Annotated in this window: 56 protein-coding genes (2 of these 56 running past the window's edge); 29 read left to right on the forward strand and 27 right to left on the reverse strand. The window is 67.7% G+C overall.

Annotated elements, in window-relative coordinates; all coding sequences use genetic code 11:
* The 3 genes from dxs to BX604_RS21625 all read right to left on the reverse strand — a co-directional run.
* Positions 1-117: the start of a 1-deoxy-D-xylulose-5-phosphate synthase gene (gene dxs / locus BX604_RS21615; RefSeq protein ID WP_098552572.1), read on the reverse strand. 1,788 nt of this gene lie to the left of the window's left edge; only the first 117 of its 1,905 coding nucleotides appear in the window; it begins with the start codon at positions 115-117; its stop codon lies off the left edge, out of view.
* Positions 118-198: 81 nt separating this feature from the next.
* Positions 199-1,083, reverse strand: coding sequence for a polyprenyl synthetase family protein (locus BX604_RS21620; RefSeq protein WP_098552573.1), 885 nt, complete (start codon positions 1,081-1,083; stop codon positions 199-201).
* Positions 1,080-1,373 (reverse strand): exodeoxyribonuclease VII small subunit, encoded by a 294-nt coding sequence (locus BX604_RS21625; protein WP_098552574.1) that lies wholly within the window; start codon positions 1,371-1,373, stop codon positions 1,080-1,082. The genes BX604_RS21620 and BX604_RS21625 overlap by 4 nt, the downstream gene beginning before the upstream one ends.
* Positions 1,374-1,644: 271 nt before the next feature.
* Here BX604_RS21625 and BX604_RS21630 point away from each other — a divergent pair, with 271 nt between their 5' ends.
* Entirely contained in the window at positions 1,645-2,751 is a 1,107-nt protein-coding gene (locus tag BX604_RS21630; RefSeq protein ID WP_098552575.1) for an aromatic ring-hydroxylating oxygenase subunit alpha, read from the forward strand.
* A 117-nt stretch (positions 2,752-2,868) separates the two neighbouring features.
* Entirely contained in the window at positions 2,869-3,738 is an 870-nt protein-coding gene (locus BX604_RS21635; RefSeq protein ID WP_098552576.1) for a sulfurtransferase, read from the forward strand.
* 51 nt (positions 3,739-3,789) lie between these two features.
* Here the strand turns inward: BX604_RS21635 and BX604_RS21640 are convergent, their stop codons facing one another.
* The 3 genes from BX604_RS21640 to polA all read right to left on the reverse strand — a co-directional run bounded on the left by BX604_RS21640 (position 3,790) and on the right by polA (position 9,454).
* The gene (locus BX604_RS21640; RefSeq protein ID WP_098552577.1) at positions 3,790-4,665 is read right to left on the reverse strand and encodes a dienelactone hydrolase family protein; all 876 of its coding nucleotides are present in this window, start codon (positions 4,663-4,665) and stop codon (positions 3,790-3,792) included.
* Positions 4,666-5,084: 419 nt separating this feature from the next.
* Positions 5,085-6,419, reverse strand: a complete 1,335-nt coding sequence (locus tag BX604_RS21645; RefSeq protein ID WP_098552578.1) for an NAD(P)/FAD-dependent oxidoreductase — start codon at positions 6,417-6,419, stop codon at positions 5,085-5,087.
* A gap of 281 nt (positions 6,420-6,700) precedes the next feature.
* Positions 6,701-9,454, reverse strand: coding sequence for a DNA polymerase I (gene polA / locus BX604_RS21650; RefSeq protein ID WP_098552579.1), 2,754 nt, complete (start codon positions 9,452-9,454; stop codon positions 6,701-6,703).
* 1 nt (position 9,455) lies between these two features.
* Here polA and BX604_RS21655 point away from each other — a divergent pair, with 1 nt between their 5' ends.
* Positions 9,456-10,217, forward strand: coding sequence for a TIGR00730 family Rossman fold protein (locus BX604_RS21655; RefSeq protein ID WP_098552580.1), 762 nt, complete (start codon positions 9,456-9,458; stop codon positions 10,215-10,217).
* A 400-nt stretch (positions 10,218-10,617) separates the two neighbouring features.
* The gene (locus tag BX604_RS21660) at positions 10,618-10,914 is read left to right on the forward strand and encodes a hypothetical protein (protein WP_098553013.1); all 297 of its coding nucleotides are present in this window, start codon (positions 10,618-10,620) and stop codon (positions 10,912-10,914) included.
* Positions 10,915-11,040: 126 nt separating this feature from the next.
* On the opposite strand, the gene BX604_RS21665 is transcribed toward BX604_RS21660, so the two are convergent.
* Positions 11,041-11,973 (reverse strand): LysR family transcriptional regulator, encoded by a 933-nt coding sequence (locus tag BX604_RS21665; protein ID WP_098552581.1) that lies wholly within the window; start codon positions 11,971-11,973, stop codon positions 11,041-11,043.
* 165 nt (positions 11,974-12,138) lie between these two features.
* Here BX604_RS21665 and BX604_RS21670 point away from each other — a divergent pair, with 165 nt between their 5' ends.
* From BX604_RS21670 to BX604_RS21680, 3 genes are read left to right on the forward strand one after another with little or no spacing between them, the layout of a single operon-like run.
* On the forward strand, positions 12,139-12,600 hold the full coding sequence (locus BX604_RS21670; protein ID WP_098552582.1) for a cupin domain-containing protein: 462 nt from the start codon (positions 12,139-12,141) through the stop codon (positions 12,598-12,600).
* 44 nt (positions 12,601-12,644) lie between these two features.
* The gene (locus tag BX604_RS21675) at positions 12,645-13,451 is read left to right on the forward strand and encodes an SDR family NAD(P)-dependent oxidoreductase (protein WP_098552583.1); all 807 of its coding nucleotides are present in this window, start codon (positions 12,645-12,647) and stop codon (positions 13,449-13,451) included.
* Between the two features lie 37 nt (positions 13,452-13,488).
* The gene (locus BX604_RS21680; RefSeq protein ID WP_098552584.1) at positions 13,489-14,460 is read left to right on the forward strand and encodes an aldo/keto reductase; all 972 of its coding nucleotides are present in this window, start codon (positions 13,489-13,491) and stop codon (positions 14,458-14,460) included.
* A 162-nt stretch (positions 14,461-14,622) separates the two neighbouring features.
* Here the strand turns inward: BX604_RS21680 and BX604_RS21685 are convergent, their stop codons facing one another.
* The gene (locus BX604_RS21685) at positions 14,623-16,149 is read right to left on the reverse strand and encodes an AMP nucleosidase (protein WP_098553014.1); all 1,527 of its coding nucleotides are present in this window, start codon (positions 16,147-16,149) and stop codon (positions 14,623-14,625) included.
* A gap of 140 nt (positions 16,150-16,289) precedes the next feature.
* Here BX604_RS21685 and BX604_RS21690 point away from each other — a divergent pair, with 140 nt between their 5' ends.
* The 5 genes from BX604_RS21690 (at position 16,290) to BX604_RS21710 (ending at position 19,805) form a co-directional block, all read left to right on the forward strand.
* Positions 16,290-16,697, forward strand: coding sequence for a hypothetical protein (locus BX604_RS21690; protein ID WP_098552585.1), 408 nt, complete (start codon positions 16,290-16,292; stop codon positions 16,695-16,697).
* Positions 16,698-16,804: 107 nt separating this feature from the next.
* Entirely contained in the window at positions 16,805-17,803 is a 999-nt protein-coding gene (locus tag BX604_RS21695) for a homoserine kinase (protein WP_098552586.1), read from the forward strand.
* Positions 17,794-18,603 carry a BPSS1780 family membrane protein gene (locus BX604_RS21700; RefSeq protein ID WP_098552587.1) on the forward strand — a complete coding sequence of 270 codons (810 nt, stop codon included), beginning with the start codon at positions 17,794-17,796 and terminating at the stop codon, positions 18,601-18,603. Before BX604_RS21695 ends, BX604_RS21700 begins: the two co-directional genes overlap by 10 nt.
* Before the next feature lie 175 nt (positions 18,604-18,778).
* The gene (locus BX604_RS21705) at positions 18,779-19,231 is read left to right on the forward strand and encodes a MarR family winged helix-turn-helix transcriptional regulator (RefSeq protein ID WP_098552588.1); all 453 of its coding nucleotides are present in this window, start codon (positions 18,779-18,781) and stop codon (positions 19,229-19,231) included.
* Between the two features lie 154 nt (positions 19,232-19,385).
* A complete protein-coding gene (locus BX604_RS21710; RefSeq protein WP_048988685.1) occupies positions 19,386-19,805 on the forward strand; it encodes an organic hydroperoxide resistance protein in 420 nt (139 codons plus the stop codon).
* 107 nt (positions 19,806-19,912) lie between these two features.
* Here the strand turns inward: BX604_RS21710 and BX604_RS21715 are convergent, their stop codons facing one another.
* Positions 19,913-20,089 (reverse strand): DUF3563 family protein, encoded by a 177-nt coding sequence (locus tag BX604_RS21715; protein ID WP_014900034.1) that lies wholly within the window; start codon positions 20,087-20,089, stop codon positions 19,913-19,915.
* Between the two features lie 81 nt (positions 20,090-20,170).
* On the reverse strand, positions 20,171-21,280 hold the full coding sequence (locus tag BX604_RS21720) for an extracellular catalytic domain type 1 short-chain-length polyhydroxyalkanoate depolymerase (RefSeq protein WP_098552589.1): 1,110 nt from the start codon (positions 21,278-21,280) through the stop codon (positions 20,171-20,173).
* 247 nt (positions 21,281-21,527) lie between these two features.
* Between BX604_RS21720 and BX604_RS21725 the strand changes: the two genes are divergently transcribed.
* The 4 genes from BX604_RS21725 (at position 21,528) to BX604_RS21740 (ending at position 24,629) form a co-directional block, all read left to right on the forward strand.
* Positions 21,528-22,217 carry a phosphatase PAP2 family protein gene (locus BX604_RS21725; protein ID WP_098552590.1) on the forward strand — a complete coding sequence of 230 codons (690 nt, stop codon included), beginning with the start codon at positions 21,528-21,530 and terminating at the stop codon, positions 22,215-22,217.
* 136 nt (positions 22,218-22,353) lie between these two features.
* Positions 22,354-23,151, forward strand: coding sequence for a molybdate ABC transporter substrate-binding protein (gene modA / locus BX604_RS21730; RefSeq protein WP_098552591.1), 798 nt, complete (start codon positions 22,354-22,356; stop codon positions 23,149-23,151).
* A gap of 10 nt (positions 23,152-23,161) precedes the next feature.
* The gene (gene modB / locus BX604_RS21735) at positions 23,162-23,839 is read left to right on the forward strand and encodes a molybdate ABC transporter permease subunit (protein WP_098552592.1); all 678 of its coding nucleotides are present in this window, start codon (positions 23,162-23,164) and stop codon (positions 23,837-23,839) included.
* Between the two features lie 88 nt (positions 23,840-23,927).
* A complete protein-coding gene (locus BX604_RS21740; protein WP_098553015.1) occupies positions 23,928-24,629 on the forward strand; it encodes a sulfate/molybdate ABC transporter ATP-binding protein in 702 nt (233 codons plus the stop codon).
* 158 nt (positions 24,630-24,787) lie between these two features.
* Here the strand turns inward: BX604_RS21740 and BX604_RS21745 are convergent, their stop codons facing one another.
* From BX604_RS21745 to BX604_RS21755, 3 genes are all read right to left on the reverse strand, one after another.
* Entirely contained in the window at positions 24,788-25,639 is an 852-nt protein-coding gene (locus tag BX604_RS21745; protein WP_098552593.1) for a TOBE domain-containing protein, read from the reverse strand.
* Positions 25,640-25,687: 48 nt separating this feature from the next.
* Positions 25,688-27,316, reverse strand: coding sequence for a CHAD domain-containing protein (locus BX604_RS21750; RefSeq protein WP_098552594.1), 1,629 nt, complete (start codon positions 27,314-27,316; stop codon positions 25,688-25,690).
* Between the two features lie 127 nt (positions 27,317-27,443).
* Positions 27,444-27,827, reverse strand: a complete 384-nt coding sequence (locus tag BX604_RS21755; RefSeq protein ID WP_098552595.1) for a tautomerase family protein — start codon at positions 27,825-27,827, stop codon at positions 27,444-27,446.
* A gap of 109 nt (positions 27,828-27,936) precedes the next feature.
* Here BX604_RS21755 and BX604_RS21760 point away from each other — a divergent pair, with 109 nt between their 5' ends.
* The 5 genes from BX604_RS21760 (at position 27,937) to BX604_RS21780 (ending at position 32,636) form a co-directional block, all read left to right on the forward strand.
* Positions 27,937-28,794: a LysR family transcriptional regulator gene (locus BX604_RS21760; protein WP_098552596.1), complete on the forward strand. Its 858-nt coding sequence runs from the start codon at positions 27,937-27,939 to the stop codon at positions 28,792-28,794.
* A gap of 41 nt (positions 28,795-28,835) precedes the next feature.
* Complete coding sequence (locus BX604_RS21765) at positions 28,836-29,759, forward strand: DMT family transporter (protein WP_098552597.1); 924 nt, start codon at positions 28,836-28,838, stop codon at positions 29,757-29,759.
* A gap of 70 nt (positions 29,760-29,829) precedes the next feature.
* Complete coding sequence (locus BX604_RS21770) at positions 29,830-30,609, forward strand: sensor histidine kinase (protein WP_098552598.1); 780 nt, start codon at positions 29,830-29,832, stop codon at positions 30,607-30,609.
* 76 nt (positions 30,610-30,685) lie between these two features.
* Entirely contained in the window at positions 30,686-32,029 is a 1,344-nt protein-coding gene (locus BX604_RS21775) for a hemolysin family protein (protein ID WP_098552599.1), read from the forward strand.
* 22 nt (positions 32,030-32,051) lie between these two features.
* Positions 32,052-32,636: a thiamine phosphate synthase gene (locus tag BX604_RS21780; protein ID WP_098552600.1), complete on the forward strand. Its 585-nt coding sequence runs from the start codon at positions 32,052-32,054 to the stop codon at positions 32,634-32,636.
* Positions 32,637-32,673: 37 nt separating this feature from the next.
* On the opposite strand, the gene BX604_RS21785 is transcribed toward BX604_RS21780, so the two are convergent.
* On the reverse strand, positions 32,674-34,335 hold the full coding sequence (locus tag BX604_RS21785; RefSeq protein WP_098553016.1) for a DUF3459 domain-containing protein: 1,662 nt from the start codon (positions 34,333-34,335) through the stop codon (positions 32,674-32,676).
* Positions 34,336-34,637: 302 nt separating this feature from the next.
* Between BX604_RS21785 and BX604_RS21790 the strand changes: the two genes are divergently transcribed.
* Positions 34,638-35,348 (forward strand): class I SAM-dependent methyltransferase, encoded by a 711-nt coding sequence (locus BX604_RS21790; protein WP_098552601.1) that lies wholly within the window; start codon positions 34,638-34,640, stop codon positions 35,346-35,348.
* A 118-nt stretch (positions 35,349-35,466) separates the two neighbouring features.
* Positions 35,467-36,135, forward strand: a complete 669-nt coding sequence (locus BX604_RS21795) for a glutathione S-transferase (protein ID WP_098552602.1) — start codon at positions 35,467-35,469, stop codon at positions 36,133-36,135.
* A gap of 11 nt (positions 36,136-36,146) precedes the next feature.
* Here the strand turns inward: BX604_RS21795 and BX604_RS21800 are convergent, their stop codons facing one another.
* The gene (locus BX604_RS21800; RefSeq protein WP_098552603.1) at positions 36,147-36,800 is read right to left on the reverse strand and encodes a DUF1345 domain-containing protein; all 654 of its coding nucleotides are present in this window, start codon (positions 36,798-36,800) and stop codon (positions 36,147-36,149) included.
* 136 nt (positions 36,801-36,936) lie between these two features.
* Here BX604_RS21800 and BX604_RS21805 point away from each other — a divergent pair, with 136 nt between their 5' ends.
* Positions 36,937-37,662, forward strand: a complete 726-nt coding sequence (locus BX604_RS21805; RefSeq protein ID WP_175800524.1) for a metallophosphoesterase — start codon at positions 36,937-36,939, stop codon at positions 37,660-37,662.
* Between the two features lie 30 nt (positions 37,663-37,692).
* On the opposite strand, the gene BX604_RS21810 is transcribed toward BX604_RS21805, so the two are convergent.
* Both BX604_RS21810 and BX604_RS21815 read right to left on the reverse strand, forming a co-directional pair.
* Positions 37,693-38,388 (reverse strand): RES family NAD+ phosphorylase, encoded by a 696-nt coding sequence (locus tag BX604_RS21810; protein WP_098552605.1) that lies wholly within the window; start codon positions 38,386-38,388, stop codon positions 37,693-37,695.
* A 2-nt stretch (positions 38,389-38,390) separates the two neighbouring features.
* Positions 38,391-38,810, reverse strand: a complete 420-nt coding sequence (locus tag BX604_RS21815; RefSeq protein ID WP_096505495.1) for an MbcA/ParS/Xre antitoxin family protein — start codon at positions 38,808-38,810, stop codon at positions 38,391-38,393.
* A 232-nt stretch (positions 38,811-39,042) separates the two neighbouring features.
* Between BX604_RS21815 and BX604_RS21820 the strand changes: the two genes are divergently transcribed.
* Positions 39,043-39,825 (forward strand): ABC transporter substrate-binding protein, encoded by a 783-nt coding sequence (locus BX604_RS21820; RefSeq protein WP_098552606.1) that lies wholly within the window; start codon positions 39,043-39,045, stop codon positions 39,823-39,825.
* Positions 39,826-40,751: 926 nt separating this feature from the next.
* Here BX604_RS21820 and BX604_RS21830 read toward each other — a convergent pair.
* A complete protein-coding gene (locus BX604_RS21830) occupies positions 40,752-42,224 on the reverse strand; it encodes a sigma-54 dependent transcriptional regulator (protein ID WP_098552607.1) in 1,473 nt (490 codons plus the stop codon).
* Between the two features lie 443 nt (positions 42,225-42,667).
* Positions 42,668-43,591 (reverse strand): metal-dependent hydrolase, encoded by a 924-nt coding sequence (locus tag BX604_RS21835; RefSeq protein WP_098552608.1) that lies wholly within the window; start codon positions 43,589-43,591, stop codon positions 42,668-42,670.
* A gap of 572 nt (positions 43,592-44,163) precedes the next feature.
* On the opposite strand from BX604_RS21835, the gene BX604_RS21840 reads away from it, so the two are divergent.
* Positions 44,164-44,505: an FKBP-type peptidyl-prolyl cis-trans isomerase gene (locus tag BX604_RS21840; protein ID WP_098552609.1), complete on the forward strand. Its 342-nt coding sequence runs from the start codon at positions 44,164-44,166 to the stop codon at positions 44,503-44,505.
* A 26-nt stretch (positions 44,506-44,531) separates the two neighbouring features.
* Positions 44,532-45,299: a helix-turn-helix transcriptional regulator gene (locus BX604_RS21845; RefSeq protein ID WP_098552610.1), complete on the forward strand. Its 768-nt coding sequence runs from the start codon at positions 44,532-44,534 to the stop codon at positions 45,297-45,299.
* Between the two features lie 58 nt (positions 45,300-45,357).
* On the opposite strand, the gene BX604_RS21850 is transcribed toward BX604_RS21845, so the two are convergent.
* Positions 45,358-45,819, reverse strand: a complete 462-nt coding sequence (locus BX604_RS21850) for a GNAT family N-acetyltransferase (protein ID WP_257146373.1) — start codon at positions 45,817-45,819, stop codon at positions 45,358-45,360.
* 164 nt (positions 45,820-45,983) lie between these two features.
* Between BX604_RS21850 and BX604_RS21855 the strand changes: the two genes are divergently transcribed.
* Positions 45,984-47,441: an MFS transporter gene (locus tag BX604_RS21855; protein WP_098553017.1), complete on the forward strand. Its 1,458-nt coding sequence runs from the start codon at positions 45,984-45,986 to the stop codon at positions 47,439-47,441.
* Positions 47,442-47,552: 111 nt separating this feature from the next.
* Here BX604_RS21855 and BX604_RS21860 read toward each other — a convergent pair whose 3' ends face one another.
* Positions 47,553-48,002 carry a winged helix-turn-helix transcriptional regulator gene (locus BX604_RS21860; protein WP_098552612.1) on the reverse strand — a complete coding sequence of 150 codons (450 nt, stop codon included), beginning with the start codon at positions 48,000-48,002 and terminating at the stop codon, positions 47,553-47,555.
* Between the two features lie 153 nt (positions 48,003-48,155).
* Here BX604_RS21860 and BX604_RS21865 point away from each other — a divergent pair, with 153 nt between their 5' ends.
* On the forward strand, positions 48,156-49,418 hold the full coding sequence (locus BX604_RS21865; protein ID WP_098552613.1) for an MFS transporter: 1,263 nt from the start codon (positions 48,156-48,158) through the stop codon (positions 49,416-49,418).
* 144 nt (positions 49,419-49,562) lie between these two features.
* Here BX604_RS21865 and BX604_RS21870 read toward each other — a convergent pair whose 3' ends face one another.
* The 6 genes from BX604_RS21870 to BX604_RS21895 all read right to left on the reverse strand — a co-directional run.
* Positions 49,563-50,729 (reverse strand): glycosyltransferase family 4 protein, encoded by a 1,167-nt coding sequence (locus BX604_RS21870; RefSeq protein ID WP_098552614.1) that lies wholly within the window; start codon positions 50,727-50,729, stop codon positions 49,563-49,565.
* Positions 50,729-51,913 (reverse strand): glycosyltransferase family 4 protein, encoded by a 1,185-nt coding sequence (locus BX604_RS21875; RefSeq protein ID WP_098552615.1) that lies wholly within the window; start codon positions 51,911-51,913, stop codon positions 50,729-50,731. The genes BX604_RS21870 and BX604_RS21875 overlap by 1 nt, the downstream gene beginning before the upstream one ends.
* Positions 51,910-53,376, reverse strand: coding sequence for an O-antigen ligase family protein (locus BX604_RS21880; RefSeq protein ID WP_098552616.1), 1,467 nt, complete (start codon positions 53,374-53,376; stop codon positions 51,910-51,912). Before BX604_RS21880 ends, BX604_RS21875 begins: the two co-directional genes overlap by 4 nt.
* A gap of 10 nt (positions 53,377-53,386) precedes the next feature.
* Entirely contained in the window at positions 53,387-54,523 is a 1,137-nt protein-coding gene (locus BX604_RS21885) for a glycosyltransferase family 4 protein (protein ID WP_098552617.1), read from the reverse strand.
* A 43-nt stretch (positions 54,524-54,566) separates the two neighbouring features.
* Positions 54,567-55,526, reverse strand: a complete 960-nt coding sequence (locus tag BX604_RS21890; RefSeq protein WP_098552618.1) for a glycosyltransferase family 2 protein — start codon at positions 55,524-55,526, stop codon at positions 54,567-54,569.
* Positions 55,527-55,587: 61 nt separating this feature from the next.
* Positions 55,588-55,742, reverse strand: the end of a protein-coding gene (locus BX604_RS21895) for a polysaccharide biosynthesis tyrosine autokinase (protein WP_098552619.1). 2,071 nt of this gene lie beyond the right edge of the window; only the last 155 of its 2,226 coding nucleotides appear in the window; the start codon falls outside the window, past its right edge — the gene reads right to left on this strand; the stop codon is at positions 55,588-55,590.

Raw genomic sequence — 55,742 nt, forward strand, 5'->3', positions numbered from 1 at the left:
CTTCGACACGCTGTCGAGCACGAACGCACGCAGTTCATCCGCGAGCGGTTGGAGTTGGCGACGATCGAGGCGGCGCAAATCCGCCGGGTCGTCGATGGTTTTCAGCAAGTCGTACATCGTCGTTCCATTGTAGGAAATCAAACGCGCCCGCATTCTATTGCATGCACTGTAGCGTGTGCGCAGCGGCGGGCTTTCGCGTCAGCTGACCCGGTTCACCACCAGGTCGGCAAGTTCGGCGAGACGCTGTGCGCGTGCGCCGAACGGTTTCAGCGCGTCATGCGCTTCGGCGCGCAGCTGGGCTGCGAGCTCGCGCGACGCGTCGAGGCCGAGGATCGATACGTAGGTCGGCTTGTCGTTCGCCGCATCCTTGCCCGCCGTCTTGCCGAGCGTCGCCGAATCGGTCGTGACGTCGAGAATATCGTCGACGACCTGGAAGGCCAGACCCACGGCGCCCGCGTAGACATCGAGCGCGGCCATCGCTTCCGCCGACGGCGCCTCGCCAGCCAGCGCGCCCATTCGCACGCCCGCACGCAACAGCGCGCCCGTCTTCATCCGGTGCATCGTCTCGAGCTGTTCGCGCGTCAGCTTGAGGCCGACGCTCGCCAGGTCGATCGCCTGACCGCCGGCCATGCCGATCGAGCCGCTCGCGAGCGCAAGCTCGCGCACGAGCGCGGCCTGCTGCACCGGCGACAGCGCATCGGCATCGGTCAGCGCGACGAACGCCTGCGACTGCAGTGCATCGCCGACCAGCAGCGCCGTCGGCTCGTCGTACTGCACGTGCACGGTCGGCTTGCCGCGTCGCAGCGCGTCGTCGTCCATGCACGGCATGTCGTCGTGCACGAGCGAGTAGACGTGGATCATCTCCAGCGCCGCTGCCGCCGCGTTGCGCGCCGCCTCCGTCGCGCCGGTCAGTTCGCCTGCTGCATGGCACAGCAGCGGGCGAACGCGCTTGCCGCCGCCGAGGACCGCATAGCGCATCGCTGCGTGGAGTTGCGTGGGCACCACGTTTTCAGCCGGCAAATAGTGGCCGAGTGCGTCCTCGACGCGGTCCAGCACGGACCGCATCCATTGTTCGAATGTCATAGATCGTCGTCTTCGCCGTCCGTGGCGGCCGTTCCGGACGAAAGCGGCTTCAGCGTCGCGCCGTCGAGCACGCGGACCTGCTGCTCCACCTTCTCGAGTTGCTGTTGGCAAAATGCAACGAGGGTCGCACCGCGGCGATATGCCGTCAGCGAATCCTCGAGGCTCAGTGCGCCGCCTTCCATCCGGGCAACCAGCGTCTCGAGTTCCGCGAGCGCCGCTTCGTAATTGTCCGGCAACGGTTCGGTGCCATTACCGGGCGGGGTAGCGCCTTGGGATGCGGTTTTCGCCATGGACGAGGGTGTCAAATTTCAAAACAAGTCGGACATTCTACGGCAAAAGAGAATTTTCCGACCTGCCGACGTGGACACCCCGGCCCGGCTTCGGGCCCCTTCTGTCGCACACATTGTGCACCCGACATTCGTCACCCGACAAAAAATTGACACAAATCAGGCACTTAATCCTAGCCTTGCGAGGCGAACCGGGTATAATTCCGCGTTTCCCTAAATCGATTTTTCGATGGTTGGGTTGTTCACTGCTTTCACGCTAACACCGGGAGTGGGAATGTCCAATCTGAGCGATGCGCTTCAGTTGAAGTCGGCTCACAGCCAGCTTCCAGTCACTGCATATTTCGATGAGGCGCTACTCGAGCGCGAGATCGAAACCCTCTTCAAGAAAGGACCTCGTTACGTCGGGCACGAGTTGATGGTGCCCGAGGCGGGGGATTATTTTGCGCTGCCGTCCGAGAAGGAAGGCCGCGTGCTGGTTCGCAACCCGGTGAACCAGATCGAACTGCTGTCGAACGTCTGCCGTCACCGGCAGGCGATCATGCTCAACGGGCGCGGACACACGCAGAACATCGTGTGCCCGCTGCACCGCTGGACGTACGATCTGGAAGGCCAGCTGCTCGGCGCGCCGCACTTCCCCGACAAGCCGTGCCTGAACCTCGGCAAGAGCCCGCTGCAGAACTGGCAGGGGCTGCTGTTCGAGGCCGAAGGCCGCAACGTCGCGCGCGATCTGGCGAACCTCGGCACGAAGCATCACTTCGACTTCTCGGAGTACCTGTTCGATCACGTCGAAGTGCACGAGTGCGATTACAACTGGAAGACGTTCATCGAGGTCTACCTCGAGGATTACCACGTCGTTCCGTTCCACCCGGGCCTCGGCAGCTTCGTGTCGTGCGACGATCTCAACTGGGAGTTCGGCGACTGGTACAGCGTGCAGACGGTCGGCGTGCACAACGCGCTCGCCAAGCCGGGCAGCGCGACCTACCAGAAGTGGCACGAGCAGGTGCTCAAGTTCCGCAACGGCGTGCCGCCGGAGTTCGGCGCGATCTGGATGGTCTATTACCCGGGCCTGATGATCGAGTGGTATCCGCACGTGCTCGTCGTGTCGTGGCTGATCCCGCGCGGCCCGCAGAAGACGACCAACATCGTCGAGTTCTACTATCCCGAGGAAATCGCGCTGTTCGAGCGCGAGTTCGTCGAGGCCGAGCGCGCCGCCTATATGGAGACGGCCGTCGAGGACGACGAAATCGCGATGCGGATGGACGCAGGCCGCCGGGCGCTGATGGCGCGCGGCGAGTCGCAGGTGGGCCCGTACCAGAGCCCGATGGAAGACGGCATGCAGCACTTCCACGAGTTCCTGCGCCGCCATCTCGGCGATATCTGACAGCCCGCTCGACGCTGCGGCGCCGCACGGCATTCGGCATATGAAAAGACGGGTTTCGGCCCGTCTTTTTTTGTTTAGACTTGGAGTATCAGGCCGTTTGCACTCCAGGGAGCCGTCATGCCACACACCCACTACACCACGCTCATCTCCGCAGCCAACCTCGCCGAGCGCCTGGCCGCCGCGCCCGGCAGCGTCGCCGTGTTCGACTGCCGCTTCGATCTCGTCGACCCGAACGCCGGTGAAGCCGCCTATGCGGCCGGCCATATCGCGGACGCCCAGTACCTGCATCTCGATCGCGACCTGTCCGGACGCAAGACGGGCACCAACGGCCGTCATCCGCTGCCAAGCCGGGACGCGCTCGCCACCCTGCTCGCGAACCGCGGCGTCAAACAGGGCCAGCAGGTCGTGGCCTATGACGCGCACGGCGGTGCCTATGCGGCGCGTCTGTGGTGGCTGCTGCGCTGGCTCGGACACGATTCGGTCGCCGTGCTCGACGGCGGCCTGCAGGCGTGGGAAACGGCCGGCGAGCCGCTGACGACCGACGTGCCGCACCCCGCCGCCGGCGATTTCCGCACGGGCGCGCCGCTCGAATCGACGGTCGATGCGGCAGCCGTGCTCGCGAACGTGACCTCGCCCACGCGCGTCGTGATCGATGCACGCGCACCGGATCGCTATCGCGGCGAAAACGAAACGATCGATCGTGTGGGCGGCCACATTCCGGGCGCACGCAACCGGTTCTTCAAGGACAACCTGAACGCCGACGGCCGCTTCAAGACCGGCCACGAGTTGCGCGAGACGTTCACGACACTGCTGGCCGGCACCGAACCGAATCGCGTGATCCTGCAGTGCGGCTCGGGTGTCACCGCATGCCACAACGCGCTCGCGCTGGAGATCGCGGGGCTGCACGGCGCATCGCTGTATCCGGGCTCGTGGAGCGAATGGAGCGCCGATCCGTCGCGACCGGTCGCAACCGGCCCGACGCCGTAAGCACCGGCACGGCGCGATGACGAAGCGGCGGCCTCGGCCGCCGCTTGCCGTTTACATCACGCCATACTTGTGGAACCACCCGATCGCGCGCTTCCAGCCGTCCTCGGCATCATCCTTCACGTAGCTCGGCCGATAGTCGGCAAAAAACGCGTGGCCGGCATCCGGATAGACGACGATCTCCGATTCGCGGGCGAGCTTCGAATCGCTCGTCTGGATCGCCTTGCGCATGTCCGCGAGCGATGCCTGCGTGATGTTCTGATCCTTCTCGCCGTACAGCCCGAGCACCGGCACCTTCAGCGACGACGCACGATCGACCGGATTGAACGGCGTCATCTCGTCGGTCTTGCCCTCGACGAACCCGTACCACGCCACTGCTGCGCGCACATGCGGATTGTGCTCCGCGTACAGCCACGCCTGACGACCGCCCCAGCAGAACCCGGTCACGCCGAGACGCGACAGGTCGCCGCCGTTCTTGCCGGCCCATGCGACAGTCGCATCGAGATCCTCGGTGACCTGCCGGTCCGGGACCTTGCTGATGATGTGGTCGTACAGCTCCTTCATCGTCGGATACTTCGCCGCGTTGCCCTGCCGTGCGAACAGGTCCGGCGCGATCGCGAGATAGCCGAGCTTCGCGAAGCGGCGACAGACGTCGGCAATATGCGCATGCACGCCGAAGATCTCGTGGATCACGATGATGACCGGCAGGTTCGTCTTGTCGACCGGTTGCGCGCGATACGCGGGGATGCTCGCATCGCCCGAGCGGATCTCGATGGTGTCGACGTCCAGCCCGGCGCTGTCGGTCGTGACCGTCTGCGCCGACACGGGCAGCACGGCCGCCGCGAAGGTGCCGCCCAGCGCGGCCTGCATGAACTTGCGGCGCGAGAACGGAACGTGGGGAACCAGGCTGTCGACTTCGGGTTTCAACATGAATGCACTCCTCGATAGGGCGCCGCCATCACGGTCACGGATTCGACCTGACGGGGCATCGCGCCGGCGGACGGCGCGGATGTTGCGGCGGTTGGCACCCCGCCACAAACGGAAACCCGGACAAGATGCCCAATAATCCGTTGTCGCGTCAACTGTCAGATGTGTAAGACTCGATTACGACAGCTCGATCGAACAGCGTCGGCGGCGATGTCGATGCGCGTAGACAGGGCCGAAAATTCACATGCAGCCGGTATGCGCAACACGCCGTTGCACGATCGAATGCTTGCAGATTGAAACGAAAAAAGACGTTGCCGCCAGCGGTACACGGCAAGCGCAGCGTACGGTGACGCTTCCCGCAGCCGAAGCAACGACGGGCAGGGAACCCGTTCCCTGCCCGCTCCATGCACGGACCCGTGTGCTCAGTGCAGCTTGACGCGCGGCAACGTCGTGCGCCGCAGCCAGTGCGCGAACGTGTCGAGCATCATGCGCGGATAGCCGTGCAGCGCCGCGATATGCAGCCGGTACAGCGACATGTACATGAATCGCGCGAACAGACCTTCGATCAGCATATTGCCGCCGATCAGCCCGCCCATCAGGTTGCCGACCGCGCTGAAGTGACCGAGCGACACGAGCGAACCGAAATCGCGATACGTGAACTCGGGCAGCGGACGCCCGTCGAGCCGGCAGCCGATCGCCTTCAGCAGGAAGCTCGCCTGCTGGTGCGCGGCCTGCGCGCGCGGCGGCACGTTGCGCTCGTTACCGGGCCACACGCATGCGGCACAGTCGCCGAGCGCGAACACGTTGTCGTCGGTGAAGGTTTGAAGCGTGCGACGCACGTCGAGCTGGCCAAGCTTGTTGACCTGCAGGCCGTCGAGATGCGACAGCACCGACGGCGCCTTGATGCCGGCCGCCCAGACCGTGAGGTCCGCGCGCACCGCCTTGCCGCTCGCGGTATGCACGACGCCCGGCGCAACCTCGGTCACGCGCTCGGCGAGCATCAGCCGCACGCCGAGCTTCTCGAGCAGTTCGGCCGTCGCCGTCGACACGCGTTCCTGCAGTGCCGGGAGAATCCGCGGCCCCGATTCGATCAGCACGATGCCGACGTCGTGCCGCGGATCGAGCTTGTGCAGCCCGTACACGGACAGCACCTGCGCGGTGTTGCGCAACTCCGCGGACAACTCGACGCCCGTCGCACCGCCGCCGACGATCACGACCTGGATGCGCGGCTCGGATGCCGCACCCGGCACGGGCTCGGCAGGCGCCTGATGCTCGGCGCGCATGCACGCAGCGATCAGCCGCTTGCGGAAGCGCTCGGCCTCGCCGACGGTATCCAGTGCGATCGTGTTTTCCGCCGCGCCCTGCACGCCGAAGAAGTGCGTCGTGCTGCCGATCGCGATCACGAGCGTGTCGTATTCGATGTCGCGCGCCGGCAGCAGCTCCTCGCCGTCGCTGTCGTTGACGGGCGACAGCGTGATGCGCTTCGCGGCGCGGTCGAGCGCGCTCAGTTCGCCCTGCTGGAACTCGAACCCGTGCCAGCGCGCCTGCGCCGCGTATTCGAGCTCCTGCGTGAACGGGTCCATGCTGCCGGCCGCGACTTCGTGCAGCAATGGTTTCCAGATGTGGGTCGGATTGCGGTCGACGAGCGTGACGAGCGCACGCGCGGGACGATTGCCGCGCGCGCCGTAACGGTCGCCGAGCCGCGTCGCCAGTTCCAGGCCGCCCGCGCCTCCGCCTACGATGATGATCCGATGCATCTGATTCCCCCTTTGCGATTCGAAACTGCTGCCGCCGGACGATACAGACACGATGCGTTCGCACCGCCCGCTGGATTAACCAGTTCGGACATCATCGATGTGCAATTCGAAGCACTGCGATGCGTCCGATCCCGGAACGCGGGGCGCGCTGCCCCCGCGACAATGACCTGACTGACATGCATTGTCCGGGAGCTTGCGCGTTGACCACAAGCAAACCATCTCGATATTCAACATCCCCGCAACAATATGCTGCGGGAGTGCGGGAATCAGGCAGCGATGCGTCAGTGCGCCTCTTCCCAGTTCGCACCGGCGCCGACTTCGGCGACGAGCGGGACCTTCAGCTTCGCGACACCGCACATCATTTCCGGCAACTTCTCGCGCACGAGCGACAGTTCGCTGTCGGGCACCTCGAGCACCAGTTCATCGTGTACCTGCATGATCATCCTCGACGCAAGCCCGTCGCGCGTGAGCCAGTCGTCCACCGCGATCATCGACAGCTTGATCAGGTCGGCCGCCGTGCCCTGCATCGGTGCATTGATGGCCGCGCGCTCGGCCGCCTGACGGCGCGGGCCGTTGCCGCCGTTGATTTCCGGCAGCCACAGGCGACGGCCGAAAACGGTTTCAACATAGCCCTTTTCCTTCGCGACCGTGCGCGTATCTTCCATGTACTGCGCGACGCCCGGGTAACGCGCGAAGTAGCGGTCGATATAGAGCTTCGCCGCATCGCGCGTGATGCCGAGGTTCGACGCGAGGCCGAACGCGCTCATCCCGTAGATGAGCCCGAAGTTGATCACCTTCGCGATCCGGCGCTGGTCGGAATTGACCTCCAGCGGTGTCACGCCGAACACTTCGGCGGCCGTGGCGCGGTGAATGTCCTCACCCTGCGAGAACGCACGCAACAGCGACGCGTCGCCCGAGATGTGCGCCATGATCCTCAGTTCGATCTGCGAATAATCGGCCGACACGATGCGGCAGCCCGGCGACGCGATGAATGCCTCGCGGATCCGCCGGCCTTCGGCCGTGCGCACCGGAATGTTCTGAAGATTGGGATCGTTCGACGCGAGGCGGCCCGTGACCGCGACGGCCTGCGCATAGTTCGTATGCACGCGGCCGGTTTCGGGGTTCACCATGCGCGGCAGCTTGTCGGTGTACGTCGACTTCAGCTTCGACAGCCCGCGATGCTCGAGCAGCAGCTTCGGCAGCGGATAGTCCTCGGCCAGCTTCTGCAACACTTCTTCGTCGGTCGACGGTGCGCCGCTCGGCGTTTTCTTCACGACCGGCAACTGCAGCTTCTCGAAGAAGATCTGCCCGATCTGTTTCGGCGAGCCGAGATTGAATTCGCCGCCGGCCAGTTCGTACGCCTGCCCTTCGAGCTCGATGAGCCGCGTGGCGATCTCGCTGCTTTGTGCCTGCAACAGCGCATCGTCGATCAGCACGCCCGTGCGCTCCATCTTGCGCAACACGAGCGACACCGGCATCTCGATGTCGCGATACACGTGCTCGAGGCCCGGCTCGCGCGCGACCTGCGGATACAGCGCCTGATGCAGCTGCAACGTGATGTCGGCATCTTCGGCCGCGTACGCAGCGGCCTGCTCGAGCGCGACTTCGTCGAAGCCGATCTGCTTCGCGCCCTTGCCGGCCACGTCTTCGTACTTGATCGTCTTGACGCCCAGATGACGCAACGCGAGGCTGTCCATGTCGTGCGTGCGATGCGATTCGAGCACGTACGATTCGAGCAGCGTGTCGTGCTCGATGCCGTTCAGCGCGATGCCGTAATTCGCGAGCACCTGCGCGTCGTACTTCAGGTGCTGGCCGACCTTCTTGCGATCGGCCGCTTCAAGCCACGGCTTCAGGCGCGCGAGCACGTCGTCGAACGGAAGCTGGTCGGGCAGATCGGGGCCGCGGTGCGCAACCGGCAGGTAGGCCGCCTTGCCCGGCTCGATCGAGAACGACAGCCCGACGAGTCGCGCCGCCATCGGATCGAGCGAGGTGGTTTCGGTATCGAATGCGGTCAGTGCGGCCGCATCGATCTTCGCGAACCATGCGTCGAACTGCTCCCACGTCTGGATCGTGTCGTATTCGCGGACGATGTCGGCCATCACCACCGGCGCCGGCTCGCCTTCCGGCGCATCGGCGCCGCCGCCTTCGGCCGGCGCGCTCTCGACTTCACGCAGCCATGTCTTGAAGCCGTAGCGCGCGAAGATGTCGCGCAGCAGGTCGCGCGCTTCGCCGTCGGATTTCAGCGACGCTTCGATCGATTCGAGATGCGGCGCGAGATCGCAGGCCGTCTCGACGGTCACGAGCTTGCGGCCGAGCGGCAGGAAGTCGAGCGCGCGGCGCAGGTTGTCGCCGACCACGCCCTTGATCTCGGCCGCGTGTTCGATCACGCCGTCGAGGCTGTCGTATTGCGACAGCCATTTGACGGCCGTCTTCGGCCCGCACTTTTCGACGCCCGGCACGTTGTCGACGGTGTCGCCGATCAGCGACAGGTAGTCGATGATCCGCTCGGGCGGCACGCCGAACTTAGCGATCACGCCGTCGCGATCGAGCGTCTCGTTGGTCATCGTGTTGACGAGCGTGACGTGATCGCTGACGAGCTGCGCGAGGTCCTTGTCGCCGGTCGACACGATCACGTTCATCCCGTGCCGCTCGGCTTCGCGCGCGAGCGTGCCGATCACGTCGTCGGCTTCGACGCCCTCGACCATCAACAGCGGCCAGCCGAGTGCGCGCACCGCGCCGTGAATCGGTTCGACCTGCAATGCAAGATCGGACGGCATCGACGGACGGTTTGCCTTATAGTCGGCATAAAGGTCATCGCGGAACGTCTTGCCCTTTGCATCGAACACGCAAGCGCTATACTCTGCACTGACTTCCTTGCGCATACGGCGCAGCATGTTGATGATTCCGTAGAGCGCTCCGGTCGGCTCCCCGCCAGGGCCACGCAAATCAGGCATCGCATGGTAAGCCCGATACAGATAGCTCGAACCGTCAACCAATAGCAGGGTCTTACCTTCCAGATTTCGTTCTTCAGGCATTATGAACAAGAGAAAAGTGATTCCGAGTCTGCGTTCGCTCGCAGATCAAGAACGCGCGACGGCCAAGAAGGCGCGCGCATCGTGGCAGATGTTCACGATTATGGCAGAGTTTATCGAGGCGACCGAGTACCTGTCGGAGATCCGCCCCGCCGTCAGCATCTACGGTTCTGCCCGTCTCAAACCCGACACGCCGCACTACAAGCTCGCCGTGCAGATCGCACGCAAGCTCTCCGACGCCGGCTTCGCCGTGATCTCCGGCGGCGGCCCCGGCATCATGGAAGCCGCGAACAAGGGCGCGCACGCCGGCAAGGCGCCGTCGGTCGGCCTGAACATCGAGCTGCCGCATGAGCAGGCCGGCAACCACTACCAGGACATCTCGCTGCGCTTCCGTCACTTCTTCACGCGCAAGGTCACGTTCGTGAAGAACTCCGACGCGGTGATCGTGATGCCGGGCGGCTTCGGCACGCTCGACGAACTGTCCGAAGTGCTCACGCTGATCCAGACGAAGAAGTCGCGCCTCGTGCCGATCATTCTCGTCGGCAGCGAGTTCTGGAAGGGCCTGCTGCAATGGTTCCGCGACCAGCTGATTCCGATGGGCCTCATCAATCCGGAAGACATGGACCTGATGCAGGTGATCGACGATCCCGACCAGGTGCTCGACGCCGTGCTCGCGTTCTACGAGGACAGCGGCGAAGAGGAAGGCCCGGACGATGGCGAAGGTCATCCGCCGCGGCCCGAAGAAGACCGCATGTTCTACCTGTAAATCCGTCAATCGGTCGATGTCGATGGCCGGCCTCATGGCCGGCGCATCGCTTCACGCGCGGCAGGCATGGCCACCCGGCCTCCTGCCGCGCATGACTTTGTAACGCCGCGTTAATCCCGTTTCACGGCCACGTGCCGTCGAATGTCAAATCCCGGCAGCCCGCACCGCGCAATGCGCGACAACGTCCCGCGCGCGCGGCGTATCATTGTCAAATCACGCTGCACGCGCACCATCCGGTCGCGCTGCGTCGCGCCAATCCGCCGTAATAAACGCGCCTCGCCTTTTCCACGCTGCGCCAGCACACTGCAGTCGTCGGCGTGGCGGCCCCCCGGTGGAACGATTCCCCCTCGCGTCCATCGCGTCGCGCCGACCCTTCAACAACAACATCACGGAAAAGAACATGCAACGCTCGCTGATCGCCCTCGCCTTCGCCGGCCTCGGCCTTTCGCTGTCCGGCCTCGCCCACGCCGTCAACGTCGACGTCAACATCGGCACGCCCGCGCCGGTCGTCGTCGCGCCTGCGCCCGTGGTGGTGGTCGGCTGGCACGGCGACCGCTACTGGGACGGCCATCGCTACTGGGAACGTCGCGAGTGGGAAGACCACCAGCGCCAGCACGGTCACGATGACCGTCGCGACCACGACGGCCGCGGCGGCTATCACTGCCCGCCGGGACACGCGAAAAAAGGCGAGTGCTGAGCAACACGACTCGCATCGGGTTCACGGCAAGGCCGCCTGCGCGCTACAGCGTCAGGCGGCCTTGCCGCTTCTGGACGAGACGTTCCTGCGCTGACGAAGCAGCGTCGCCATCCAGGCATCAGGTCGTCACGCCGGCGCATCCGCCAGCGCAAGCGGCGCCAGATCCGGATGCGCGCCGAGGCGGTCGGCCAGGAAATCCATCAACAACCGGTTCCGTCGCGGCAGATGGGTTCGCTGCGGCATGCACAGATAGAGACCGTAGCGGCACGTCACGTGTCGCGTCAGCAACGGCACGAGGCGCCCTTCGCGCACGTGTGCATGGACGGAATAGCCGAAAAACTGGCCGATCGCTGCGCCGCTCAGCACGGTGTCGAGTTCCGCGTCGATATCGTTGGTCGCGATGAACGGGTTCACCTGCCGGGTGTGCACGCCGCCGTCGACGAGAAATTCCCACGGAAACGGCTTGCCCGTGCGCGGGTACAGGAAGGCCGTGCAGCGATGCTCGCTCAATGCGTCGATCGTCTGCGGCTCGCCGTGACGACGCAGGTACGCCGGCGCCGCGCAGACGACCAGTTGCAGATCGGCGACGCGCCGCGCAACCAGCCCGCTGTCGGGCAGATTGCCGGTGCGCACGGCGATATCGATCCGCTGCTCGACGACGTCGGCCATGTCGTCGCTCACGAGCAGCTCGGCGGTAATGCCTGGCTGCCGGTCGCAGAACTCGCCGAGCAACGGCGCGAGAAAGCGCCGCGCCAGCGAATACGGCGCCGCGACGCGGATCGTCCCTACCGCCTGCGCGCGATCGTCGTCCAGCATGCGCAGCGCACTCTCCAGTTCACCCACCGCGCCACGGCACTGCGACAGCAGCCGCTCGCCCTCCGCCGTCAACACGATCCGGCGCGTTGAACGCTGGAACAATCGAACGCTCAGCAACGCTTCCAGTGCAGCAACCTGCTTGCTCGCCGCCTGCGGCGTCATGCCGAGCTCGCGGGCGCCCGCGCTGATGCTCCCGGCCACCGCGACGCGGACGAATACCGTCAACGCTTTCAAACGATCCATTCGGTACTCCTGGCGCCCGGCTCGCCCGGGCCCTCATCGATGGCTGGCAACGCGTGTCCGCCGCGTTGAACCGGTTTCAACCGAACCGGCACTATTCGCGTCGCGACCGGCTTCGCACAATGGCGCTGTCTTCAACGCGCCGGCCCGCGGGCCGCACACCCTGTCATGAAGCAACGCTCATTCTCCTTCGTTTCCCGCGCCGCCGTCGCCATCGCGATGACCGTCGCAGGCGCACCGTGGGCAGCCGCCGCGCAAGACGCCGGCGCGAACGCTCGCGCGGTCGAGACGGTGCTGCTGCGGACCACCGACGCATGGGACGGCTCGCGCTATCGCGCCTATCCGCGGCAACAACCGGAAATCACGGTCGTACGCTACACGATTCCACCGCACGCGGTGCTGCCCTGGCACACGCATCCGGCCATCAACGTCGGCTACGTGCTGTCCGGGCATCTGAGCGCCGTGCGCCGAAGCGACGGCAGGCGACTGGCACTCGGCCCCGGCGACGTGGTGCCGGAAATGGTCGGCGGCGCGCATCGCGGCGAAACCGGCGACGAACCCGTCGAACTCATCGTGTTCTACGCCGGCACGCCCGGACAGCCGTTGACGGTGCCGGTCGGCAACGACTGAGCGCCGGCCGCCACGTTTTCCACTCTCCCCCGGAACCCTTCATCATGTCCGAATCACGCACTGCATCCAGTCCGCTCGTCGACGCACCTTCACGACTCGACGGCCGCGTCGCGCTCGTCACCGGCGGCGGCACCGGCATCGGCCGCGCCGCCGCGCTTGCGTTCGCCCGCCAGGGCGCCCGTGTCGTCGTCGCGGGCCGCCGTCCGGCGCCGCTCGATGAAACCGTGCAAACGATCGTCGAGCAAGGCGGCGACGCCTACGCGGTGACCGTCGACATCGCGTCGTCCGACAGCGTACGCGCCCTCGTCGCCGCGACGATCGAGCGCTACGGCGCGCTGCACGCGGCGTTCAACAACGCCGGCACCGAAGGCACGTTCGCGCCGATCGTCGACCAGACGGAAGCCGATTTCGACCACGTGATCGCCACCAATCTCAAGGGCACCTGGCTGTCGGTCAAGCTCGAGATGGAAGCGATGCTCGCGCACGGCGGCGGTGGCGCGATCGTCAATACGTCGTCGTGGCTCGCACGCGGCGCGCTCGCCGGCTCGTCGGTCTATTCGGCGAGCAAGGGCGCGCTCGACGCGATGGTCCGCGCGGTCGCGCTCGAGGGCGGGCCGCACGGCATCCGCATCAACAACGTGAACCCCGGCGTCATCGACACGCCGATGGCGCGCCGCTTCGGCGACGACGAGATGCTGCGCCCGTTCGCCGCCTTCACGCCCGCGCGGCGGGTCGGCACGCCCGAGGACGTCGCGGATGCCGCCGTGTGGCTGTGCAGCGACGCCGCGCGCTTCATCACCGGCGAATCGATTCTGGTCGACGGCGGCTATACGATCGCCGGCATGCGCTGAACGGCGCGGCATCGCGACCCGCGACAGAGAGGAACCGATGGAATACGTGAGACTGGGCACGTCCGGGATGAAGGTGTCGAAACTTTGCCTCGGCTGCATGACCTATGGCGACCCGGCGTGGCGGCCGTGGGTCGCGACCGAGCGCGACGCGCTGCCGTTCATCCGCGCCGCGCTCGATGCGGGCGTGACCTTCTTCGACACGGCGGACATTTATTCGAACGGCGAAAGCGAACGCATTCTCGGCCGCGCGCTGTGCAACTTCGCGACGCGCGACGACGTGGTGATCGCGACCAAGGCGTTCTTCCCGACCGGCGACGGGCCGAATGCGCGCGGGCTGTCGCGCAAGCACCTGTTCTCGAGCATCGACGCGTCGCTGCAGCGGCTGGGCACCGATTACGTCGACCTGTACATCGTGCACCGCTTCGACCCGGACACGCCGATCGAGGAAACGCTCGATGCGCTCGACGCGATCGTCAGGAGCGGCAAGGTACGCTATCTCGGCGCGTCGTCGATGCACGCGTGGCAGTTCATGAAGATGCTGGATTTCCAGCGCCATCATCGTCTTGCGCCGTTCGTGTCGATGCAGAGCCAGTACAGCCTGATCTGCCGCGACGACGAGCGCGACATGCTGCCGCTGTGCATCGGCGAAGGGGTCGCGTATACGCCATGGTCCCCGCTCGGCCGCGGGCTGCTCGCCGGCTCGCGCGGCGCCGCGACGACGCGGGCCGCCACCGATCAGCAAATGGTGTCGTGGTACGACGGCCGGGATGCGGTGACCGCGACCGTGGAAGCGGTCGGACAGGTTGCGCAGGCGCGCGGTCTGCCGCCCGCGCGAATCGCGCTCGCGTGGGCGCTGCGCCGGGCGGGTGTCACGGCGCCGATCGTCGGGCTGTCAAAGCCGCATCATGTGGCCGATGCGCTCGCGGCGCTCAGTCTCACGCTCGACGATAACGAAACCGCGCTGCTCGAGGCCGCATTCGATCGCACGGTTGAACCGATGCAATGGTGACCCGGGCGCGCGGGCCCGGCCGAAGACACGGATGGAACCGGCGCTGCCGGCCCGCGACCGCCTTCGCGACGGCGCACCTACGGCGGGACACGTCGAAACGTGACAGGGCTCGCGCTCCCGCAGTGCCATGACGGCACCGCCGGACAACGCGCTTTCTCTTTCTTACTGAAACGCCACTTCCGCGAAGCTTCGCAGCTTCCGGCTATGCAGCTTGTCGAGCCCGTTCGTGCGCAGGATCTCCATCGCCTTCACGCCGATCTGCAGATGCTGGTCGACCTGCCCGCGATAGAACGTGTCGGCCATGCCCGGCAGTTTCAGCTCGCCGTGCAGCGGCTTGTCCGATACGCACAGCAACGTGCCGTACGGCACGCGGAAGCGGAAGCCGTTCGCGGCGATCGTCGCGCTTTCCATGTCGAGCGCGATCGCGCGGCTCTGCGACAGTCGCTGCACCGGCTCGCGGTGATCGCGCAATTCCCAGTTGCGGTTGTCGACGCTCGCGACCGTTCCCGTGCGCATCACGCGCTTCAGTTCGACGCCTTCGAGCTGCGTGACTTCGGCCACGCCGCGCTCGAGTGCGAGCTGCACTTCGGCAAGCGCCGGGATCGGCACCCACAGCGGCAGGTCGGCGTCGAGCACGTGATCCTCGCGCACGTAACCGTGTGCGAGCACGTAGTCGCCGAGACGCTGCGTGTTGCGCAGGCCCGCGCAGTGACCGAGCATCACCCAGGCATGCGGACGCAGCACCGCGATGTGGTCGGTGATCGTCTTCGCGTTCGACGGACCGACGCCGATGTTGACCATCGTGATCCCGCTGCCGTCCGCGCGCTTCAGGTGATACGCGGGCATCTGCGGCAGCCGCGGCGGCGCGGCGCCTTCGGCCGCCTCGCTGCCGAGGTTCGCGTTGTACGTGACGACATCGCCGGGCTCGACGAACGCGCTGTACTGGCTGCGGTACGCCCGCACCTCCGGATCGGTGCTTTCCGTCATCAGCGTGCGGCCCAGCTTCACGAACTCGTCGATATAGAACTGATAGTTCGTGTAGAGCACGTAGTTCTGGAAGTGCGTAGGCGACGTGGCCGTGTAGTGACGCAGCCGGTGCAGCGAGAAGTCGACGCGCGCGGCGGTGAACAGCGCGAGCGGATGCGGCTCGCCATGCTCGGGCTCGAACGTGCCGTTGACGATGCGGTCGTCGAGATACGACAGATCGGGTGTATCGAAGATGTCGCGCATCGCGAGCAGGCGGTCGCGGTCGAGTTCGCCTTCGAGATGAATCCCTTCGGGAAAGGCGAAGTGAATCGGAATCGGCTGCGACGATACGCCGACCTCGATCTTCACATGGTGATTCTTCGACAGCAGACGCAGTTGCTCACGATAGTAGTTCGCGAAGAGATCGGGGCGCGTGACGGTGGTCTCGAACACACCCGGGCCGGCGACGAAACCGTACGAGCGGCGCGAATCGACGTGCGTGTTGACTTCGGTGCGGATCCGGACGAACGGGTAGCACGCGCGTACGTGCTCGGTGATCGGTTCGTGGCGGCGATAACGCGCGAAGGCATCGCGCAGGAAACCGGTATTCGTGTCGTAGATGGCCGACAGTCGCGCGACGGCGGCGATCGGGTCGTCGAAGGCTTCGACGGGCGGGCTCTCGGGCGTCAGCATCCGGTGCCGGCGGCTCAAATCGTTCTTCATTTTCATCACCTCGTCTGATCCAACGACATTACCACGGAACCCGGTCGCGCTCATGGCCGCCCGCTTGCACCCTGCTTGCACGTGAAGGCCGGGCGGCGCGCAGTATTTGCTAAAATCGGAAGGTTCACTGGAGACTCATCATGAAGCCGCTCATTCTCGTTGCCGCTGCCGCCGTGTTTGCTGGCACGTTTGCCACTGCCGGCGCTGCCTACGCCGCCGGCAGCACGCCGGCCGCCGACGCGCAGGCCCAGGCGGAGGCCAACGAAGCCGCCGGCCTGCCCGATCTCCGCAAGATCAACCGGCCGGGCGCCGAAGTCACGTCGAAAGTCGACTTCGCCGACATCCGCCGCACGCCGAGCTTCCACGAAAAGAGCAAGAACGGCACCGAGGTCACCGAGTATCGCGATCGCGGCAAGCCGGTCGAGATCGACGTGAAGTCGAACTTCGGCACGCGCTACCAGATGAGCTCGACGCTCGACACGTCGCCGAAGCCGCACGACGCGGGCGTCCCGATCACGCGCCTGCCGTCGGTCAACCTGCGCTACTGATTTCCTGCCGCGCCGCGTCGATCCCGACGCGGCGCGCCGGCTCCCCCTTCACCTCCTGTCGCGCTGCACGCCCCGCGCGGGCCGACAACTGACCAGACGCATCTCGCATGGCCGTTTTCACCCCTGTTTCCGACTCCGATCTCGCGCAATGGATGCGCCACTATGAACTGGGCGACGTGCTGACGTTCCGCGGCATTCCGTCCGGCATCGAAAACAGCAATTTCTTCCTGACGACGACGCGCGGCGAGTACGTCCTCACGATCTTCGAAAAGCTGACGGCGGAACAACTTCCGTTCTACCTGGACCTGATGCGCCATCTGGCCGGCCACGGCGTGCCGGTGCCGGATCCGGTCCCGCGCGACGACGGCACGCTGTTCGGCGAGCTGCACGGCAAGCCGGCGGCGATCGTCACGAAGCTCGAAGGGGCCGCCGAACTCGCACCGGGGGTCGAACACTGCATCGAGGTCGGGCAGATGCTCGCGCGCCTGCACCTGGCAGGGCGCGACTACCCGCGCTACCAGCCGAACCTGCGCAGCCTGCCGTGGTGGCAGGAGAACGTGCCGGCGATCGTCCCGTTCATCTCGGACGCGCAGCGCACGCTGCTCGAGGGCGAACTGGCGCACCAGACCGCCTTCTTCGCGTCGGACGACTACGCGGCGCTGCCGAGCGGCCCGTGCCACTGCGACCTGTTCCGCGACAACGTGCTGTTTGCGCACGCCGATCCCGATACCGGCCATGAGGTCCGGCTCGGCGGGTTCTTCGACTTCTATTTCGCCGGCTGCGACAAATGGCTGTTCGACGTCGCGGTCACCGTCAACGACTGGTGCGTCGACCTCGCCACCGGCGTGCTCGACGTCGCGCGCGCGGACGCGCTGGTGCGCGCGTACCAGACGGTGCGCCCGTTCACGGCCGAGGAGCGCCGCCACTGGAGCGACATGCTGCGCGCCGGCGCGTACCGCTTCTGGGTATCGCGCCTGTACGACTTCTACCTGCCGCGTGCGGCCGAAATGCTCAAACCGCACGACCCCGGCCATTTCGAACGCATCCTGCGTGAGCGTATTGCCCATACGCCCGCGCTTCCCGAGATCCACACCGCATGCAACTGATCGAAGTACCCGCGAAAGCGGGCTATGTCTGGTTCCGTCAAGGCATCTGGCTGTTCCGCCGGAACCCGCTCGCGTTCATCACGCTGTTTTTCACGTACCTGCTGGCGATCACGCTGGTGTCGATGGTGCCGGTGGTCGGCGCGGCGCTGCCGCTGCTGTTCATCCCCGGCATCGCGGTCGGCTTCATGGCCGCGTGCCGCGACACGGTGGCCGGCAAACCGGTGATGCCGACGATCCTCATCGACGGCTTCCGCTCGTATGGCCCGGCCACGACGCAGCGGCTGCTCGTGCTCGGCGTCGTCTATGTCGTGCTGATGGTGCTGGTGTTCGCCGCATCGTCGATCGTCGACGGCGGCGCACTGCTCCACATGATGCTGGGCACAACGGGCGATACCAGCACCACGCCGGAAGCGCTCGCCGCGCAAGGCACGCTCGGCGCCCTGCTGCTCGCGACGCTGCTCTACGCGCCGGTTGCGATGCTGTTCTGGTTCGCACCGGTGCTCACCGCATGGCATGACATCCCGCCCGCCAAGGCGCTGTTCTTCAGCATCGTCAGTTGCTGGCGCAATCGCGGCGCGTTCGTCGTGTACGGCCTGCTGTGGTTCGGCGTCGCGCTCGGCACGTCGTTCGGCCTGTCGCTGCTGCTGCAGGCGCTCGGCGCCGGCGCCTATGGGCTCACGATCATGATGCCGGTGACGATCATCATCGTCACGATGATGTACTGCTCGTTCTACGCGACCTATCGCGGCTGCTTCGGCGTGCAGGAACCGGACGCTCCGACACCCGCGTCGGGCCGCTGAGCCCGGCATCGGCCGGCGCGCATCGCCGGCCGCCCTTCCCCCTGCCCGGGCCGGACGTCGCCGGTAGCCCGTCCCGCCCGCCGCCGCTTGCCTGACGCCCCTGTTCAACCGAATCATTTGCGCGCAAAATAATTTGCGTACAAATCGTTAGCGCGTCCGCCGCGCCGCCTGAATCATGGACCGTCTGCCCCCATTACCCCAGACGCTCGACGAGCAACTCTGCTTCGCGCTGTACGCCACGTCGCATGCGATGACGAAGGCGTACAAGCCGTTGCTCGACAAGCTGTCGCTGACCTATCCCCAATATCTGGCGATGCTCGTGCTGTGGGAACGCGACGACATCGCGGTGAAGGACATCGCCGGCCGGCTCGACCTCGACCCGGCCACCGTCACGCCGCTGCTGAAACGGCTCGAGGCGCTCGGCTATGTCGAACGCGTGCGCAGCGCGACCGACGAGCGCGTCGTGAACGTGCGCGTGACAACGGAAGGACGCGCGCTGAAGGACAAGGCACGCTCGGTCCCCGCCGATCTCTTTTGCGCGATGCAGCAAACACCCGAATTCCTGGTGCGGCTGCGTGCGGATCTGCAGCAACTGCGCAGCGCGCTGTCGGACGCCAACGAAAGCTGACGCACCGCACCGCCAACAGGCCCGGTATCGCCGGGCTTTTTCTTCAAAATTTCATTTGTACACAAATCATTTGTGTTCTATATTTTATTCGTGGCCGGCGACACCCCGTTCGACCGGGCCGCTTTTCTCCCTTTCCTTCGACAGGAGCTTCACGATGAACATTCTGTACAAGACGAGCGCCACGAGCACGGGCGGCCGCGACGGCCGCGCGGTATCCGCTGACCACAAGCTGGAAGTGAAGCTGGCCGCGCCGCGCGAGCTCGGCGGCACGGGCGCCGAAGGCACGAATCCGGAGCAGCTCTTTGCCGCAGGCTACTCGGCCTGTTTCCTGAGCGCGATGAAATTCGTCGCCGGCCAGAACAAGCAGACGCTGCCGGCCGACACGCAAGTCACGGCAGAAGTGGGCATCGGTCCGAACGACGCAGGCGGCTTCGGGCTGGACATCGAGCTGCGCGTGTCGCTGCCCGGTCTCGACAAGGCCGACGCGCAGGCGCTGGTCGACAAGGCGCATCACGTGTGCCCATACTCGAACGCCACGCGCAACAACGTGCCGGTCCGCCTGACGGTCGTCTGACGCGACACGCGGCGCCAAATGCAAAAAGGGCGTGTGCGGCTTGTGCCGCACACGCCCTTTTGCGTGATTCGCGGGGCCGACTGACAAGCCGGCCCGTGCTGCGCTGCTTAACGCGAACCGAACGAGAACGGACGGTTCATCGCTGCTTCGCGATCGATCTTGCGCATACGGAATTCGAGATCATAGATGTCGGTCGCTTCGGACAGGTACGCTTCAGCGCGCTCTTTCGAGGCCTTCTCGGCGTTCTTGGTCAGCATCAGGAAGAGGTGGCTCAGCAGGTACATGTTCGATCTCGCAATCCAAAGGTTCTTTGACTAGGGTTTTCCCGAATTATAGGGAAAACCCTAAATCTTGGCTAGCGTCGATCAGACGGTGCGTCGTTCGGTCGCCACAGTTCGACGATTCTGTTCGAAAAAGGACCAGATCATGGCGCTCGCATCGGGGCCGACGGCCGCGTGAAACGGCACGGCTTCGTCGCCGCCCGCCCACGCATGATCGAGCCCTTTCACGTGACACAGCCGCACGACCGGTTCGCCGTCGCGACGAACGTCCGTGATCTGCGCGCCCGCCTCGCGCGTCTCCGCGCGATCGCCGCCGCGCAGCGCGCCGCGGCTGTCCGCGAGCCCGTTCAGGCGCATGAACTGCACGGTCAACTGGTCGGCGTTCTTCGGCGCGACGACATGGTCGCCGTCGCCCTGCACGATCAGCGCGGGCATGCCGGGATACGAACCGGCGTCGACCAGCGCGTCGACGGCCGCGGCCGGATTCAGCCGCAGACCGCGCCGCATCACGTCCATCGCGCTGATCCCGGAATTCGCCTCGCCGAACGCGGGGCCCGAGTGCAGCGCGACCGCCGCGAAACGGTCGGGATGGTGCAGTGCGAGCAACGACGCGAGGCCCGCGCCGGCCGACAGGCCCGCGACGTACACGCGCGACGCGTCGAAACCGCGCTCGTCGACGAGCGCGTCGACGAGCGATGCGACCGCATCCGCTTCGCCGCGGCCCGCCCGGTCGGTGTCTTCGTACCAGTGCCAGCAGCCGTGCGCATGCGCGCGCAGCGATTGCTCGGGATACAGCACCGCGAAACCGTGCTTGTCGGCCAGCAGGTTCATCCGGGTGCCCTGCGCGAACTCATCGGCCGATTGCTGGCAGCCGTGCAGCATCACGACGAGCGGCATCGCGCCGCGCCGGCGGCCTGGCGGCACGTAGAGGCTGTAGGCAAGTTGCTGGACGAGGCGCCCCAGCGCCGGCGCCATCGGATGCTCGCCGCGCGTCCATTCGCCGGCGGCCCACGCAGCCGCGCGGGGCCGCACGCGCGATTCGCGCGGCGGGGACAGATCAGCAGCGGCGGACGACGCCACAGCCTCGAGCGTATCGCGCGTGATCCGCTGGGCATCGCGCGTCGCACGTTTGGCGGCCGGAGACAGCATGCGTTTCATGCCGCCCAGCCATACCTTCGTCAGACTTTTGGTCATCGATCGGGCTCGCAGTCAGGAAAAATGGGGACACCACACGGGGTGCATCGTTCGCGTTTGTGCAATGCACCATAACACTGTTTCTGGGATTTTTCCTGCACGCGGATAGTTCCCGCGCCGCGAAAAACGGGCCTCGAGCACACGCGGCGCTATACTCGGGTTTGGCCGCTTGTATCCGTTGTAGTCGTTCTTTCCGGCTCGCGCGTTGATTTAAGCATTCGTCCCGCCTCTGCCCGTCCCCTTCCCGATGTTCGACCTGTCGTCTCACCTGTGGATCATGATCACCGCATTCGGCGGCGCCGGCCTCACGTTGCCGCTCGCGGTCACGATCGCCGTCTGGCTGGCGCTCGGCTACTCGTGGCAGCGCTCGGCCGCGTGGCTCGGGGTGCTCGCGACCGCGATCGCGGTGGTCGCGCTCACCAAGATCGCGTTCCTCGGCTGGGGCATCGGCATCCGCTCATGGGACTTCACGGGCTTCAGCGGCCACGCGATGCTGTCGACGTCGGTGTATCCCGTCGCGATCTTCCTCGCGCTGATCCGCACGCGCGCGCCGATCCGCATCGCCGGCATCGCGCTCGGCCTCGCGGCCGGTATCGCGGTCGGCGTGTCGCGCGTCGCGCTGGATGCCCATTCGCCATCCGAATCGATCACCGGCTGCATTGTCGGCGCGATCGCCGCGCTCGTGTTCATCGCCGGTTCATGGCGCGCCGTGCCGCACCGCTGGTCGGTGCCGGCCGTGGTCGCGAGCCTTGCGCTCGTCACGGTTGCGCTGCACGGCATCACGGTTCCGTCGCATCGCTGGGTCACCAAGGTCGCGCTGGAGTTGTCGGGCCACGAGCGCCCGTTCGTCCGCGCGCGCTGGAAAGCCAATCCGAACTACCGGCCGGCGTCGTCGCTGCAGCGCAGCGAATCGTCGGCGGCACTGCTGCACGCGTGACGGGCCGCGCGCTCGTCATTCCCGCCCGCTCTCACATCTGACGATTTCATGCGTTCCGTCACATGTGCGGTATGTCGAGCGTTATAACCCGCCCTATATTACGATTACGGTTTTCCACCATTCAAACGATCAGACCATGCGCTCAACCGTTCGCCCGCTTCGCCGCACCCTGCTCCGCTTTCTGCCGATCGCCACGCTTGCTGCCGGGATCGCGTTCAGCGCACCGGCTTCCGCTGCCGACGAACTGGTCGTCTCGGCAGCCGCGAGCCTGACGAATGCGTTCAAGGCCGTCGGCGATGCATACCAGAAGCAGCATCCGGACACCAAGGTGCTGTTCAACTTCGGCGCGTCGGACGTGCTGATGCAGCAGATCGCCAAGGGCGCACCGGCCGACGTGTTCGCGTCCGCCGACCAGAAGGCGATGGATCGCGCGGTCAGCGAAAACGTCATCGTGCCCGGCACGCGCCGCGATTTCGCCGCGAACTCGCTCGTGCTGATCGTGCCGGCTGACAGCCACGCGGCCGCGCCGACGTCGCTGAACGACCTGACAGCGCCGGGCGTCAAGCGGGTCGCGTACGGCGACCCGGCGTCGGTGCCGGTCGGCCGCTACACCGAAGGCGCGCTGCGCGCGGCCGGCGTGTGGGACGCCATCAGCGCGAAGGGCGTGCTGGCCGCGAACGTGCGCCAGAGCCTCGATTACGTCGCGCGCGGCGAAGTCGACGCGGGCTTCGTGTTCGGCACCGACGCGGCGATCATGCCGGGCCGCGTGAAGGTCGCACTGACCGTGCCGACGCAAACGGCCATCACCTATCCGATCGCGGTGGTCAAGGACAGCCGCCATGCCGCGCAGGCGCAGTCGTTCATCGACTTCGTCACGTCGCCGCAGGGCCAGGCCGTGCTGTCGACGTTCGGTTTCAAGCCCGCGGGCAAGTGAGCGTAGCGTGATGCAGGACGCCTGGGTACCGCTGCTGCTGTCGCTGAAGGTTGCCGGCTGGGCGACCGCGCTCGACATCGTGCTCGGCGTCGCGGCCGCCTTCGTGCTCGCGCGCTGGCGCTCGCCGATGCGCGACGTCGTCGATTCGCTGCTGACGCTGCCGCTCGTGCTGCCGCCGACGGTGCTCGGCTACTACCTGCTCGTGCTGCTCGGCCGGCGCGGCGTGTTCGGCGCATGGCTCGACCAGCTCGGCATCGAGCTCGTCTTCACGTGGCAAGGCGCGGTGGTCGCATCGATGGTCGTCGCGTTCCCGCTGATCCTGAAGTCGGCGCGCACCGCGTTCGAGAGCGTCGATCCGCATCTCGAGCGCGCGGCGCGCACACTCGGGCTCGGCGAAGCCGCGGTGTTCTTCCGCGTAACACTGCCGCTCGCCACGCGCGGCATCCTCGCCGGTGCGCTGCTCGCGTTCGCGCGCGCGCTCGGCGAATTCGGCGCGACGCTGATGATCGCCGGCAACCTGCCCGGCCGCACGCAGACGCTGTCGGTCGCGATCTATGCCGCGGTGCAGGCCGGCGACGACAACACCGCCAACTTCCTCGTGCTGGTGACGTCGATCACCTGCGTGCTCGTGTTGCTCGCGACCGGCTGGCTCGTGCCGTCGCGGGCCGGTCGGAGCCAGCTGACATGACGCGCGTATCCCGTCCGCGTCGTCCGGCTGCGCGCCGCGCGACGATTCGCCTTTGCGCCGCGCGCAGCGCTGCACGACGGAGGCCCGCATGAGCGTCTCCGTCGATATCCGCAAGACCTACGCGAACGCCGAGCGCCGCTTCACGCTCGACGTGTCGTTTACCGCCACCACGCAGCGCGTCGTGCTGTTCGGGCCGTCCGGCGCGGGCAAGAGCATGACGCTGCAGGCAATCGCCGGGCTGCTGTCGCCCGACGAAGGCACGATCACGCTGAACGGCGAGCCGCTGTTCGATGCAGCACGCGGCATCGACGTGCCGACGCGCGCACGGCGCGTCGCATACCTGTTCCAGGACTACGCGCTGTTTCCGCACCTGAACGTGCGCCAGAACATCGCCTTCGGGCTGACGCCGGGCCTGCGCAATCCGCGCGCGAAGACGGTGCCGCCCGAAGTCGCGTACTGGCTGCACGCGTTCGAACTCGACAAGCTCGCCGGGCAGTTTCCGTCGCAATTGTCGGGCGGACAGAAGCAGCGCGTCGCGCTCGCGCGCGCGCTGGTCGCGCAACCGCGCATCCTGCTGCTCGACGAGCCGTTCGCGGCGCTCGACGGCGCGATGCGCCAGCGCATGCGTCACGAGCTCGCGGAACTGCAGGCACGGCTCGACATCCCGATGGTACTCATCTCGCACGACCCCGACGACGTCGCCGCGTTCGGCGACCAGGTCGTGCAATTGAGCGAAGGACGCGTGCAGGCGGCGACGCCGCACGCCGAGTGGCCGACGCGCGTCGCGTGAGCGCGCGAAGGCAGTGACCGTGGGAGCCTGAGAGAAGCCGCTACGCGCGGCATAAGTTGAAAACGGGATCGAAGCCGGCGCCTCACCCACCCTGGGCGGCGCCGGTTTCGCCTCCGTCCGTACGTGTCTACCGCAAAGACCCGCGCCGCCGCGTGGTGTCAGCCCGTCACCGCCAGAATCACGCTCGACGCCTTGAACAACGCGATCGCACGCCGGTCCGCGTCGAGCCGTAACGCATCGACGCTGTCGTTCGTGACGACGGCCGTGAGCGTCCCGCCGCCATCGAGCGCAAGCGTCACCTCGCTGTTCACCGCACCCGCCGCAACGTCTTCGACCGTGCCGCGCAACTGGTTGCGCGCGGACACCTTCAATGCTGCTTCGGCTTCCGCTTCGCCGTCATCGTCGACGGCCAGCACGATCCACGACGCCTTCACGAGCGCACACGCATCCGCGCCAGGCCGCAAGCCGAGCACGTCGGCGCTTTCATGCGTAAGCACCGCGACGATCGCCTGCCCGCCGGGCAGCACGAGCGTCACTTCGTCGTTGATCGTGCCGCGCACGATCGATTCGACCTTGCCGAACAACTGGTTGCGCGCGCTCGTCTTCATCCCGATCCGGCCGATCAGCGCCCAGTCGACGTCGAAGCCGGCCACCGCCGCGCTGGCGGCCTCGATGAAGCGGCGATGCTCGCGCTCGATCGTGCGGAACGCGGCGATCAGCGACATCGCACGCGGCGTCAGCGTCGTGCCGCCGCCGCCCTTGCCGCCCGTCGACCGCATCACGAGCGGTTCGCCGGCAAGGTTGTTCATCGTATCAATCGCATCCCACGCGGCCTTGTAGCTGAGACCGACGGCCTTCGCCGCGCGCGTGATCGAACCGGTGTCGCCGACCGCCGCGAGCAGCGCGATGCGGGTGGCGCCGCCGAGCGTCTGCTCGCCCGCGCGCAACCACAGTTCGCCGCCCAGTTCGAGCGGTTCGGCGGAAGAGGAAGGAGGCGACGCGTCGGTCATCGGTCTGGTCGAAGAAAACGGGTGGTCATTATAGTGAGCGCGCACCGCTCAACCCGACTTCCCGTCGAGCCTCGGCGGGCGCAGGCTCGCGAGCAGCGTCTCGGCGTCGCGCGCCGCGCGTTGCTCGAGCGCGGCCCCGTAGCCGCGCACGAAACCGAGCTGGTACGCGGGCGCCGCCAGTTGTTCGAGATGATGCAGCGCGACCATCGTGTCGTTCGCCTCGCCCAGCACGCTCTGCACGCGCGCGAGCGTCTTGACCGTCTCGGTGCGCGTGCGGCGCGACGCCAGCGACGCGAAGAATTCAAGCGCATAGCGCAGCCGCTTCGCATCGATCCGCACCCGGTGCCGCGCGGCCGTATCGAGCGACGTGAGCGACGGCGATGCATACAGATGGCCGAACAAGCGGCGCACGCGCTTGGTCGCGTGACGCCGCAGCGACGGGGCATCGTCGCCTTCGGCGGACGGCAGCACGAGCGTACTCAGCCATTCGAGCCAGCCGAGCGTGAGTCGCGCATAGCGCGCGGAATGCAGGGCCTGCCGCAATTCGACGCGCGCGGCCGTCGCCTGCGCACGCGCGGCGTCGAGCGTGCCGTTCCAGTCGGCGCTGCCGCCGTCGGCCGCGATCAACGCCGGCAGGCTCTCGGTCGAGAACACGTCCCAGTCGCGCACGGTGCCCAGCAGCGCGGCGAGCCAGCGCAGGTCGACGGCGAACGCGTCCTGCCAGTGCGCGTCAACGAAACGCGGAAAGAAACGCATCAGCGTGCGCAAGCGGCGCAGCGCGACGCGCATCTGGTGCACGAATTCGGGGTCGTCGCGATCGAGTACGCCGCTTTCGTTGCCGAGCCATTGCGCGGCGATGTCGCCGGACAGCGCGAACAGTGCAGCGCGCTGCGAGCGGATACCGGTCAGGTCGACCAGTTGCGCCTTGACCGGCTCGGCGACGGCGGGCTCGCCCGCGCACGCGCGATCGATCACGCTGGTCAGTTGCACGAACGCGGGCCACGCGCCGCTCAGCTCACGCGCCGCGGCAAACAGCGCATGCAATGCGGCTGCACGCGCGGGCGGCGTTTCCCAGTCGGGCGCCGCGAGACGCAGCTCGACGTGACGACGCGGCGGCTCGGTGCCGCCCTGCAGCGCGATGTCGTCGAGCGTCATCTCGACCACCACGCCGCTGTCGTCCGCCCATCGCCCCCGCCGCCGCTCGCTCACGAGCCGCAACGGCGGCGGCCCGGACGATACGGCGACCGCCGCTTCGTCCACGGCGCCGGCCGTCGCACGATCGCGCTCGTCCGCCGCCTCTGCCGATTCGGTGTCTGCCTGCGTCGCCGGTTCCGGCATCGCGACGACGATGCCCGCATGCTCGGCGTCGAACAGCTCGCGCTCCGCTACACCCGGCGCAAATGCCTTCGTGCGGGACGCGACCACGCGCCGCCCCTGCGCATTCGACTCGACCCACGTCCACCAGCTCTCGCCGGGGTTAGGCTCGGCCTCCTCGATCTGGCACGGCTCGATCGTCACGCGCTCCTGGCCGCGGCGCATGCGCACCTGCGGGCAGATCCGCCACGCGCGGACGAGCTCGGCGCCGAAGTCGCGCTGCGCGCCTCGAGCCCGGCTTCCCGCCTTGACCGGCCAACCTTCCAGCGACAGGCACAACACGATTTCCAGCACACGCGACATGGAGACTCCTGCACATGAAGAATCGCCGGCGCATGCCCGATGCCGGCGTCGTCCGTGAAGCAGCTTCCATAGTACACGGCGCACAAACGCGCGGGCGACGATCCGGCCCCCGTCGCCCTGTCGCGCATCAAACGACGTACTGCGCGATGCCGTTGCCGAACGACCAGTCCTCCTTCAGCACCTCGACGAGGCTGATGAAGACGTCCTGCTGCCGCACGCCGGGCTGCCGCGCGAGGTTTTCCGCGATCGTCCGGTACAGCGCCTGTTTCTGTTCGAGCGTGCGCGTGTTGTTCGCGGTGATCTGGATCATCACGAGATCGTCGCTGCGTTCGATGTCGAGGTAATGGCGGCCGAATACGAAGTTCTCGGCCGAATGCTCGGTCACGACCATGAAGATGTCGTCCTCGGGCACGTTGAAGGCGTGCATCAGCGCGCGATGCACGCCTTCGACGAGCGCCGCACGGTAGGCGGCCGGTTTGCCTTCGCGCACTGCGATACGGGTGAATGGCATGGTCCTGCTCCTTTCGATGACGTTGAAAAACGAGAACGCCACGTCAGGTTAGGCGCGCCAAACTATAATTAACAGTCATTGATCAATATTTCATTCATTTACATTGAAAATGAAAGTCCTCGACCTCGATGCGGTTCGCGCGTTCGTGCTGGTCGCCGATCTGGCCAGCTTCACGCGCGCCGCCGACGCGCTCGGCACCACCCAGTCGGCCGTCAGCCTGAAACTGAAGCGGCTGGAAACCCATCTCGGCAAGCCGCTGCTCGCGCGCACGCCGCGCGTCGTCAAGCTCGCGGCCGACGGCGAGAACTTCTTGCCGGCCGCCCGCGCGCTGCTCGACGCGCACGATCACGCGCTCGGCACGATTGCCACCGGCACGCATCGCCTGTCGCTCGGCGTCAGCGAACACGTCGCGGTGCCAGACCTGCCGGCCGTGCTGACGAGTCTGCACCGGCAGGATCCGGGGCTGTCGCTCGAAATGCATCTGGGAACGTCGTCGAACCTGCTCGTGCAATACGACGAGCGGCGGCTCGATGCGGTGATCGTCCGGCACGAACCCGGCGAAGATCCGCCGCGCGACGACGGCACGCTGCTGTTCACCGAGCCGCTCACGTGGCTCGCCGCGCCCGACTGGGCGCCGCGCGCGGGCGAGCCGCTGCCGCTCGCGGTGCTGGCCGGCCCGTGCGGCGTACGCGCCGCCGCGCTGCGCGCGCTCGACCATGCGGGGCGGCCGTGGCGCGAGCGCTTCACGGGCGGCGGCATCGCGGCGGTCACGGCCGCCGCCGCGGCCGGGCTCGCCGTCTGTCCGCTGGCCCGGCGCGTCGCACCGCGCACGCTGGTCGACGTCGGCGCGAAATTCGGCTTGCCGCCGCTGCCGCACTCGCAGGTCGTGCTGTATTCGCGGGTACGCGACACCCGTGCGGCCGCCACGCTGCGAAGGTTTTCCGACAGCCTTGCAATCTCGGCGTAAACTAGACGGTTTCGTTGCCCGCAATCCCCTGAAGAATTCCGATGAAACCCGAATCCCGCAAACACCTCCGCGCCAACCTGCTGATGCTCGTCGCCGCCACGATCTGGGGTTCGGCTTTCGTCGCGCAACGACTGAGCCTCGACGTGATCGGCCCGTTCCTGTTTACGGGGCTGCGCTTCCTGCTCGGCGCACTGGTGCTGATCCCGCTGCTGACGTTCAACACCGCGTCGCGCACGCAGCTCGCGGCAATCCGCCGCGCGCCGGCGCTGCTGCTGCCGGGCCTCTCGCTCGGCGGGCTGCTCGCCGTGGCGATCTCGCTGCAGCAGTTCGGCCTGCAATACACGCGCGTGGCGAACGCGGGCTTCATCAGCTCGCTGTACGTCGTGATCGTGCCGCTGATGGGCATGTTCGTCCGCCACCGGATCGGCGCCGGCACGTGGTTCGGCGCGCTGCTCGCGGCGATCGGCCTGTATTTCCTCAGCATCGACGAGCATTTCTCGGTGCTCTACGGCGACTGGTTCCAGCTCGGGGGTGCCGTCATCATCGCCGCGCACGTGATGGCCGTCGGCCACTTCGCGCGGCGTCACGATCCGCTCGTGCTCGCGTTCCTGCAGTTCGTCGCGTGCGGCGTGCTGTGCCTCGCGGTCGGCCTCGTCGTCGAACCGGTCAGCGTCGCGATGCTGCACAACGCCCTGCCGACGCTGCTGTACGGTGGGCTGCTGTCGGTCGGCGTCGGCTATACGCTGCAGGTCGTCGCGCAGCGCGACGCGGCGCCGGCGCACGCGGCGGTGATCTTCAGCATGGAAGGCGTGTTTGCGGCCATCGCGGGCTGGGCCGCGCTCGGCGAGACGCTGACGCTGCGTGCGCTGATCGGCTGTGCGCTGATGCTGGCCGGCCTGCTCGCGTGCCAGCTGCTGCCGAACGGCGACGCACGGAAAAAGGACGAGGACGCGCTGCCGGCGTGATGCGTGCCGCTGTCCCTATAATGGCGGTTCGTAGGTTCATCATGCCCACCGCTTCCGACAGGCCTGCTCCGTGACGCCCCTTTCCGTCGATCCCGCCGCCGACCTGCTGCGCGAACGCGCAGCGCACTATGCTGCCCAGGCCGCGCTGTTCCTGCGCGACCAGGCACTTTCCACCGCATCGCATGACCTGCGCAGCCCGCTGAACGCCATGCACAGCTGGGCGTACGTGCTCGAGCGCCAGCTCGCCAGCAGCGACCCGAACCAGCAGCGCGCGCTGGCCGGCATCCGCGCGGGGATCGACCAGCAGGTCATGCTGATCGACGACGTGCTCGACGCGCCGCGCGCGGAAACGCGCACGCTCGTGATCGCGCCGCAGCCGTTCGCGCTGCGCCCGCTGCTCGACGACACGCTCGCGCTGGCGCGCTTCGCGCTCGCCGACGCGCGGCAAGTGAGCATCGACGCGACGCTGCCCGACAGCGAGCCGTCGCTGTCGGCCGATCGCCAGCGCATCGCGCAGGCGCTGTGGACGATGCTGACGACGGCCATCGAGGCCAGTGCCGCCGGCACGCGCGTGACGTTCGCGTGCACGCACGACGGCGCGCAGTGCGTCGCACGCGTCACCTGCGGCGTCGCTGCCGATGCGCTCGCCGATCCGGCGCTGCCGCACGTATTCGAATCGTTCGCACGCCGCGAGATGCTGCGCACGCGCGACGCGAAAAAGATCGCGTGGACGCTCGCGCTGTGTCAGCACGTCGCGCTCGCGCATGGCGGCACGTTCACGCACGACCCGTTCGCCGACCACGCGACCGTCACCCTCACGCTCTCCGTCCCCTGCGAGGCGCCGGTGTAAGCAATCGGCGGCCCGACACATTACATTTCCCTTTCTGGCTCTATACTGATGGGCCTGTCATGACTGGAGCGATTCTTTGTTACAGATCTTCGCGCTCATCGGCGCGTTGTTCCTGGTGGCCCTGAACGGGTTTTTCGTCGCAGCCGAATTCGGCCTCGTCAAACTGCGCGCAACGCGCGTCAAAACACTCGCCCGCAAGCATGGCCTGCGCGGGCGTATCCTCGCCCTCGTCCACGGCCGGCTGGACGCGTATCTTTCCGCGTGTCAGCTCGGTATCACGCTCGCATCGCTCGGCCTCGGCTGGGTCGGCGAGCCGGCGTTCGCGCAACTGCTCGGCCCGGTGCTCGACCTGATCGGCGTGCAGTCGGAACGCATCGTGCACCTGGTTTCGCTCGTGTTCGCGTTCTCGCTGATCTCGTTCCTGCATATCGTGGTCGGCGAACTGGCACCGAAATCCATGGCGATCCGCCAGTCGGAGAAGGTCGGCCTGTGGGTCGCGCTGCCGCTCTATGCGTTCTACTGGGCGATGTATCCGGCGATCTGGGTGCTCAACAGCAGCGCCAACGCAGTGCTGCGGCTCGCGGGGCTGTCGGCCGACCACGGCGGCGACGCGCACTACTCGACCGACGAGCTGAAGCTGATCCTGCGCAGCCGCCGCAGCGCGGCCGGCAATGCGGCGCAGCCGGCACGCGGCACCTACACCAACGACGAGTGGAACACGCTCGCGCATTCGCTCGATTTTTCGTCGATGACGGTGTCGGACCTGATGCGGCCCGCCCATGAAATGATCGGCCTGCGGCGCGACCTGCCGCTGCCGGACAACATGGAGATCGTCGCGCGGCACCGTTTCAGCCGCTATCCGCTGTTCGAGGATGCCGCGCGCGAGCAGGTGAGCGGGCTGATCCACCTGAAGGACCTGCTGCTCGCGCGTCACGCCGGCGCGGCGCTCGAAGACCTGTCCGACTACGTGCGCCCGGTGCAGTACGTGAAGCCCGACACGCCGGCGCTGGAGCTGTTCCGCCGCTTCCGCAAGGGAGCGCCGCACTTCGCGCTGGTCGGCAACAAGGGCGCGAAGCCGATCGGCTTCCTGACGCTCGACAACCTGCTCGGCGCGCTGGTCGGCCAGATTCACGACGAGTTCCGCCAGGGCGATGCCGACTGGAGCCGCCTCGACGACGGCACGCTGATGGGCAAGGGCAGCCTGCCCGTCGTGTCGCTCGAGCAGGCGCTCGGCATCGACATCGACGAAGGGCGCGCGGAATCGGTCGGCGGCCTGGTGATCCAGGCACTGAGCGATCTGCCGACCGAAGGGCAGCGCGTGTCGTTCGACCGCTTCGACGTCGTCGTGAAGAAGATGAACGGGCCGCGCATCGTGCTGGTGCGCGTCTACCCGAAGGTCGCGAAGGAGGCCGACGAATGACGGCCTCCGCGCACCGCGCGCGATGACCGCGACGCTGCCGCGCTGCTGCGTGATCACGCCCGAGCCGGCGTCGTCGTCGGCCGGCGATTGCCGTGCGTTCCTCGATCGGTTGGCGGCCGTGCTCGCGCGCGGCGAGACGCTCGTGCAGTTGCGCGTGAAGTCGCTCGAAGCGGCCGCGTTCGCACGGCTGGCCGCCGATGCGCTCGCGCGCTGCGATGCGGCCGGCGCGCAACTGATGCTCAACGGCCCGATCGATGCAGCCGGCGTGATGCGGTTGGAAGGCGCCGGATGGCACCTCAACGGCGTCGCGCTGCGCGCCGCCGCGCAACGGCCGTTGCCGGCCGCGCGCCGTGTGTCGGCCGCCTGCCATGATGCCGACGATCTCTCGCTGGCCGCACGCGTCGGCGCGGATTTCGTCACGCTGTCGCCCGTGTTGCCGACGCTCAGCCACCCCGGCGCGCCGACGCTCGGCTGGACCCGCTTCGCCGAATTGGCCGCGCAGGCCACGATGCCCGTCTATGCGCTCGGCGGAATGACGCGCACGCATCTCGACGACGCGCGCCGGCACGGCGCACACGGCGTCGCAGGCATTCGCAGCTTCTGGTAAGTACGGCCGGGCGCGCCAGCGCCCGACCTTCCGCACGTCACGAATTCAGGTCCGGGCGCAGTGCGCGCCATGCGCCGTCGTCGATCCGGCGCACGTCGTGCGTGAGTGCATAGCGGTTCACGTCGCCCGTTAGCCACGCAACGAGCGAATACGGCGGCAACACCCCTTCATCGACGCGGTCGCGCGCGCGGGCCGGCGTCTCGAACACGACCTGTCCGCGCGGCGCATCGAACGGCACCGCGTCCGGCGACAGGTTCAACGCGATGGTCAGCGTCTCTTCATCGGCAAGCCGCCACGATGCGACCAACGCGTCGGCATCGCCGTCGCCGCCGGCCTTCAGCGTATGCGCGTCCTGCGGCCGGCAATCGGACAGCCGCGGCGAGATCAGCTTCGCGCGCACCGCGAGCGCCGACTGCACGAAATGCGCACGATCGGTATCGCGCGCGGTTTCATCGAAGATCAGCGGAATCTGCGGCGTGAGCAGCGACAGCGCGAGCGCCGCGAGCCCGGGATCGGGATCATGATCGCCGTGCCTGCCGTGGTCGCTCTCGCGCCATGCGCCGTCGGACAGCACCAGCGACGTCAGCGACAAGCCTTCATTCGTGCAGGCGCCATCGCCCGACGGGGCCGGCTGGAACGCGGAGCCGGTCGCGGTCAGTGCGCGCGCGAGCGTGTGGATCGACTGATGCGTGGAAATGCCTTCGTGAGCCGCCCCTTCGCGGCCGGTCAGCCGATGCAGCGCGCGTTCGCCGCACCCGTTCCATTGCGCATCGAAATGGGTATCGGCGAGGTGCACCGGATGGCGTTCGCTGCCGAGCACGAGATGGATGAGCCGGTCGACCGGCACGGCCGCATGCACGCGGTCGGCGATCTCGCGCAGCCACGACGCGCCGATCCGGTCGGCTTCGCGCAGCCGCAGCCCGTCGCATCGGTATTCGTCGATCCAGTACAGCGCGTTGTCGCAGAAAAAGTCGCACACCTCCGGATGATCGAGTGCGAGCGGCGGCGGCTGCAGCGGATCGTCGCGCATATGGAAGAACGGCGCCGCATAGTGACGCAGCGCGTCGGTGCCGCTGCCGAAGCGCGCGTAATCGAGCTCCAGCATCACGCCGAGGCCATGGCCGTGCGCTTCGTCGATCAGCGCCTTCAGCGCGTCGGGGCCGCCCTCGGCCGCGAGCGGCGCGAACGGCAGGCTGTCGTGCGGCGACGCGAGCAATTCGAGCGCGGTCACGCCCAGGCGCGCGAGCGCCGGCAGCCGGTGTCGCACGCCGTCGAAGCCGCCCACCGCGTGCGGACGAATCGCGTAAAGCGCGATGTCTTCCCACGGACGCCCACGCCAGAACGTATTGCGCCACGTGAACGCGCGCGGATCGATGACCTCGCTCGCGCCATTGAGCCCATCGGGTTGCGAGCGCGACGCGGGGTCGGGAATCGACACGGCGTCGTCGAGCCGGTAACGGTAACGCGCACCGGCACCGCATTCGACGAAGACTTCGAACCAGTTCGGGCCGGCCGCCGCCATTGCGACGAGCGTCGGGCCGTTGCCGGTATCGAGTTCGAGCTGGACCTGCGTGCTGCCCGGCGCCCACACGCGAAAATGCGTGCGCGGCGTCGCGCAGAGCGCGCCGCAGGGCTGCGCGCCGGACGGCAGGCAGTGAATGTAGTGCTGCGCATACGGATCGTGCGAACAATCGGACATCATGCGCTCCTCGTGCGTGCCGAGCGGCATGGCCGCGCAAGCAGCGCGGCTCATCGGGGCCCGGCATGCGACGGCCAGGCAGGGGGAGAGAAAAAAGTATGCGCCAGTTTGGCAAGGGTGACGCACCGGTTCCGACCATTTTTAAATACGAATCGACCCCGCAACCCGCTGCGCACGACCGGCGCCGAGTCGGGTAGTCCGCATACCGGAATGGCCGCTCGCCTTGTTGCGTCGGCGGCCCGCGCTTACGCTCGGTTCGATGCGTGGACACGTCGTCCGCGCCCCGACCCGAGGCATCCGCCATGTCGCTCCCCGCCAGCGCCGCGAAATTCGATCCGGCACGCGCGCACGAATACGCCGAACAATCCCGCATCGCGCTTGCCGGCTACGACGCGTGTCACGAACTCGCCGCGTGCATGCTGGCGTCGTCGATCGCTGTGGCCGATGCACGGCTGCTCGTGGTGGGCGCAGGCGGCACCGGACAGGAAATCTGCGTGCCCGCCGCGCTCGAACCGGGCTGGCAATTCACGGCGGTCGACCCGTCCGCGCCGATGCTGGCGCTCGCACGCGCGAACGTCGAAGCCGCCGGTTTCGGCGCACGCACGCAATTCGTCGAGGCCGGCGTCGATACGCTGCCCGACGCACCGGCCTTCGACGGCGCGACGCTGATCGGCGTGCTGCACCACGTGCCCGGCGACGACGCGAAGGCCGCGCTGCTGGACGCGATCGCACGACGCCTGAAGCCCGGCGCACCGCTCGTGATCGCGGGCAACTACCGCCGCTATGCGGACCACCCTCGCCTGCTCGATGCGTGGCAGCAGCGCTGGCGCATGAAGGGCGCCACGCCCGACGCCGTGCGCGCGCAACTCGCGAAGATCCTGCAGGGCGCGGACCCGCCGGCCGCCGAGGAGACCGTCTTCGCGTTGCTGCACGACGCGGGCTTCGATGCGCCGCTGCGCTTTTTTTCGAGCCTGTTCTGGGGCGCGTGGATCGCGGTGCGGCGCAGCGCCTGAGCGAACGAAAGGCGGTGCGGCACGACGCGCGCGCGTTGCATCGGCGAAAACATCGCGCGCGCATCCCTGCCATGCGCGCTCGGTATGATGTCGTTCCCGCCCCCCTTCCGGCCTCGACATGCTGACCGTCCACCACCTGAACAACTCGCGTTCGCAGCGCGTGCTCTGGCTGCTCGAAGAACTGGAGGTACCGTACGAGATCGTGCGCTACGAGCGCGATCCGAAGACGATGCTCGCGCCGCCCGCGCTGCGTGCGATCCACCCGCTCGGCAAGTCGCCGGTCGTCACCGACGACGGCCGCACGTACGCGGAGTCGGGCGCGATCATCGAGTATCTGGTCGAACGCTACGGGAACGGGCGTCTCGCGCCGCCGGGCGGTACGCCCGAACGGCACGACTACACCTACTGGCTGCACTATGCGGAAGGTTCGGCGATGCCGCCGTTGCTGCTGAAGCTGGTCGCGTTGCGGATCGCGCACGCGCCGATGCCGTTCTTCGCGCGGCCCATCGCACGCAAGATCGCCGCGACGCTGCAGTCGGGCTTCGTCGATCCGCAGATCGCGCTACATCTCGGCTATCTCGACGACACGCTGACACGCACGGGCTGGTTCGTCGGCGACACCTTCAGCGCGGCCGACATCCAGATGAGCTTCCCGCTCGAAGCCGCGATGGCGCGCGGCGACGGCGGCAAGCATCCTGCGATTGCGCGCTTTCTCGAAACGATCCATGCACGCCCGGCCTACCGGCGCGCACTCGAGCGCGGCGGCCCGTACGAACTGCTCAAGTAAGCCGCGTCAGATCAGCCCAGCAAACCCGCCGCGACGTTGATCGACAGCCCGAGCACGGCCATGTTGAAATAGAACGACAGGATCGACTGCGCCAGCACCGAGCGGCGCGCAGAGCGGTTGGCGAGCGACACGTCGGCCGTCTGCGACGCCACTGCGAGCGTGAACGCGAAATACAGGAAATCCCAGTAGTCGGGCTCGGGGTTGCGATCCGGAAAGCGCAGCGCGCGATCGCTGCTCGGCGAGCCGTAATAGAGCCGCGCGTAGTGCAGCGTGAAGATCGTCGGGATCAGGAACCATGCGCCGAACAGCGTCGCGCCGGTGATCGCGTAATGGCCGAGCCCCAAGCGAAAACCGACGCTCTTCGCGGTGGCGAGCTCGATCGCGATCGCGGCGACGCTCGCGACCGTCGCCACGCACACGACGGTCAGCACCGTGGTCGCGCTTTCATCCTCGCGGATCGCGACTTCGCGCACCTTGTGATGATGCGCGGTAATCATGCGGATCCACATCAGCGCGAGATAGAGCCAGATCGCGCAATCCCAGCCGATCAGTGCGCGTGCGGCCGGACGCAGCGAAAACGGCAGCAATACCGCACACAGCACACCGGCGACGAAGGCCGAGACCATGCGTGGCCGGTTGCGCAACACCTGTGGATAAAACGTCATCGTGTGATTCCGAAAGCAGATGGAAAGGGTTCGGCCGGCGTGCCAACTGCCCGCAACGCCATGCCGGCGGGTACCGCCCCGATTATCGCCATTCCCGCATGACGTTGCGATGGACGCAAGCGCCTAAGATATCGGGATGACTGCCTCCCTCTGCCGCCATCCCCAGAACACGGCCGGTCGCGACTTCGTCGTCGGCGACCTGCACGGCTGCGTGGATGTGCTGCGCGCGCTGCTGCACGACGTGCGCTTCGATCCGGTGCGCGACCGGTTGTTTTCGGTCGGCGATCTCGTCGACCGCGGCCCCGCGTCGGAAACGGCGCTCGAGCTGCTCGACCGCCCGTGGTGCCACGTCGTGCGCGGCAATCACGAAGAAGTGCTGAGCCTCGTGTCGCGCGGCAAGCTGCCGCCCGATGCGTGGCGCGGGATCGGCGGCGACTGGGGCGCCGACCTGCCGCCGGAGCGGCTGCAGGCGCATGCGGCACGGGTGGACGCGCTGCCGCTCGTGCGCGTGATCGGCGACGGCGCCGCGCGCTTCAACGTGCTGCATGCGGAGTTCTTCGGCCCGGACGCCGAGCTCGATACGGGCAGCTATTCGCACGACGTGCGCGAACGGCTGATCTGGGGGCGTGATCTCGTCCAGGGGCTCGTCGATCCGGCCCGGCAAGCCGGACTGTCGCTGACCTGCACCGGCCATACGCCGGTGCGCGCACCGCAGCGCATCGGCGCGCAATGGTTCATCGACACGGGGGCATTCGCACCGTCCGGACGCCTGACGATCGTCGAACCGCGCACCGGCGATACGTGGTCGCTCACGCAGGCCGACGCACGCGCACGCCATGCCGGCGACCTGCCGCTGCCCTGAGGCCGTCGACACCGACCGCGGGCACGCCGCCTAGCCGACCTGATTCAGCTCGAACACCGCATCGACCGCGGAGCCGTTCCAGTTGTATTCGAGATAAGCCGCGTGATGACAGTCGCGCAGCAGCGCCGTGCGAAACGCCGCGAGACATTCGCCGCGCGGGTCGCGCACCGACGGATAGACGATCCCCGCGCCGCCGTCCTGACGCACCGCGCGGCCGAGCGCCTGGCCCGCGCTGTAGTCGAGCGGATCGAGCAGGCCGGGACTGCGCTGCGGCCACGTGCGCACGTCGGCCACGTCGCCTTGCGCGAACACCGTGTAGAGCCGCATCTGCTGACGCATCGGCGCCTCTTTCGTCGCGGCCAGGAACAGCCCGCTGTGATACCGCGTTTCGGCGATCGCCGTATCGCGCGAACGCGCGCAGTAGAACACGCCGTAGCTGCCGTCGGAAAAGCGGCTGCCCTGCGGATTCAGGTGCGTGAACGCGGCCATGATCGGCCCCCAGCCCTGGCCATAGCGGCGCTCGGCCGGCGGCACGAGCTCGAGCGTGCCGACTTCGTGGCGAATGCGGTCGTTGGTCAGCGATTCGAGCGCATAGAGCGCGTCGAAATCGTCGGCCGACGCCACGCGGTCAAACAGGTTGATGGCTGGAAAACGGGTAGGAATCACACGATAGGCGGGTGCCCAGTCGACAACGGTCGTGGGCCAGTGTTGCGTCTCGGTCGGCATCGTCACGCCCAGCCACCCCGCATCGCGTCGAGATATTGACGCACGGCGACCAGGTCGCCGACGTTGCCGGCCAGCATCCGGTCGAGCGCGCGCTTGCCGCCGAACGGCGCCGCGTCGTTGGGACGCTTGACCCACGTATCGGCGGCCGACGGCTGCGGCAGCAGGATCTGCAGCGCCTTGTAGATGCCGAGCAGCAGCGATAGCCGCTCGAGCGTATCGCGCGGCAGGCGTGCCGATTCGGGCGAGGCCTTCCACTTGAAGAAGGTCGAGCGGCCGGGCGAGCCGAGCAGCACGATCTGTTCGTCGATCGTCAGCTCCCAGTCGCGCGCGATGTTGAAAAACGCGCGCAGGCCGGCCGCCGACATGTGTGCGACCGAAGCCTGCCGCGGGGCGGAATGTGGGTCGAACGCGGGCTGTGACATGATCGTTAGTCTCGAAACGAATTTACTAACAAGATTAGTCCATTTTCGTATTTTTGCAAGGGTCGGCACCCTTCGGCGGGTCATTGCATCCACCGAATGGATATTTTTTGTCCATTCTGGACTGCGATTTTATTTTCTGCGTTAATGGCTGCACGGACAGCGCCACAACGCGGCGCCCGTCCGCTCCAACCGAGTCGCCCGGAACCGGAATGACCACGCCAAGGAACGCACCATGAAGAGACTGATTGCCGCCGCCTCGATCGCCCTGCTCGCCCTCTCCGCAGGCCCCGCCGTCGCGAAGGACTGGACCACGCTGCGCTTCGGCACCGACGCCAGCTATGCGCCGTTCGAATCGAAGGCGCCCGACGGCAAGCTCGTCGGCTTCGACATCGACCTCGGCAACGAGATCTGTGCGCGGTTGAAGGCGAAGTGCGTGTGGCTCGAGAACGACTTCGACGGGATGATCCCCGCGCTGAAGGCGAAGAAGTTCGACGCGGTGCTGTCGTCGATGTCGATCACGCCGCAGCGCGCGGAGCAGATCGGCTTCACGACGAAGATCTACAACCAGCCGACGCGGCTCGTCGTGAAGAAGGGCTCGCCGCTGCTGCCGACGCCCGAATCGCTGAAGGGCAAGTCGATCGGCGTCGAGCAGGGCACGACGCAGGAAGCGTATGCGAAGGCGTACTGGGCGAAGCAAGGCGCGAACGTCGTGTCGTACCAGAACCAGGACGGCGTGTACGCGGATCTCACGTCGGGCCGCCTCGACGCCGCGCTGCAGGACGAGGTGCAGGCCGAGATCGGCTTCCTGAAGTCGCCGCGCGGCGCGGGCTATCAGTTCATCGGGCCGGAGCTCGTCGACGACAAGGTGCTCGGCATCGGCGCCGGCATCGGGCTGCGCAAGGAAGACACGGACCTGAAGGCGAAGATTGATCGCGCGATCCACGACATGGTCAAGGACGGCACGTACAAGCGGCTCGCGTCGAAGTACTTCGACTTCGACATCTACGGCAGCTGAAACCGCTGCGCGCGCGTACGGGCGTGATGCCCGTCGTGCGCGACCCGATCGCGTTGCCGCTGCTCGCCGGGCGGCAACGCGCCGGTTTCATCGTCAGCACGGCCGCGACCAAACCCACATCATTCGGACTGCGAATGGATCGCTCCACGCGCAACTGTCGGTGAAGCGTCAATACGCGAAGACCGGGCGCCGGGGAACCGGCGCCCGGGTACACATGCCCTTGCGGATCGTGTTGGCTGGCGGGAAAGCACCGAGCCGGCGCGGATGACCGGGAATCAACCGGATCCGCCTCGCACCGGGCGCGGAGAGATGGCCTGTCGAAGCATGCCGGCCGGCAGCAAGGCGCGCGGTCGACCGGCGATGCGTCGAATCACTGCGATCGCGGCCTGCCGGCCGCGGCGTGTGGCGATCGTTCATTTTTCTACCCCGTTTCGGTCTGTGGTTTGGTTCGGCAACCGGACGACGCCGGTGCTCCGACGATCCGACGACGACGATCCGTGCCGGCCGGAGCGCGGTCGTGTTGCCCCGCTCCGCCGTGCATCCCCGCGGACTGCGTCCTTGCCGGCCCTCCCATGCTTCACTGCCGAACCGGCCGGACGCCACGTCGTCGACTTTCGCACGCTCCTATCCGCAAGGACCGGGCCAGCTGCGCGCGAGGCCGCCGGCACAAGGATTTCATCGGACGGGAACGAAACCGGAACGGGCGGGACGCCCAGGAAGTTGCGAAACTGAAACATGTGCTGCGCGGGCCGCTTCAGCCGTGCAACGGCAACGCCTTGCCGGACAAGGCACGCGGACGATGCGGAAAATTTTCCCGGCGCGCACGCCACACTTCTGCCCGCGTTTGCCGGCCGGATTCATGCGTGCACCGACGCGAAACGTTTCACGTCCTTTACATGCGTGCGCACACGCTTCGCGGCCGCGGTTCAGCCCACCCGTTGATGGTCCTCGTCGCCGGACGGCGCGCTGTCCTTCCCGCCGTTGTCGCCGTTGTTGTCGTGATCGTTGAGCCCGTGCTCGATCATCATCCGGTACAACGTGACGCGCGAAATGCCGAGTTCGGCGGCGGCCTTGTTGATCCGGTGATCGTTGCGCAGCAGCGCGTTTTCGATCGCGGTGCGCTCGGCGAGCGCGCGCGCCTGTTCGAGCGTCACCGGCTCCGTTTCGCCCGGCGTGTCGAGCCCGAGATCGTGCGGCGTCAGCAGCCGGCTCTCGGCCATCACGATCGCGCGGCGCACGCGGTTGATCAGTTCGCGCACGTTGCCGGGCCACTCGTAGCGGCGCATCGCATCGAGCGCCGCCGACGTGAAGCCGCTGATCTTGCGACCACTGTCGGACTTGTACTTTTGCAGCACGTAATGCGCGAGGATGTCGATGTCCTTGCCGCGCGCGCGCAGCGGCGGCTCGTGAATGCGCAGCACGCAGAGCCGGTGATAAAGGTCCGCGCGGAAGCGCCCGGCTTCGACCGCACTGTCGAGATCGACGTGGGTCGCCGAGATGATCCGCACGTCGACCGGAATCGACTCCTGGCCGCCGAGCCGCTCGATCTTCCCTTCCTGCAGGAAACGCAGCAGGCTCGCCTGGCTTTCGACCGGCATGTCGCCGATTTCGTCGAGAAACAACGTGCCGCCGTTCGCGGATTCGATCCGGCCCGCGCGCCGCTGGTTCGCGCCGGTGAATGCGCCGCGCTCGTAGCCGAACAGTTCCGACTGCAGCAGGTGATGCGGAATCGCGCCGCAGTTGATCGCGACGAACGGCCCCTTGCCGCGCCCCGAACGCTCGTGGATCGCGAGCGCGGTGAGCTCCTTGCCGGTACCCGATTCGCCGGAGATGAACACGCTCGCATCGGTCTTCGCGACCTTGCGGATCGTGCTGAACAACTGCTGCATCGCTTCGCAGTTGCCGATCATCCCGTGCTCGCCGATCGACGCCGCGTACGCCGCCCCGTCGACACGATCGAGCGCGGCCATCCCGCGCGCGTGGCCGAGCACGTGTGAAATCCATTCGTGCGGCAACGGCAGCGTCACGTAGTCGAAACAGTAGCTGCGGATCAGTTCGCGCACGGCCGTGCCGATCATGTTGCCGGCCTGCGCGACGGAGATCCAGCCGATCGCCGGCTGGCTCAGGCACGCCTTCAGCGCGGGGTAGTCGCGCGACGTGAAGCCCGTGAAATCAATGAGCCCGGCGGCGACGCCCACGCTGGCCGTCATGTTCTGCGCGGCGCCCGCCGTCTTCGCGACCGCGATCTCCCAGCCGAGCTCGCGCAGTTGCGCCAGCAGCGACTCGTCCGGCGAACGCATGATCACGAACAGCTTGCGTCCGGCCTCGGGGGCGGTGACGGACACGAACGGCATCTCGGGCGCCGCCGTCCCGTTTGCGTCGGGTGACCTTGCAACCATCGTTGTTCCCCGCTTGGCGTTGGTATCGCGCGCCGGCTCGCCGCCGCGTACGACGGACCTCGATCGAACCGACATATTGGCCGCATTTCGGTTTGAATAGAATCCCCCCGCGCCATAATCTCGCGCGTACGGGGCGGATCCTTTCATCAAGGTATAGCGATGCCGCCGACGCGCGGCTAGATGGGTGTTATCCCGGTGGCGCGGCGGGCGCGACGCGGGATGGGGTCGGCGCCGAACGCGCGAAGCCGCGCCGGCACTGGCGCACCGGCTCGCGCGGGAGGTCGGGCACACGGAATCGGCCCGCTGGCCGGCAGCGGTGCGACCGGCGAAAGCGCGCGGCCGCCCGCTCGCGCAACCGTTTCCGCTTGATGTCGGTCAATCGTCAGAAGAAGCGCGTTGATGCATGAACGCAACACGCGCCACCGGGCATACCCGCGGCGGCGTCAGCGGCCGGCTGCGAGCGGCGCGAGCGCGTTCGCACGGCCGCGACCGGCCGGTGCGTGGTCGTGGTCGTGGTCGCCATACGCGGCGACGAGCGCTTCGACACGCGCGAGATGATGGCGGTTGTCATGGTCCCACGGGTGGAAACCCGGCCGCAGGAAGCTCAGCCATTCGCCCGCGATGCGCGGAAACAGCCCGCGCCGCGGGCCGTACAGGAACGCGAGCATGCGCAGCATTCCGCGCATGTGATGCCCTGCACGGCGGTCGCGCCACAACAGCGTCACGTGCATCAGGAAGACGGTCGGCCAGAACGTCAGCGTCGTCAGCAGATACACGCCGACGCGGATCAGATAGCGGCCCGCGCCCGGCTTCATCACGGCATTCCACACGTCGTAGGACACGGCCTTGTGCTCGGTTTCCTCGAGCGCGTGCCAGATCCACATCTGCCGGTAGCCCTCGACCGAGCCGTCGAGACGCGTCGGGTCGCGCAGGAGCCAGTCCGCGAGCATCGCCGTGTAGTGTTCGGCCGCGACCGTATGCGCCAGTTGCACCGACTGCGGCAGCACGCGCTTCATGACACCGAGCACCGCCCATACGCGCTTGTCGAGCTTGTGCGCGGGCAGCCGGTTGGCCTGCATCAGCTCGTTGTATTCGACGTGCTCGCGGGTGTGCATCGCTTCCTGGCCGATGAAGCCGAGCACCTGCCGCTTCAGCACCGGATCGTCGATCCGGTCGCGATAGTTGCGCACCGAATCCATGAAGAAGCGTTCGCCGGCTGGAAACAGCAGCGACAGCGCGTTGAAGAAGTGGGTCACGTGCGGGCCGAGCCCATGCCAGTCCTTCGCGCGTTCGACCGGCAGGTCGAAGCGCAGGTCGCGGCGCACCGGCATCACCTCGGCTGCGGCGGCGGAAGCGGCTGACTTCATGTTGGTCGTTCTCCTTGTTTTCGGGCGGCCCGGCATCCGTTGCGGCCGTGCCGGCGCGGGCCCGGGCGCCGCATCGCGTGGCGCCGGAATCCTGACAGCGACAGATGTAACGATAGGCCGCGGCCGGCGACGCGCGCAAGCCGCGCGGTAGACGCGCGCTTCCAAACAGCGCACGGTCGAAAGCGCCCGAAAAACGGCGGTCGAACATCGTCCGGCGATGCGGAAATTCGAACGCATGGGCCGGCTCGCTGGCTGCAGACCCGCATCGTCGCGGCGACTCGCGACCGGCTGGACAGCCGCGCCCCGCGGGCGTTTCGCCGGTTTTCGCGGGGGCACATGGCGCGCTGCCGCCCGGACCGGGTAACACCGATTCATACGCGCGAACGGCGCGCGCGGTGCAACCGCTTTGATCCGATCCGCGAAAAATTCAAACGCGCGTTCCATTCGCGTTTCGGACGCTGCACTGGCCCGCCGTCCCGCCGCACGTGCCGCCAGGCCCTCGCCACGTGCGGCGGCCCCTTGCGGGCTCGCCTACAATAGCGGTTTTACCCAACCCCTTTTCAGGAGAAGTCATGTCTGTCACTACGACCGCATCGGGCCTCAAAATCGAAGAACTGACCGAAGGCACCGGCGCGGAAGCGCAAGCCGGCAAAACCGTCAGCGTTCACTACACGGGCTGGCTGACCGACGGTCAGAAATTCGACTCGAGCAAGGACCGCAACGACCCGTTCGCATTCGTGCTCGGCGGCGGCATGGTCATCAAGGGCTGGGACGAAGGCGTGCAGGGCATGAAGGTCGGCGGCGTGCGTCGCCTGACGATCCCGCCGCAACTCGCCTACGGCCCGCGCGGCGCAGGCGGCGTGATCCCGCCAAACGCGACGCTCGTGTTCGAAGTCGAACTGCTCGACGTCTGACGACGCCGCCGGCCGACGTCCCGCCGATGCAACCCATCCCGTCTCCCGCCATCGCGCTGCGCCGTTACGACACGTGCGAAGCGTCCGACGTGCACGACTTTCATCAGGTCGTGCTCGGCGTCGACGGCGCGATGGTGATGGCGGTGGACGGCGTCGGCCAGCGCATCGACCGGCACGCGGCCTGGCTGATTCCGGCCGGCTCGCGCCACGATTACGCGGGCCTCGGCGACAATCGCCAGCTCGTGCTGGACCTCCCCGCCGCGTCGCTCGCGGTGCCGCAGCGGCTGTTCGACAGCGCGCGCGCCGTGGCGATCGACCCGGCGCTGACCTCGCTGGTCGCGCAGGTCGCGGCAGCCGCCGCGCAACTCGACAGGCCGGCCGGCGACGCGCCGCAAGCACACCGTTTCCAGTGGCAGGCGGCCGCGCGACTGTGCGACGCGCTGCTCGGCGACGCCGGCGTTGCCGCGCCCGCCGCAGGCCTCGATTTCGCGCGCATCGACCGCTGGCTGCGCGCACGGCTCGCGGAGCCGCTGCGCATCGCCGATCTCGCCGCGCACTGCGGCTACGGGATGCGCCGCTTTCACCAGTTGTTCGTCGACGCGTTCGGCGAAACGCCGCATCGCTACCTGCAGCGGCTGCGGCTCGACACGGCCGTGGTGCTGCTCGCCGACGGCCGTCATCCGCTCGTCGACGTCGCCGGCATGGTCGGCTTCGCCGATCAGAGCACCTTCACGCACGCATTCACGAAGCGCTTCGGCGTCGCGCCCGGGCGCTGGCGCGGCGAACGGCACTGAGCGACCGGGCAACGCCCGCTCCGGCCCGGCGTCGATTGCAACGTGGCGGGCCGCGTCGTTACGATCCCGCCGTTTTCGAGAGCCGCTGACCATCGCGCGCAAAGCCGTGCCGCGCGTAAAAGCGGTGCGCATCGGGCCGATGGTCGCCGCTCGTCACCTCCAGCTTCACGCACCGTGCCCGCTCGAACCAGCGCTGCGCCGCAGCCATCAGCGCACTGCCGACACCGCGTGCGCGACAGCCCTCATCGACGACCAGGCTCGTAATGCGCCCGAGATTGCCGCCCGCGTGAAACAGCGGCAGCGCATGCAGGCTGATGCAGCCGACTGTCCGGCCGTCGATCGTGGCAACCACGATCCGGTCGGCCGCGCTCGGCAACAGCGCGCTCAGCTTGTCACGAATCATCGCGGGCGCCGCGTCGTAGCCGAGCTGCCGCAACAGTCTCGCGATGTCGGCGTGATCGTCGATCCGCGCGTCGCGCGTCGTCAGGTTCGATGAGGTCATCCGGTTCGATGAGGTCATCCGGATTGGCCTATGGAACGAAGGATGTGTGCGACTGCCCTCACGGCAGGCCCCGCTGCCATGTTAATCGCCGCGCGCGCCTTTCGCGCCCGTCGCCAGCCCCCGCAACGACGCTTCACGTCAGCCCGAAACGTCGTGTGTCCGTCGCGACCTACGATGCGTACATGGACACGACAACCCCCACCCCCGCCTTCCCGCCTGCGCTCGCCCGCATCGTCGCGACCGTCAGCATCGGCTTCGTCGTCACGCAGCTTGACGTGACGATCGTCAACATCGCGCTCGCGCATCTGGCGGCCGATCTGCATCTTCCGGTCGCCGGCCTGCAGTGGGTCGTCGATGCCTATACGCTCGCGTTCGCGGTGCTGATGCTGTCGGGCGGCGCACTCGGCGATCGCTTCGGCGCGCGCCGGATGTACGTCGCGGGCCTCGTGCTGTTCGCGCTCGCGTCGCTCGCCTGCGGCGCCGCCGTCGCGCCCGCGATGTTGATCGCGGCCCGCGCGCTGCAGGGCGTCGGCGCGGCGGCGATGCTGCCGAATTCGCTCGCGCTGCTCAACGACGCATGCCGGCACGATCCTCGCCTGCGTGCGCGCGCCGTCGGCTGGTGGACGGCCGCGGGGTCGATCTCGATCGCGGCCGGCCCGGTCGTCGGCGGCCTGCTGATCGCGGCGTGGGGCTGGCGCGGCATCTTTCTCGTGAACCTGCCGCTGTGCGCGGCCGGGCTTGCGGCGGCGCTCGCCTGGGTGCCCGCTCGCCCCGCTGCGACGGCACCGGAAACGCCGGAAGCGCCGGTCCGTTCCGTGCGGGCGCTCGACCTGCGCGGCCAGTTCATCGCGGTCGCGATGCTGACCACGCTGACGGGCGCCGTGATCGAATGGCGGCCGCTCGGCTTCATGCATCCAATCGTCGTCGGCGGCTTCGCGCTCGCGGCGCTGGCCGCACTCGCGTTCGTCGCGGTCGAGTCGCGCACCGCGACGCCGATGCTGCCGCTGTCACTGTTTCGCCGCCGCACGTTCAGCGCAGCCGTGCTGTTCGGGATCTGCGTGAACCTCACGTATTACGGCACGGTGTTCGTGCTCGCGCTGTACCTGCAGCGCGTGCGCGGCGAATCGGCGCTGCAGGCAGGGCTCGCGTTCCTGCCGCTGACGGGCGGTTTCCTGTTGGCGAACCTGGCGAGCGGCCGCGTGGTCGCCCGTCACGGCCCGCGCGCGCCGATGCTCGCCGGTGCGCTCGTCGCCGCCATCGGCTACGGGTCACTGCATTTCATTGATGCGTCGACGCCGCTGCCGCTGTTGCTGGCGCCGTTCCTGCTGATTCCGACCGGCATGGGCTTCGCGGTGCCGGCGATGACGACAGCCGTGCTCGCATCGGTCGAACATGAACGCGCCGGTATCGCGTCGGCGGTGCTGAACACCGCGCGCCAGGCCGGCGGCGCGATGGGCGTGGCCGCGTTCGGCGCGCTCGCGGGCGGCGGCAGCGCGTGGCAGGCCGTAAACGGCCTGCGGATCGAAACCGCCGTGTCGGTCGTGCTGCTGATCGCGGCCGCGCTGATCGCGACGCTGGTGCGGCCGGATGCGCATCGTGGTGTGGCAGGCACGCGCCAGGTGGTGTCGGCGGCGGATTGAGCGGAACGATCACGCGTCGCCGGGATCGCAGCCGTCTATCCGACGGCACGAGCGTCGCGCACGGCGCGCATTCCCGCGTGGCCCAGGGCCTGTTATTAGCGTGAACAGGGCCTAGTCACCGACCTTGCGCACCGCCGTCTCCGCCGCCTTCACCGGCCGGCCGTCGTCGTGCCGCAGCGCGAGCTTGCGGATCGCGCGGCCCGTCTTGCGGTCGACCAGCACCGAATGCGGCTCGCCGCGCGCGAACAGGTTCGCCTCGCCCCACTGGCGCAGCATCACGATGATCGGGAACAGCCCCTCGCCCTTCTTCGTCAGTGCGTACTCCTGATACGCGCTGCCATCCGACGCGGGCACCACGTCGAATACGCCGGCATCCACCAGCATCCGCAACCGGTCCGACAGGATGTTGCTTGCGACGCCGAGGCTCGTGCGAAAATCGCCGAACCGGCGCACGCCGTCGAACGCATCGCGCACGATCAGCAACGCCCAGCGATCGCCAACGATATCGGTCGCCCGCGCCACCGGGCACGGCGAATCCGCAAGACTTTTCTGCCTGGCCATGTTCCTCTCCCCTGTCGCACCAGCCGCCTTCGCCAGCGCCGGCCGTCCATGCGCGGGCCCGTCGCCCGCCGCTTCACAGGTTGCATTTTAAAACTACTTTTCCTACACTCACACTAGTTTCAAATTGCAACTAGATAGCGTGAAGGAAAACCTATGGAATCGTCCTGCCATTCAGGCTCCGTCACGGCGAACGCGGCATTGCGCGCGGATCGTCGAGCTGACGGCGCACGCGCGTCCACGGCGCTGGTTGCGCTGCTCGCCGTCTGCTGCGCGACAAGCGTCGCGAACGTGTACTACGCGCAACCGCTGCTGGATTCGATCGCACACGACTTCGGCGTGTCGCAGGCGGCGGTCGGCGGCGTCATCACCGCGACGCAGCTCGGCTGCGCACTCGCGCTGCTGTTCGTCGTGCCGCTCGGCGATCTGCTGAACCGCAAACGCCTGATCGCCGTTCAGCTGTTGCTGTTGACGGCGGCGTGCATCGGCGTGGCCGCGTCGTCGACCCGCATCGCACTGCTCGCGGGCATGGTGGCGGTCGGGCTGCTCGGCACCGCGATGACACAAGGACTGATCGCCTGCTCGGCCGCACTGGCCGGCGCCGGCGAGCGCGGGCGCGTGGTGGGCGCCGCGCAGGGCGGCGTCGTGATCGGCCTGCTGGCCGCGCGTTCATTGGCGGGTGTCGTCACCGACGTCGCCGGATGGCGCGCGGTCTATCTCGTGTCGGGCGCGCTCGCGATCGCGATGCTCGTCGCGCTGTCGCGGCTGCTGCCCGACACCGATGCGCCGCGCGAACGCATCGGCTACGCGGCGCTGCTGGGTTCGATGGTGACGCTGTTGCGCACCGAGCGTGTGCTGCGCGTGCGCGGCGCGATCGCACTGCTGATGTTCGCCGCGTTCAGCATTTTCTGGAGCGCACTCGTGCTGCCGCTGAGCGCCCCGCCGCATTCGATGTCGCATACGCAAATCGGCGCATTCGGGCTCGTCGGCGCGCTGGGCGCGGCAGCGGCGGCACGCGCGGGCCGGCTCGCGGATCGCGGGCTCGGCGAAGCGACGACCGGCGCCGCACTCGCGCTGCTCGCGCTCTCGTGGCTGCCGCTGGCATTCGGCGGCACGTCGATCGCGCTGCTGGTGGTTGGCATCGTGCTGCTCGATATCGGCGGGCAGGCCGTCCACGTCGTGAACCAGAGCATGATCCTCGGCGCGCGGCCCGATGCGCATGCGCGGCTCGTCGGCTGCTACATGCTGTTCTATTCGATCGGTAGCGGGCTCGGCGCGATCGCGTCGACGATGATGTATGCGCACGCCGGATGGATCGGCGTCTGCGGGCTTGGCGCGGCGGTCAGCGTGATCGCGTTCGTCGTGTGGGCGGCGACGCGCACTCGGACGCGGCACGTGCCGGCGACGGCGCGCGGATGACGGCACGCCCGGCGCCGAACGGCAAAAGGCCGGCTCGCCCGAATCGGACGGCCGGCCTGCGAACCGGACGCACACGTGTGCGCACCGGTTCCTGCTTCGCGACAACGACGACAACGACGGCGCGCGTTCACGCGCCGCACCCGCTCAACCCGCCATCCGGATCGCCTCGTCGTACACGCCGGCGACACGGCGTGCGATCACCGCATTGTCGAAGTGATCGCGCGCATAGCGCTTGCATGCGGCTTCGTCCGGCAGCTTGATCGCACCCGACAACGCGGCGCCGAGCCCTTCGGCGATCGCGTCGGCGCCGGTGGACGGCAGCACGAGATCGTCGGACAGCCCGGCGACCGCCTCGGGCAGCCCGCCGACCGGCGTGACCAGCACCGGCGTGCCGGACGCAAGCGACTCGACCGTGATCAGCCCGAAGCCCTCGAGCGCGACCGTCGGCACGACGCTGACGGTGGCCGCGCGATACAGCGCCGCGAGATGCTGGTCGGGCACGAAGCCGAGCAGCTTCACGTTGTCCTGCAGCCCGGCCGCGTCGATGCGTTGCTGCAGTTCCTCGGCGAGCTTGCCCTTGCCGGCGATCAGCAGCAGCACGTCGGGATGACGACGCTTGACCATGCCGATCGCGTCGACGAGATCCTCCAGCCCCATGCGTCGCACGAGCCGGCGCACGGCCAGCACGATCGGCCGGTCCTGCGGCAATTGCAGCTTGTGGCGCGCCTCGCCCGGCGTGAGCGGCGTATCGAACTGCGCGGTATCGACGCAGCCGGGAATCACGCGCACCCGCGACGGATCGATCTCGTAGCGGTTCGTCAGGATCTGGCCGAATGCCTGCGACAGCACGATCAGCCGCGACGAACGCGTATAGACAGCCTGTTCGAGATAGCGCTTCGCGCGCTGCCCGAGCGATGCCGCGCCCTCGACCTGGCTCTCGTCGGCCCACGGTCCCTGGAAGTGCGACACCTGCGGAATCCCGCGCGTCACGTCGAGGCCGGGGAACGTGTACAGCGCGAAGTGCGACGAAATCACGTCCGGCCGCTCCGCGCGGATCTCGTCGCGCAGCGCGCGGCGCGCGGCCAGCATCCGGCGCGCGAGCGGCTGCGACGCGGGACCGAAACCCTGGATCGCGCCGCCCGTGTCGTCGGCGACCTTCGGCGAACCGGCGACGAGCCCGCGCACCTCGACGCCCGCACCCGGCAGCGCGCCGACGAGCGAGTAGTACATCCGGTCGAGGCCACCCGCGCGTTCGGGAAACCAGTGCATGCCGATTTGCAACGATTTGATCGGCCGGGAAGAAGAAGACATCACGATTGCTCCTGCGTGACCGCATGCTCGACCCGCTCGAAAGCGGACGGCTGCGAGGGTTGGCCGATGCGCCGGTAAAGCGCGACGTACTGGGCGCCCATGTGGGCCCAGCCGAAACGGGTCATCAATTCGCGGGCGGCGGCACCCATCGCGCGGCAGGTGTCGCGCGACGCCGCAAGCGAGCCGATCGCCTGCGCGAGCGCGTCCGGATCGTCCGGATCCTCCAGCACGATCCCGCAATCGCGCGTGATGATTTCCGCGCCGCCCGCGGTGCGCGCGGTGACGACCGGCAGCCCGGCCGCCATCGCCTCCAGCAGCGACAGGCTCATCGCTTCGTAGCGCGAAGGAAACACATATGCGTCGACCGAGCGCATCAGCGTGGGCATGTTCTTCACGAGCCCGAGGAAGTGCACACGCGACGCGACGCCGAGCGCGCGCGCCTCTTCCGGATACGGGCTGCCGGGCAGATAACCGGCCACCGCGAGATGGACGTTCGCCGGCAGCCGGGTCAGCGCCTTCAGCACGGTGCCGAGGTTCTTGCGCGGCGTGCGCAGGTCGCCGACGAACAACAGCAGGAATGCGTCGTCGGGCAACTCGAATGCCGCGCGATCGGCCTGTGCGCCCGCGAACGCGCTGCCGTCGACGCCGTTGTAGATCACGCTGATCTTGCGGCTGTCGATACCGAGCCCGGCGATCTCGTCGGCGACCTTCTGCGACACCGCGGTAATCGCGCGCGAGCGGCGGTAGGCCCAGCGTTCGAGCGCGGTGTTCACGCGCGTATAGACGTACTGGTAGGCCGACCACAGCCCCTTCGTCAGCCCGAACGGGTAGTACGGACTCTTGAACCAGCCGCCGTGCACGAAGTGCGCGGTATTCACGTCGGCGCGGATCCACGAGATGAAGCCGTTCACGTGCAGCACGTCGTATTCGCCGCGATGCGCGCGCAGCCACCACGCGCTCTTCAGTGCGAACACCTGCTGCTTGACGAGATTCGACGGCCAGAAGCGCCCGGCCTTCACCGGCACCCAGCGCACGCGCGGGTCGGCCAGCAACTCCGGCGCGACGTGCGATGCGACCAGCGTGACCTCGTAGTTTTCGGCCAGCGCCGCGCGCGCGATTTCGTAATTGACTCGGCCCTGCCCGTCGTTATGACGCACGACGTGCGTGACGATCGCGATCCTCAATGGTCGCCTCCCCGTGAACGCGCGGCGGCCAGCAGGCGTTGCGCCTTCTGCCAGTGCGCCGCGGATAGTATGGAAAAAATGGCCGTGAACATCAGCAGGCCGCCCGTGCCGATCAGCGAGTTCGTGAACACGAGCATCGCGAACGTCGACAGGCACAGGCTCAGGCACGCGCCGACGAACTTGTCTTGGCGCAGCTTGAACGCCGCGCGCAGCGTGCGGCCGAACAGCATCACGACGCCCGCGAGATACAGCAGCGTGCCGGGCCAGCCGAGCACGAACGGCACGTTCATCACGCCGCTGTCGAAGCTGCCGTACTTGCCGAGCTCGCCGCTGTCGCTCGACAGCTTGGTCGACGCGCCGGTCGCGCCCATCCCTTCGCCGGCGACGTCGGTGAACGCCGTTTGCGCGAAGGTCGCGTAGAACTTGTTGCGGTCGTCGTAGCTGCGGTCGTCCTTCAGGTTCGTGATCGATTCGAGACGCTGGCCGAGCCGGTCGGCCACCGGCCCGACGGTCAGCAGCGGCACGCATAGCCCGACCAGCACGACGCCGCTGATCAGGATCCGCATCCGCACGCGGTTGCTCGACTGCACGAGCTGGATCGCAAGCGCGATCACCCAGCCGCCCCACGTCGAGCGCACGAGACACAGCGCGAACGACACGAAGCCCGCCGCGCCGGCGAACCAGCGGACCTTCTGCGGCGCCGCGAACACGAACACCAGCGCGCCCATGATCGCGAACGCGAACGGCCCGGACGAGTTCATCGTGCTGAACACGCGCACGCCGTACGGCACCGGCTCGCCCTGCGAGCCCATGTCCGACCCGATCATCCACAGCACGTCCCACTGCGGCATCACGAAATACTGCACGACGCCGTACACGCCCATCACGAGCATGCCCCACATGAAGGTGGACAAAAGCACGTCGCGGTACTCGGGGTAGTCGCGCGAGTTGACCATGATGTGAAAGCCGATCAGCACCGGGTACACCCAGTTCGCGAGGTCGTAGGTCGCGGCCATCACGCCGCTCGACACGATCCCGACGAGATACGCGTAGGTGAGCCCGAACAGGATCAGCAGCACCGGAATCCCGCGCCGCTGCGCGAGCACGCGGTAGTGCCGCAACAACCCGAGCCCGGCGATCATCGTCACCGCGAGCGGCGCGACCTGGATCAGGCTCGTCGGCGTGAAGGCGCCCTTCGACCAGTCAGCCAGGCGCCGCACCTCGGGGCTCAGGAACCACACCCACCACATGAAGCCGACGTAGCGCGCCGGGCTCTTGAAATAGAGCCAGAGGCCGACCGTGATGGCCAGCACCGGAAACGCGAGCGTCAGTATCTTGCCCTGGTGAATGGCGATCAGCGCGGCGGTCAGCGTCCACAGCCCGACCTGCCCGGCCCAGTGCTTCGGCTCGGCGAACCAGCTGCGGGTGCGCGACGGGGCGCGTTCGGCGGCAATCGTACTCATTGATCCGTACTCACTGCGACGAAGGACGCGAATCCGCAAGCGGCATCGCCAGGCCCGCGGCGGCCGGCGTGCGACGCCGGCGCAGCATGTCGCGCGTGATCCGCACGTGCTGCTCGGCGAACGCCTGCGTGGTCAGGTCGCGCTCGCGCAGGCAGGTCGCCGCGGCGCGTGCGCGTTCGAGCGCGGCAGCCGGGTCGGCCACGAGGCGGTCGGCGGCCTGGCGCATCGCCTGCGCGTCGAACGGCGGCACGTAGGCGGCCGTGTCGTGCGGGAAGTAGTCGCTGAGCCCGCCGACGTCGGACACGATCATCGGCTTGCCGACCGCCGCCGCCTCGAGCATCACGGTGATGCCCGACGCGTGGAAGTTCGGCCGCAACGGCACGACGATCACGTCGGCCCACGCGTACAGTTCGTGCTGTTTCGCGAGCCCGGACGCCGAGCCGATCTGCACGTTCGGCGCATGCCACTCGCGCGGCACGCGGCGGCGCGTCGCGAGCCGCACGTCGTAGCGCGCGTCGCCGCCGAACGCGGCGAGGAAGGTGCGCCAGTCGCGATCGCGATCGTTGCCGATCGCCGCGATCCGCAGCGGCCGGTTCGGCTGCCACTGTTGCGGCTCGGTGAGCGGGAAATCCTGCGTGTTCAGCCCGTAGTACACGAACTCCGCATCGCGCCCGAGGTAGCGGCGGCACAGCTCGGCGTTGTCGCGGGCGAGCGTGGTCAGCGCGTCGGCGCGCGCGAGCAGCTTGCGGTACAGCCAGCGGCGCGGGCCGCCGAAGGTGCCCCACTTGTCGAACAGCCACACGCTCTGCGCGAGCAGCAGCGGACGCTTGCCGTGCGCGCCGGCCAGCTTCAGGATCAGCGCGGCGGCGAGGTGCTCCTGCTCGGTGTGCGTCCAGATCACGTCGGTGTTCAGCAGCGCGGCGCGATTGCGCCATGCATGCACGACGTCGAAGCCGAACGCCGCCTTCAGGCCGCGGCGTGCGAGGCTCGCGAGGCGGCCCTCGCGCCGGTCCTGCGAATAGGAGAGCCGGAATTCGTCGGATTCCGCGTGGTGATAACCGTACAGGCAGCCGATGTTCTCGCCTTTCCGGTAGGTACGCGGATCGGCGCCGTAAAACAGGTGGACGTGAACCTTCGTGGAAGTCATGCAAACCCTCCGGGTGTAGCCGTGCGCAATGCGCGCGGCCCGTTCAGGACGTCACCGGCGGCATCGCCGCACGGTGGGAGGCAAGGTTCGCGCGGCGCGCATCGCGTGCGCCGCGGCGCACCGCGCGCCAGTGCGCGTGCACACGCTCGCGTCTGGCGGTATGCAGCGACAGCAGCACGTGCGCGAAGCCGGGATAGACGCGCGTACCGACCAGCGACCACCACCACCATGCGATCTCGCGCCGCAGCGGCGACAGATGCTCGCGCAGGATCAGATGCAGGTTGTACGCGCCGTTGCTGATCGCGTTGAGCGACGCGGCATCGCGCCGGTCGTCGTCGAAGCGCTCGGCCGGGAAATGATCGACCGCGATCGCCGGGTCGTAGACGAGCTTCCAGCCTTCGCGCTGCACGTGCATGCTGAAGCCCATGTCGTTGTGCACCTGCGCGCCGGCGCCACGCAGCCGCGTGTCGAAGCGCAGCCGCTCGATCGCGGCGCGCCGGTAGCTCATGTTCGCGCCCTTGAGCATGTCGACCTCGCGCGCGCCGCCGACGCCGAGATGATGGTTGCCGACGATCTTGCCGGACAGCGTGAGCTGGCCGACGCGTTCGCGCGACGCGTCGAGCACGCGGCCTTTCTCGTGAACCCAGTCGCGTCCGCCGACCGCACCGACGCGCGGATCGGCCTGGAACACGGCTTCGACGCGCGCGAGCCAGTCGGCGCGCGGCGCGGCATCGTCGTCGGTGATCGCGACGACGTCACCGTTCGCCGAGTCGAGCCCCTGGTTCAGTGCGGCGACCTGCCCCGGCACGTCGACCGGCACGATGCGCAGCGGCAGCGCGCCGCCCACCGACGGATCGGCGAGGCGCTCGTGCGTGGCGTCGTCCTCCGGGCGCGCGACGACGATCACCTCGTCGGGCAGCCGCTGCTGGCGCTGCAGCGCCAGCAGGCAGCGCGCGAGGTCGGCGGGACGCCGATAGGTCGGAACGAGCACGGAAATTTTCATCGAGGTTCTCCAGTCGGCCGGGCCGATGCGGCTCGCGCCGGCCCGGTGTCGTGCAATGCGGTCAAGCGCTCAGGTATTCGTGGACGGCCGCATAGCCGCGACCGTAGCCACGCGCTTTCGGCGGCACGCCGTTGAAGATCCCGCCTTCCAGATCGACGCCCGCGGTGCGCAGACGCTTGATCGCGTCGGCGATCTCGCCTTCGGTATGCATGCCCG

The organism is Burkholderia sp. JKS000303, assembly GCF_002563755.1.
GTDB classification, from domain to species: Bacteria; Pseudomonadota; Gammaproteobacteria; order Burkholderiales; family Burkholderiaceae; genus Burkholderia; species Burkholderia anthina_B.

Coding starts and splice junctions, on each gene's coding strand:
- BX604_RS21690 (WP_098552585.1), top strand. CDS start 16,290: ATGAAGCCGCTCATTCTCGTTGCCGCTGCCGCCGTGTTTGCTGGCACG.
- BX604_RS21720 (WP_098552589.1), bottom strand. CDS start 21,280: ATGACCAAAAGTCTGACGAAGGTATGGCTGGGCGGCATGAAACGCATG.
- BX604_RS21850 (WP_257146373.1), bottom strand. CDS start 45,819: ATGACCTCATCGAACCGGATGACCTCATCGAACCTGACGACGCGCGAC.
- BX604_RS21640 (WP_098552577.1), bottom strand. CDS start 4,665: ATGTTGAAACCCGAAGTCGACAGCCTGGTTCCCCACGTTCCGTTCTCG.
- BX604_RS21740 (WP_098553015.1), top strand. CDS start 23,928: ATGAGCGTCTCCGTCGATATCCGCAAGACCTACGCGAACGCCGAGCGC.
- BX604_RS21785 (WP_098553016.1), bottom strand. CDS start 34,335: ATGTCCGATTGTTCGCACGATCCGTATGCGCAGCACTACATTCACTGC.
- BX604_RS21780 (WP_098552600.1), top strand. CDS start 32,052: ATGACCGCGACGCTGCCGCGCTGCTGCGTGATCACGCCCGAGCCGGCG.
- BX604_RS21840 (WP_098552609.1), top strand. CDS start 44,164: ATGTCTGTCACTACGACCGCATCGGGCCTCAAAATCGAAGAACTGACC.
- BX604_RS21760 (WP_098552596.1), top strand. CDS start 27,937: ATGAAAGTCCTCGACCTCGATGCGGTTCGCGCGTTCGTGCTGGTCGCC.
- BX604_RS21665 (WP_098552581.1), bottom strand. CDS start 11,973: ATGGATCGTTTGAAAGCGTTGACGGTATTCGTCCGCGTCGCGGTGGCC.
- BX604_RS21635 (WP_098552576.1), top strand. CDS start 2,869: ATGCCACACACCCACTACACCACGCTCATCTCCGCAGCCAACCTCGCC.
- BX604_RS21630 (WP_098552575.1), top strand. CDS start 1,645: ATGTCCAATCTGAGCGATGCGCTTCAGTTGAAGTCGGCTCACAGCCAG.
- BX604_RS21790 (WP_098552601.1), top strand. CDS start 34,638: ATGTCGCTCCCCGCCAGCGCCGCGAAATTCGATCCGGCACGCGCGCAC.
- BX604_RS21880 (WP_098552616.1), bottom strand. CDS start 53,376: ATGAGTACGATTGCCGCCGAACGCGCCCCGTCGCGCACCCGCAGCTGG.
- BX604_RS21800 (WP_098552603.1), bottom strand. CDS start 36,800: ATGACGTTTTATCCACAGGTGTTGCGCAACCGGCCACGCATGGTCTCG.
- BX604_RS21655 (WP_098552580.1), top strand. CDS start 9,456: ATGAACAAGAGAAAAGTGATTCCGAGTCTGCGTTCGCTCGCAGATCAA.
- BX604_RS21645 (WP_098552578.1), bottom strand. CDS start 6,419: ATGCATCGGATCATCATCGTAGGCGGAGGCGCGGGCGGCCTGGAACTG.
- polA (WP_098552579.1), bottom strand. CDS start 9,454: ATGCCTGAAGAACGAAATCTGGAAGGTAAGACCCTGCTATTGGTTGAC.
- BX604_RS21865 (WP_098552613.1), top strand. CDS start 48,156: ATGGAATCGTCCTGCCATTCAGGCTCCGTCACGGCGAACGCGGCATTG.
- BX604_RS21670 (WP_098552582.1), top strand. CDS start 12,139: ATGAAGCAACGCTCATTCTCCTTCGTTTCCCGCGCCGCCGTCGCCATC.
- BX604_RS21745 (WP_098552593.1), bottom strand. CDS start 25,639: ATGACCGACGCGTCGCCTCCTTCCTCTTCCGCCGAACCGCTCGAACTG.
- BX604_RS21680 (WP_098552584.1), top strand. CDS start 13,489: ATGGAATACGTGAGACTGGGCACGTCCGGGATGAAGGTGTCGAAACTT.
- BX604_RS21700 (WP_098552587.1), top strand. CDS start 17,794: ATGCAACTGATCGAAGTACCCGCGAAAGCGGGCTATGTCTGGTTCCGT.
- BX604_RS21835 (WP_098552608.1), bottom strand. CDS start 43,591: ATGAAGTCAGCCGCTTCCGCCGCCGCAGCCGAGGTGATGCCGGTGCGC.
- BX604_RS21620 (WP_098552573.1), bottom strand. CDS start 1,083: ATGACATTCGAACAATGGATGCGGTCCGTGCTGGACCGCGTCGAGGAC.
- BX604_RS21765 (WP_098552597.1), top strand. CDS start 28,836: ATGAAACCCGAATCCCGCAAACACCTCCGCGCCAACCTGCTGATGCTC.
- BX604_RS21885 (WP_098552617.1), bottom strand. CDS start 54,523: ATGACTTCCACGAAGGTTCACGTCCACCTGTTTTACGGCGCCGATCCG.
- BX604_RS21660 (WP_098553013.1), top strand. CDS start 10,618: ATGCAACGCTCGCTGATCGCCCTCGCCTTCGCCGGCCTCGGCCTTTCG.
- modA (WP_098552591.1), top strand. CDS start 22,354: ATGCGCTCAACCGTTCGCCCGCTTCGCCGCACCCTGCTCCGCTTTCTG.
- BX604_RS21820 (WP_098552606.1), top strand. CDS start 39,043: ATGAAGAGACTGATTGCCGCCGCCTCGATCGCCCTGCTCGCCCTCTCC.
- BX604_RS21805 (WP_175800524.1), top strand. CDS start 36,937: ATGACTGCCTCCCTCTGCCGCCATCCCCAGAACACGGCCGGTCGCGAC.
- BX604_RS21815 (WP_096505495.1), bottom strand. CDS start 38,810: ATGTCACAGCCCGCGTTCGACCCACATTCCGCCCCGCGGCAGGCTTCG.
- BX604_RS21755 (WP_098552595.1), bottom strand. CDS start 27,827: ATGCCATTCACCCGTATCGCAGTGCGCGAAGGCAAACCGGCCGCCTAC.
- BX604_RS21710 (WP_048988685.1), top strand. CDS start 19,386: ATGAACATTCTGTACAAGACGAGCGCCACGAGCACGGGCGGCCGCGAC.
- BX604_RS21810 (WP_098552605.1), bottom strand. CDS start 38,388: ATGCCGACCGAGACGCAACACTGGCCCACGACCGTTGTCGACTGGGCA.
- BX604_RS21695 (WP_098552586.1), top strand. CDS start 16,805: ATGGCCGTTTTCACCCCTGTTTCCGACTCCGATCTCGCGCAATGGATG.
- BX604_RS21705 (WP_098552588.1), top strand. CDS start 18,779: ATGGACCGTCTGCCCCCATTACCCCAGACGCTCGACGAGCAACTCTGC.
- BX604_RS21860 (WP_098552612.1), bottom strand. CDS start 48,002: ATGGCCAGGCAGAAAAGTCTTGCGGATTCGCCGTGCCCGGTGGCGCGG.
- modB (WP_098552592.1), top strand. CDS start 23,162: ATGCAGGACGCCTGGGTACCGCTGCTGCTGTCGCTGAAGGTTGCCGGC.
- BX604_RS21890 (WP_098552618.1), bottom strand. CDS start 55,526: ATGAAAATTTCCGTGCTCGTTCCGACCTATCGGCGTCCCGCCGACCTC.
- BX604_RS21725 (WP_098552590.1), top strand. CDS start 21,528: ATGTTCGACCTGTCGTCTCACCTGTGGATCATGATCACCGCATTCGGC.
- BX604_RS21870 (WP_098552614.1), bottom strand. CDS start 50,729: ATGTCTTCTTCTTCCCGGCCGATCAAATCGTTGCAAATCGGCATGCAC.
- BX604_RS21830 (WP_098552607.1), bottom strand. CDS start 42,224: ATGGTTGCAAGGTCACCCGACGCAAACGGGACGGCGGCGCCCGAGATG.
- BX604_RS21625 (WP_098552574.1), bottom strand. CDS start 1,373: ATGGCGAAAACCGCATCCCAAGGCGCTACCCCGCCCGGTAATGGCACC.
- BX604_RS21685 (WP_098553014.1), bottom strand. CDS start 16,149: ATGAAGAACGATTTGAGCCGCCGGCACCGGATGCTGACGCCCGAGAGC.
- BX604_RS21855 (WP_098553017.1), top strand. CDS start 45,984: ATGGACACGACAACCCCCACCCCCGCCTTCCCGCCTGCGCTCGCCCGC.
- BX604_RS21795 (WP_098552602.1), top strand. CDS start 35,467: ATGCTGACCGTCCACCACCTGAACAACTCGCGTTCGCAGCGCGTGCTC.
- BX604_RS21845 (WP_098552610.1), top strand. CDS start 44,532: ATGCAACCCATCCCGTCTCCCGCCATCGCGCTGCGCCGTTACGACACG.
- BX604_RS21715 (WP_014900034.1), bottom strand. CDS start 20,089: ATGTACCTGCTGAGCCACCTCTTCCTGATGCTGACCAAGAACGCCGAG.
- BX604_RS21750 (WP_098552594.1), bottom strand. CDS start 27,316: ATGTCGCGTGTGCTGGAAATCGTGTTGTGCCTGTCGCTGGAAGGTTGG.
- BX604_RS21675 (WP_098552583.1), top strand. CDS start 12,645: ATGTCCGAATCACGCACTGCATCCAGTCCGCTCGTCGACGCACCTTCA.